The following is a 48,826-nucleotide window of genomic DNA, read 5'->3' as shown; positions in this document are numbered from 1 at the left end:
CCCGTCCGTCGACGTCATCACCGGCACCATCAAGGCGAACTTCCCGACCCGCATCTCCTTCCAGGTAACGTCGAAGATAGACAGCCGCACCATTCTGGGCGAACAGGGCGCCGAACAGCTGCTCGGCATGGGTGACATGCTCTATATGGCCGGTGGCGGCCGCATCCAGCGCGTGCACGGTCCCTTCGTCTCCGACAATGAAGTGGAAGAGATCGTCGCCTATCTCAAGACGCAAGGCACGCCGGAATATCTGGAAGCGATCACCGAGGAAGACGATGAGGAAGGCAATGGCGGCGGCCCGGCCGGCGCCGGCAATTTCTCCGATTCGGAAGACCCCTATGATCAGGCCGTGGCTGTCGTGCTGAGGGACGGCAAGGCCTCCACTTCCTACGTCCAGCGGCGTCTCGGCATCGGCTACAACCGCGCCGCCTCGCTGATCGAACGCATGGAGCAGGAAGGCATCATCGGCCCCGCCAATCATGCCGGAAAACGCGAAATACTCGTACCAACGGAAGCAGACATCATCGAGCGGTAATGCCCGTCGCCCACAAGGCTGTCGTGGTTTCGGGATAACGACACGCGTGAGGCGAAGACGGCAACCAAGCGGGGCGAAGAAGCGTTAATACACGCTTTCAACGTCATGAAGCCGCCGCCTTTATGCGGAAAATCGCTGCGATGAAGGAGAACAGAATGAACGACCTCACCACCGGCGAGATTGCCACCGCAAACACACCAGAGAACGGCGTGACGCGACGTGGCGTGCTGACGGCGTTTTCCATGGCTGCGGTCATGGCCGGCCTGTCGCCGCTCAACGCATTTGCTCAGGCTGCCGGTAACAGCGCGACCGCGCAGAAAATTGCCAATCACTTCTCGTCGGTCAAAACCATGATGGGAGAGTTTGTCCAGTTTGGCCCGCGCGGTGAACAGACCGGGGGCAAATTTTACATCGAACGGCCCGGCAAGCTTCGATTCAATTATGAAGACCCCTCGCCCATGCGGGTCATCTCCGACGGCAAGAATGTCGTCATCGGCAACATGAAGCTGAAGACATGGGATTTGTATCCATTGTCAAAGACCCCGCTCAGCCTGCTTTTGTCCGACAAGATCGATCTGAGCAACCAGAAGGTCCGGAACGTGAAGGAAGAGTCGGACCTGACTACCATCGTACTGGGTGACAAGAGCGTGTTCGGCGATTCCACCATTACCCTGATGTTTGACCCGAAAACCTTCGATCTGAGGCAATGGACGACAACCGATGCCCAGAACAAGGACACGACTGTCATGATCTTCAACGTGCAGACGGGCGTTAACCTCGACGAACGCGTTTTCAACATCAACTACGAAGAAGTCCGCAAACGCGGCTAAAGGCCGGGCGGTCCACGGCGACAGTTCAAAAGGCGGCCCTGCGGTCGCCTTTTTTATTTTGCCGCTAAAATGCATTCCCGTTTTCATCGCGATGTTATAAGCCTGCGCCCCGGAAACATGTCTCGAAACAATCGGCTTCGAGGCTATAGAAGCGGAGCACATGCATGTCGTTTTCGATAACCACCTGGAACATCAACTCGGTCAGGCTCAGAATGCCGATCGTGGAGCAGTTTCTGGTGCGTTACAAACCCGACATTCTCTGCCTGCAGGAAACGAAATGCCCCAATGGCGAGTTTCCGATGAAGCCGCTGAAGGCGCTCGGTTACGAGCACGTCATCATCCATGGCCAGAAGGGCTACCACGGTGTGGCGATCGCTTCGAAAATTCCGCTGACAGAAGATCATCGTCAGGACTATTGCGGTATAGGCGATGCACGACACATTTCCGCGATTTTTCAGGTTGGATCGCGCCGCATACGGCTGCATAATTTCTATGTTCCGGCTGGCGGTGACGAACCCGACCGGTCGATAAACCCGAAATTCGGCCACAAGCTGGATTTTATCGAAGAGATGAAGGCGCTTCGCGCCGACGGCGTGCCCGGCACCTCGTCCATTCTCGTAGGCGATCTCAACATCGCGCCGCTTGAAAATGACGTCTGGTCGCACAAGCAACTGCTGAAGATCGTTAGCCATACACCGGTGGAAACCGACGGCATGCTCGATATCATGAAGAAGGGCAACTGGCTCGACCTGATGCGGCTGAACGTGCCTGATAGTGAAAAGATTTATACCTGGTGGAGCTACCGCGCCAAGGATTGGGAAGCCGCAGACCGTGGCCGCCGTCTCGACCATATCTGGTCGTCGCAGGATCTCGGCCCTTCGCTTGAAAAGATCGATATCTTGCGCGAAGCACGCGGCTGGAACCGGCCATCCGACCACGTTCCGGTTACGGCCCATTTCCGTTTCTGAAGCGCTGGCTCTTTAAAATCAGGAGAAACGGTTCTGCAAACGGGCCGCGCCCGCCGCGAGTGCGGCGATATTATCGCGAATGCGTGCCGTCACGATATCGGCAACCTCCGGAAACTCCTCCACCAGCCGGTGAAAGAGAATGCGCGTTATCCGGATGACCTCGGAATCCTCCGCGGCAATGGCGGTAAATTTCCTCTCACAGAGCGTGAAAAGCGCCAGCTCAGAAAGAAGCGCCCCCTTGCCCGGTGTCGCCTGCAACGCGGGTTTTCCATCCCGCCCGGCCGTAAATAGCTCGAAATGGCCTGACGTCACCGCGAAGGCGCACTCGGCCGGGGAATGTTCCCGGAACAAAGTCTGACCCGCCGCCACGCGGCGGCGTTCCGCGCCGAAGGCGATCAGCCGCAACTGATCGTCGCTGAAGCCCGCAAACAACGGCACTTGCCCCAGAAGCATGATGTCATCCGTCAAGGCCATGTCGATTGCTACTCCAGAAAACCGCCTGCACCACTATAGCGGTTTTCGGATATCGGCCTTCAAAATACAAGATGTTAGAATATTCTGCGTCCTCTCGGACGCAGAAAGGGCGTTCGTTCAGGGAACGATCTTGTATCCGCCGTTCTCGGTCACCAGAATTTCGGCATTGGAGGGGTCTCGCTCGATCTTCTGGCGCAGACGATACACATGCGTTTCGAGCGTATGCGTCGTCACTCCGGAATTATAACCCCAGACCTCTTCCAGCAAGACGTCGCGGGTAACGACGGCGCTCCCGGCGCGGTACAGATAACGGATGATCGCCGCTTCCTTTTCCGTCAGCCGGATTTTTTTGCCGTCTTCAGTCGTCAGCAGCTTCTGGCTGGGTTTGAACTGATAGGGGCCAACGGTGAAAACCGCATCCTCGCTCTGCTCGTATTGACGCAGCTGCGCCCGGATGCGGGCCAGAAGGACGGCGAAGCGGAATGGCTTCGTCACATAATCATTGGCGCCCGCTTCGAGACCGAGAATAGTGTCGGAATCGGTATCGTGCCCGGTCAGCATGATGATCGGTGCCTTGAAGCCACCCTTGCGCAGCAGCTTCACCGCCTCTCGGCCATCCATGTCAGGAAGGCCGACATCCATGATCAGGAGATCGACCTGGGCAGTCTTTGCGGTCTGCATCGCCTGCGCAGCGTTTGCTCCGCTCAGAAGCGAGAATTCCTCATAGGGAGATAGTTGCTCAGTCAGCGTCTCCCGAAGATCGTCGTCGTCGTCCACCAAAAGGATAGTGCGAGCCGTCATTCGGATTCTCAGCCTTTCTTACTTTAGCGCATAGGCCCAAAAATCGCCGTTGATTTTCGGAAGGCGCAATGCGTAGTTTAAAAGAGTTAGAGCATCCATTGTGCCTCCGAAATAAGGCACGGCGCTCTAATTGTCAGCCAATTCAGCGGTTTGCCGATAAAAGGTCAACCCATTGCCATGATATTACGAAGTGCTATGACTTCACGTTAGATAACCTGCAAAGCAAAATCTCGTGAAAAACATGAGCAGACAGCCCGTAAAGCAACATAAACGCGCATCAACGCTCATGGTTCGGCCTGCGCCTTTGAAAATAAGCCGGGCCATCGTTCAGCTCGGGCATCTCACCTTTCCCGCAGCGATCGGGCGCAACGGCCGCACCGTGCTCAAACGCGAGGGAGATGGAAAGTCACCGATTTCCGTCACGCGTCTGCTGCACGGATTTTATCGCGGCGACCGTAACCCCGCCATCGCCACGACATTGCCGATGCAACGGACGCAGCAATCCATGCTTTGGTGCGACGAGCCACGCAGCGCCAGTTACAACAGGTTGGTCAAGTCCCCTTTCGCACTGAGCCACGAGGAGATGATGCGAAAGGACGGCCTTTATGACGTTTGCCTCGTGCTCGATTGGAACATCACGTCGAGAAGTCGGAACCGCGGTTCGGCAATCTTCATGCATATGATCCGCCCGGGATATGAGCCGACCGCCGGCTGCGTCGCTCTCCATCCCCGCGACATGAGGCGCATTCTGCCTTATATGCGCAAGGGTACGAAAATTCGCATCGTGTAGATCAGGCACAAAAAAACCCGCCATTCTTGGCGGGTTTTTTTAAAAAAGGAGAAAGCCGGTGATTACGCGGCTTCTTCCTGAGAATCGTCCTCTTCGACGGCCTTGCCGCGCTTCGGACCCTTGGCAAGGTTGACTTCCACCAGGCGAACAGCCTCGGTTTCAGACATCTTGTTGACAGCAGCAATTTCGCGCGCCATGCGATCAAGAGCAGCTTCGTAAAGCTGACGCTCGGAATAGGACTGCTCCGGCTGGTTTTCCGCACGGTAAAGATCGCGCACAACTTCAGCAATCGCGATAAGATCGCCGGAATTGATTTTCGCATCATATTCCTGGGCGCGGCGCGACCACATGGTACGCTTCACACGCGCCTTGCCCTGCACCACTTTCAGCGCCCGCTCGACAAAATCGCCTTCGGAAAGCTTGCGCATGCCGATGCTCACGGCTTTAGCGACGGGCACTTTAAGACGCATCTTGTCTTTTTCGAAATCGATGACAAAAAGCTCAAGCTTCATGCCGGCAACTTCTTGTTCCTCGATGGCAGAAATGGTACCGACACCATGAGCGGGATACACAATCGCTTCACCGGTTTTGAAACCGTGATGTGCTGGAGATTTCTTCTGCTGGGTCGTCATTCGTTCTAAAAACTCCCTGTTACATACCCGGCAACGCCGGGGTTGGGTCGGTCAGGCCCTGATGAGACGGGGGAACCGTCAGGTGACTCCGCACTGGTCCAGCCGTGCACGCAAAAACACACCATCCCGCATTGCGGGCTTCGATAACGTAAACGCTCGATATGTCACGGAAACCGCGTGCAAAAGAGGTGTTGCTTTCGTGGTGTTTTTGGGCACACAAATGCCACGCTGTGGATCAGTATCGTTGGTGTACCACAAAAATAGGCACAAATCAATAATTTGCTTCGACCGTGGCCGCAACATCACATGGCGGCCAAAGAACCACCTATAAATGGGCTACCGGAATACTGTCAAATGCTTCGTAACCGGTCCCTACCGTATAAGAAGCAAAAAAATTTCACTTCCCAACTGAAGAAACACGAAAGCCTCTTAAACTCTTCGTAATTACACGCCAATATCCGATTCGAATGAAAAGGCAAAATCCGCAAATTGACGGTGCTTTTTTACGTTAAAGTGTGATTTTTGGAGGAATCCACATCAAATGGGCTACAGAAATAATCCAAAACGCGAAAAACAGATCGAAAAAGCACGACAGCAGGCACTTGCCGAAAACGCGCCATTTCTTGATCCGGGTATACTCTATGGAAGAGCAAGCGCCGACGACATAGAATATTATTCCGCCGAAATGTTGGCCGCAAGCGCGGCGCACAGTTTCGAGGCTCTTTCGCGCTGGACTGGAGACGCGCCCCATATCAGCATCGCCCAGGTGGAGGGCGTCACCCCGCGGGATATTCCGGTAACGGTTCTGACGATTATCGGCCGCAATATGCCCTTCCTCTACGATTCCGTCATGGGTGAGGTCACAAGCAGCTATCGCGGCCTCTATCTCGCGGTCCACCCCATTCTGGTGCCGGATGCAACGGCGCAGGCGGGTTATCGCCTTGCGGAGCCTGATGACGATCCCGCCGGGAATATCAGCCTCATTCAGCTGCACATCGCCCCACTGACCCAGCAGGCCGCAACGGCGCTGGAAGAAAGATTGCGTTTCGTGCTGGCGCAGGTTCAGTCCGCCTATAGGGACTGGCGGCCCATGCTGTCGAAACTCGACGAAGCCCTAGACGAATTGTCCAAACGCGGCTCCTCGCGGCGCAAGACCGAGCGCGCGGAAGCCGTCGAGTTTCTCAACTGGCTTCGCAACGACAATTTCACCTTCCTCGGCATGCGCGATTACACCTATTCCGGAACGGGAAAGAACGCGAAAATCGAACGCGGTGACGGCGTCGGCCTCGGCAGCTTGAGCGATCCGGATGTGCGCGTGCTGCGCCTTGGCAAGGACGCCGTGACAACGACGCCTGAAATCCTCGCCTTCCTCGACGGTCCGGATTTCCTCATCGTCACCAAGGCAAATGTGAAGTCCATCGTGCATCGCCGCGCTTATATGGATTATATCGGCATCAAGCGCTTCGACGAGGATGGCAATGTCATCGGTGAATTGCGCATCGTCGGCCTTTTCACCGCCACCGCCTATACGCGTTCGGTAAAGCACATCCCGCTGCTACGTGCCAAAATTGCGGATGTCGAGCGGCATTTCGGTTTTGATCCGAACAGCCACTCCGGCCGCATTCTGCAGAACACGCTGGAAGCCTATCCGCGCGACGATCTCTTCCAGATCGAAACGGATCTTCTGATCCGCTTCATCGAGCAAATCATGGAACTGAGCGACCGGCCACGCGTGCGCGTTCTCGCACGTATCGACCGTTTCGACCGCTTCGTCTCGGCCATCATCTTCGTGCCGCGCGAGGAATACAATTCCTATGTGCGCGAGAAGATCGGCGACTATCTTAGCAAGGTCTATGACGGGCATATTTCCGCCTATTACCCTGCCTTCCCCGAAGGCGCTGTCGCCCGCGTCCATTTCATCGTCGGCCGCACGGAGGGCAAGACGCCGCGTATCGCGCAGGACAAGCTGGAGGATGCCGTCAGCGATATCGCAGCACGCTGGATAGACCATTTCGTTGCCCTTTCCGAACCTGGTGCGCCGGTGCTGGAGGTGGATCAGGCCTATCAGGAAGCCTTCACGCCGGAAGAAGCGATTGGCGATATGGCGGATATTCTGGCCACTGTGAAGGGTGAGCCGGTCCGCATCGAATTTTACCAGCAGGAAGGCCAGTCAGCTGAGACGCTGTCGCTGAAGATCTTCCATCGGGATGGCCATCTGCCACTGTCGCGCCGTGTGCCGCTGCTGGAAAACCTCGGTTTCAACGTCATCAGTGAGCGCACCTTCGACATCGGTGTCATCTCGGATGGCGAAAAGCGCGACATCGTGCTGCATGATATGGAACTCGCCGTCGCCAAGGGCGTGACGCTCGATCTGCCGCAATACGGACAGAAACTCGAAGAAGCATTCCTTGCTGCCTTCTCGGGCAAGGTCGATAATGACAACTTTAACCGGCTGATCCTCGCCTGCGGCCTTACCGTGCGCGAAGTGTCCGTCCTGCGCGCTTATGCCCGTTATCTGCGCCAGACCGGAATCGTTTATTCCCAGGAGCATATTTCCGAAACGCTCTTTAAATATCCGGCCATTTCACGGAATATTTTCGCGCTGTTCAAGGCTGGCTTCGATCCGTCCATCGACGAGAAGAAGCGGCTGAAGAAACTGGCAGAGATGCACAAGACAATCGAAGCTGCATTGAGCGGTGTTCCAAATCTCGATGAAGACCGCACCTTGCGGCGTTATGTCAACGCCATCGACGCCACGCTTCGTACCAACTACTTCCAGAAAAACACCGATGGCACGCCGCGTGACCTGTTGGCGTTCAAGTTCGATCCCAAACATCTGGACGGCCTGCCCGATCCACGTCCTTTCCGCGAAATCTTCGTCTACGGAACGGAAGTAGAAGGCGTGCATCTGCGCTTCGGCAAAGTGGCGCGCGGCGGTCTGCGCTGGTCGGATCGCGGCCAGGATTACCGCACGGAAGTGCTCGGTCTCGTCAAGGCGCAGCAGGTCAAGAATGCGGTGATCGTTCCCGTTGGCGCCAAGGGCGGCTTTTTCCCGAAGAACCTGCCTGTTGGCGGCTCCCGCGACGAGGTCTTCAATGCAGGCCGTGAAGCCTACAAGACCTATATCCGCACTCTTCTGTCCATCACCGACAATATCGTCGACGACGCCGTGGTACCGCCGGCCGATACGTTGCGGCTTGATGGTGACGATCCCTATTTCGTCGTCGCCGCCGATAAGGGGACCGCGACATTCTCCGATACGGCAAACGGCCTCGCCCACGACGCCGGCTTCTGGCTGGACGATGCCTTCGCATCGGGTGGTTCCGCCGGTTACGACCACAAGAAGATGGGCATCACCGCGCGCGGTGCCTGGGAAACGGTAAAGCGTCATTTCCGCGAAATGGACACCGACATCCAGACCACGCCCTTCACAGTGGCAGGTGTCGGCGACATGTCCGGCGACGTTTTCGGTAACGGCATGTTGCTGTCGGAAAAGATCAGGCTGATCGCAGCTTTCGATCATCGCGACATCTTCATCGATCCGGATCCCGATACCGACAAATCCTTCGCTGAGCGCAAGCGGCTTTTCGAATTGCCACGCTCAAGCTGGCAGGATTACGACCGTTCAACGCTCTCTAAAGGCGCAATGATCATCTCGCGTTCCGAAAAATCGGTGACGCTGACGCCGGAAGCCGTCGCTGCCATCGGCATCGACAAATCCGTCGCTACACCCTTCGAGATCATGACCGCCATTCTGAAGGCGCCAACCGATCTTCTGTGGTTCGGCGGCATCGGCACCTATATCAAGGCGGCGGTGGAAACCAACGCCGAGGTGGGTGACAGGGCGAACGACCCCATCCGCGTCAACGCCACCGAGCTGCGCGCCAAGGTCATCGGCGAAGGCGCCAATCTCGGCATTACCCAGAAGGGCCGTATCGCCTATGCGCTGGCGGGTGGGCGTTGCAATTCCGACGCCATCGACAACTCGGCCGGCGTGAATTCCTCCGACGTCGAGGTCAACATCAAGATCGCCCTCGCCTCCGCAGTCAATAGCGGTCGCCTGACGATGCCGAAGCGCAACCAGCTTCTTGCCTCCATGACGCCGGAAGTGGCGCAGCTCGTGCTGCGCAACAACTACCTGCAATCGCTGGCAATCTCGCTGACCGAGCGGCTTGGGCTTGCAAACCGGGAAGAACTCGGCCGCCTGATGAGCGCGCTGGAGGCAACCGGCCAACTGAACCGCAAGGTCGAAACCTTGCCGAGCAATGCCGAGCTCAGCGAAAGATATGCCACCGGCAAGCCGCTGACCCGGCCGGAAATCGGCGTGCTGCTTTCCTATGCCAAGCTGACACTGTTCGACGCTCTGGTGGCAAGCCCGCTGCCCGACGAACCCTATCTCCAGCATCTGCTCGCAGACTATTTCCCGGCCAAGATGCAGAAGAACTATGCAGACGATATCAAGGCGCATCGCCTGCACCGCGAAATCGTTGCGACAGCGCTCGCCAATGCCGTGGTAAACCGCGGCGGCCCTGGCTTCGTGCAGAAACTCGCCGATGCGAGCGGCCTCCTGTCGGCGGATGTCGTCAAGGCAGCGGTGATCGTGGAGGACGGTTTCGGCCTCAAACGTCTTTGGAGCGAGGTCGACGCGCTTGACGGAAAGATCGGCGGAGAAGTCCAGAACGGACTTTATGCCACGATCACCCGCATCTACTCCGATGCAAGCAGGCTTTATTTGCAAACCGGGAGCGTGGGCGCTGGAACGAGCGACATGGCAACCGAAATCGAGCGCCTGAAAACTGCCATCAAGACGCTATCGCCGGCAGCGGCGAAATATCGCCGCGAGCTTGGCGTCACGGAAATCGACGGTGTTCCCTCTGGCCTTCTGGAGGAGCTGGATACGCTTTCCCTGCTGGTCTATGTGCCAGAGATCATGCGTATCGCCGAAAATGCGGGCACGACGCTTGCCCGCGCCGCCGAAAGCTACGCCACGGTCTCCTCGACCTTCCGTGTCGCGCGGCTGCTGGATGCCAGCCAGCGCATCACGCCGGCAGATCACTACGAGAGCCTGGCTCTTCTGCGCAGCCAGGACCAGATCGCCTTGTCGAGACGCCGGATCGTCATCTCGGCCCTCACCGAGTATGCGAAGGAAAAGGACCCGGTTCAGGCCTGGTATGCGGCCGACCGCGTGCGCGTCAATCGCATCGTCTCGGAACTCGGTGCACTGAGCGAAAGCGGCGATACCAACCTCGCCCGCCTGACAGTGGCGGCGGGGCTGCTTGGTGATATCGTTCAGACGCGCTGATCGACCATTCGACGAACGCCATCCGGGTGACTGGCCCGGATGGCCATAAATGAAGCGTTTGCGCCGGCATCACGCATTTTATCCCCCATATCCGATAGGACGATGAATGACTGTCCCCTCCCCAAATGCGGAAACAGTGGTTGCCAAACGCGGCATCTGGGGCTGGGTCATGTTCGATTGGGCGGCACAGCCCTTTTTCACGGTCGTTACGACCTTCGTTTTCGGACCCTACTTTGTCGCCCGCCTCACCGATGATCCTATTTCGGCGCAGGCGACATGGAGCAACATGGCGACGGTCTCCTCGATCATCATCGCCCTCTTCTCGCCCATCCTCGGCTCCATTGCCGACCAGTCCGGCGCGCGCAAACCGTGGATCGCCTTTTTTGCCGCCATCAAGATCGTCAGTCTTTTATTCCTCTGGTTTGCAGCACCGGGTTCGCCGATCATCCTGCCCATCGTCTGCATGATATTCGCATCCATCGCGGCGGAGTTTTCGATCGTCTTCAACGATTCCATGATGCCGCGACTGACCAATCCGCAGAATGTCGGACGCATTTCCAATCTCGCCTGGGGGCTCGGTTATCTCGGCGGCATGGTGGTGCTAATTGCCGTGGTGACGCTTCTGGCCGCAAATCCACAGACAGGGCTGACTATCGCCGGCATCAAGCCGCTTTTCGGTCTCGATCCCGCAACCGGCGAGGACGCCAGAATAACCGGCCCGATAGCCGCAATCTGGTATTTGCTATTCATTCTGCCGATGTTTCTGCTGACCCCGGATGCGGACAGGGGCCTACCCTTCGGAGCGGCGATCCGCTCTGGTCTTGCGGAGCTCAAGACCACCCTGCGCGAACTTCGAGACAGACCCGTCCTGTTGCGGTTCCTGATTGCACGTATGCTTTATCAGGACGGCGTCAACGGCGTGCTCATTCTGGGTGGCGTATTTGCGGCGGGAATGTTCGGCTGGGCGACGATGGAAATCGGCCTCTTCGGCATCCTGCTCAACGTTGTCGCCATCGTGGGCTGCTTTGCGGCCGGGCGCGTCGATCAGAAACTTGGCTCGCGGATCACCATCCTCATCAGCCTGGTTCTTCTGCTCATCGCGACGGTCGGCATCGTCTCGACAGAAAAGGGCTCGACACTGTTTGGCTGGATCCAATTGCCGACAGCGGATAATGGCGGCATCTTCGCAACCGGCGCGGAAAAGGCCTATCTGCTCTATGGCATATTGATTGGCCTCGCCTTCGGTCCCGTTCAGGCCTCGTCGCGTTCCTATCTGGCGCGCAACATCACCGTTGCCGAGGCGGGACGCTACTTCGGCATCTATGCGCTATCGGGCCGCGCCACTAGCTTCATGGCGACGCTGTCCTTTTCAATAGCAACCTACCTTAGTGGCTCCGCACACATCGGCATGGCCACCCTCATCGTGTTTCTGGGGTTGGGGTTTGTTCTGTTGTTGCGCGTCCCGGAACGGGCAGCAAACTGAAGAACCGGAGAGAGCATTTGAGGGGTCTCACCCGAAATGCTCCAGCCTCCTTCAGAGCTGATCGAGTTTTTGCTGCAATGCGCGCAGCTGCGACTTCAGCTCGTCGATTTCGGATGCATTCGGCTTGCGCGTTTCCTTGGGCGCCTGCGGCATTGCAAAAGGCGTGAACCCCTGCATTGCCTGCCGGAACAGTTCCGTATTGCGGCGGATCTGCTCTTCCATCATTTGCAATGGAGCCTGGAAATTCCGGGCAAGCGACCCGTCACCGAACGCCTTGGCCATATGCTCCTGCATCTGGCTCTGCTGATCGGAAAAGGTTTTCATCGAATGTTCGAGAAATGTCGGAACGACCATCTGCATCTGGTCACCGTAATAGGAGATCAACTGCCGCAGAAACGCCGTTGGCAAAAGCGTATTGCCGGTTTTGGCTTCCTGTTCAACAATGATCTGCGTCAGAACCGCATGGGTGATGTCTTCGGATGATTTGGCGTCCTGAACCTTGAAGTCCTCGCCGCGTTTAACCATCTGCGCCAGATCATCCAGCGTCACATAGGTGCTGGTTCCGGTGTTGTAGAGCCGCCGGTTGGCATATTTTTTAATGATTGTTTCGCCGTCGTGTTTTGCCATGCCCGCCTCCTCGCGATGATGGTATTTTCTTGTTTTTTGGTGTTATTGCTCTTCCCGCGCGAAGTGTATGCGCAAAACAAGCCCCGTGACAAATGTTTTGTGCATCGCAACAGTTTGTTTTTTGCGCAGCAATTTTCCGCAAGATTCCGGCTTGATTTAGCAACATCTTTTAAAGCAACTTTCGGCATTTGACTTGTATTCAAAGCTTTGCCAGTCTCCGCCCGCAAGTGAGGAGAAACAGATGACGCCTTCAATCGTGATTGCCAGCGCTGCGCGCACTGCCGTCGGTTCTTTCAATGGTGGCTTTGCCAATACGCCCGCCCACGAGCTTGGGGCAACCGTCATCAACGCCGTCCTGGAGCGCGCCGGTGTCGCAGCCCATGAGATCGATGAGGTCATCCTTGGTCAGGTGTTGACGGCAGGCGAAGGGCAGAACCCGGCGCGGCAGGCGGCGATGAAAGCCGGCATTCCGCAGGAAGCAACCGCCTTCGGCATCAATCAGCTATGCGGTTCCGGCCTGCGCGCCGTCGCACTCGGCATGCAGCAGATCGTTACCGGCGACGCGGCCATCATCATTGCCGGCGGGCAGGAATCCATGTCCATGGCGCCCCATTGCGCCCATTTGCGCGGTGGCGTGAAGATGGGCGATTTCAAGATGATCGACACCATGCTGAAAGACGGCCTGACGGATGCCTTTTACGGCTACCACATGGGCATAACCGCCGAGAACATCGCCCGGCAATGGCAGCTTTCCCGTGATGAACAGGACCAGTTCGCTGTCGCATCTCAAAACAAGGCCGAAGCCGCGCAGAGCGCCGGCCGTTTTGCAGATGAGATCGTGGCTTTCTCGGTCAAGGGCCGCAAGGCAGATATCATCATCGATGCTGACGAACATATCCGTACCGGCGTCTCGCTGGAAACCATGGCAAAGCTGCGCCCCGCCTTCGACAAGGAGGGCACGGTAACGGCCGGCAACGCCTCCGGCCTCAATGATGGCGCTGCTGCCACACTTTTGATGTCGGAGCAGGAAGCGGCAAAGCGCGGTATCAAACCGCTGGCGCGCATCGCCTCCTGGGCGACGGCGGGTGTCGATCCGCAGATCATGGGAACCGGCCCCATCCCCGCCTCACGCAAGGCGCTGGCCAAGGCAGGCTGGTCGATCGGCGATATCGGCCTCGTTGAGGCCAACGAAGCCTTTGCCGCCCAGTCATGCGCTGTCGTGCGTGAGCTTGGTCTTGATCCTGATATCGTCAACGTCAATGGCGGTGCGATTGCCATCGGCCATCCGATTGGTGCATCCGGCGCCCGTGTGCTGAACACGCTGATTTTCGAGATGCGCCGCCGCAACGTATCGAAGGGCCTCGCGACGCTCTGCATCGGCGGCGGCATGGGTGTTGCCATGTGCATCGAGGCGCTCTGAAAACCGTCGTGCGGCCTTCCAAAAAGCAATTCCGGTTCAGCGGCCAATAGGGTAGAAGCGGTCTCCCATTGGCCGCATTTCTGTGGCCGTTGAGCACGGCTAAAACAGTTCAGGAAATGGAGGCCATATGAGCCGGGTTGCGTTGATTTCGGGCGGGACAAGCGGCATAGGCGCAGCAATAGCCCGCGCCTTGCAGGCAGCCGGCTACCAGGTGGCCGTCAATTACGCCTTTACGACCGATAGGGCAGAGGCCTTCCAGAAAGAAACCGGCATACCCGCGTTTCAGTGGGACGTGCGTGACTATGATGCCTGCGTGAAAGGCATAGCCCAGGTTGAAGAGGCCTTCGGCCCCGTCGAGGTTCTCGTCAACAATGCCGGCATCACCCGCGATGCGATGTTTCACAAGATGACACCGCAGCAATGGCGCGAGGTGATCGACACCAACCTCACCGGCGTCTTCAACATGACGCATCCCGTCTGGCCGGGTATGCGCGACCGCGGCTTCGGTCGCATCGTCAATATTTCCTCCATCAATGGCCAGAAGGGCCAGGCAGGCCAGGTCAACTATTCCGCCTCAAAGGCTGGCGATATCGGCTTCACCAAGGCGCTCGCCCAGGAAGGCGCAAGCCGCAACATTACCGTCAATGCCATCTGCCCCGGTTACATCGGCACGGAGATGGTGAGGGCTATACCGGAGAAAGTGCTGGCCGAGCGGATCGTGCCGCAAATCCCGGTCGGGCGCCTGGGCGAACCGGAAGAAATCGCGCGCTGCGTCCTGTTTCTCGTGTCGGACGAGGCTGGTTTCATAACCGGCTCCACGATGACCGCAAATGGCGGGCAATATTTCGCCTGAGATCGGCACCCCTTCTAACGGGAAGGAAGCAGGTAAACTTTTCGTGATATCCGCCCTGGTAATATCGCCACGCACAAAAACTTGATCGAAAAATACCGCAATATAGGAACTGCTAAACTAATGAAAATACGACAGTTTTCGTATAGTTTAGAATGAATCCAGAGTTAACTTTCGGATATCCTCGGAGGTTTTTCTTGACAGTGGGTGTCCTGTTTTGGTTTAAGAACGAAAACAACGTGTTGCGTCATACAGGCAGTCGATCATGCTGGTTTGCAGCTGCAATTACATCACCGACCACGATATCCGGGACGTCATTAACGAGCTCCTCGATGAGGACTGTTGGCAGCTTATCGTTCCGGCAAAAGTGTATCATGCCATGGAAAAACGTGGCCGCTGCTGCGGCTGTTTCCCGACTGTCGTCGACCTGATCATACAGACAACCGAAGAATATCACGCCCGTCGCCACTCGACGGAAGCAGATGTTTTTGATTTTATGTCCCGCTTGAAGCGATTCCATGAAGAGAACAGGAGAGCGGACATTGAAAGGCGACACAAGAGTCATCGAGCGGCTTAACGAAGCCCTTTTTCTAGAACTCGGTGCGGTAAACCAGTATTGGCTTCACTACCGACTTCTGAATGACTGGGGCTACACCAAGCTTGCAAAGAAGGAGCGTGCGGAATCCATCGAAGAGATGCAGCACGCCGACAAGATCATCGATCGTATCATTTTCCTGGAAGGTCATCCCAACCTCCAGACCCTGGCTCCCCTGCGCATCGGTCAGAACGTCAAGGAAGTGCTCGAAGCCGATCTGGCGGGCGAATATGACGCACGGACGTCCTACAAGAAATCGCGCGACATCTGTTCCGAGGCCGGAGACTATGTCTCGATGAAGCTCTTCGAAGCACTGCTGATCGACGAGGAAGGTCACATCGACTTCCTTGAGACCCAGCTCGAACTGCTCGGCAAGATCGGTGCGGAAAAATACGGCCAACTCAACGCCGATTCCGCCAACGAAGCAGAATAAGCTTTCGCAATCGACCAAAGAAAAGGCGGCCAGTGGCCGCCTTTTTTATTACTTGCCGGCAAGGTGCCGGAATTCCGCAACCACTTTCTCGTAGACCGCGCGCTTGAAGGGCACGATGAGCTCTGGCAGGCTTTCCATCGGCTTCCAGTCCCAGGCGTCGAATTCAGCCGTATGCCCTGTTGGAGGTGGGTCGATCTGGATTTCGCTTTCGTCGCCATCGAAACGGAAGGCAAACCAGCGTTGCGCCTGCCCGCGATACTTGCCTCTCAGGCCGATGCCGATCAGTTCGGGCGGCAGATCATAATGGATCCAGTCGCTCGCTTCCGCCAGCAACGTCACCGTTTTCATCCCCGTCTCTTCGTAAAGTTCGCGAATGGCGGCCGTCAAAGGCCGTTCACCGTCATCGATGCCGCCCTGCGGCATCTGCCACAATTGCGGTGAACCGTCATATTCCGAATTGCCTTCCCTGATGCGCCGGCCGGCCCAGACAAGGCCTTCGGCGTTCAGAACCATAATCCCCGCACAGGGACGGTAAGGCAAATCTTCTGCTTTGATTGTCATTGGAAACCCGCACTGTCTGCGCGCCGAAAAGGCGCTAAGGAATGGCCGCGCAGAAGGTTTACTGCCCCGCCTGCTGCGAGACAAGCGCAGAAACACCAACGATCTCAATACCACGACCGCCCGCCTCCCGCGACCACTTCGAGATTGCAGCGATGCTTTCGTCAAAAGCCGAGGCAACGCCAATCGCCTGACCGTTACGTCGCGCGATCCGCTCCAATTCGTCCAGCTTGCGCAGGATAGTGGCTTCGGTGACCTCACCGTCAAGCAGAACATCGGCAAAGCCCTGCGGCGCGGAAATGGCTTTGGCAATCCCGCCGCTCAGCGACTGCGCCGAAGAGGCATCGTCCAGAAAAAGCAGCCCGCGCTTGCCGATATCGCGCATGACCGGCTCGAGCGCCGCCTGCTCGGAAAGGAAACGCCCGCCGAGATAATTCATGATGCCAGTATAATTGGTAATTTTCGCCATGGAGCGATGCAGCCGGTCGATATTGACCTTCGCGGGATCGCCCGCCAGTAGCGTGTCCGGGCCGGGATTGGTGCCGGGATACCCGAAGGGCTCCAGCGGTATCTGGAGAAGGATTTCATGCCCCTCACGGCGTGCTTCCTGCATCCAGCGCTGCAGGCTGTTGCCGCTTGCAGCAAAACCGAGCGTCACCTCCGGCGGCAGTTCCCGGATCGCCTTTTGCGAACCCGTCTGGCTGAGGCCGAGACCACCGACCACGATCGCCACCCGGGTGCCGCGTGCGCCGGACCATGGCCGGGCATATTGCTCCATCGGCCGCAAACCATCGGCACCGACGACCGGCAATCTGCCGAATGCGGTTTCTTCCAGCAATGCATCATTCGGCCGCGTGGCCATGCGCGGATCCTGACCGTAGGTCTGGCCGCTCATCAGCACCGGTCCGTCGCTGTCACGGGGGCGAGGAGAATAGACCGACACCACATTGCCATCCGGCATCGTCGCCCGATTTATATTGGCGCCGGAGCGGCCGCTTTCCGGCTTCAGACCAGCCGTGTCGTTGGGATCCGCCACATCGGCTGCTGCTGTTTTCGGAGCATCTTCGGGGAGCTGGGGCTGGGTGTCCGGCCCGGAAGCCGTCTTCTGCAGATTGCCGGGCGACAGGGCCGTATAGACGGAAAGCCCGCCGATCGTCAGAACTGCAAGCGCGGACAGAACCATAATGACGGAAAAGCGCCGGTTGATACCGGCGCTTTTTTTCTGTCGACCCAGAAGCGGTTTTCGCAGGTCAGAAGGCAATGAACGATCCGTCCAAACGGTTAGGCAATCGAGAAAATGCGCCGGCTGGCCGGCGCATCCATCTTACTGCTTGTTGACCACAGCCTTGTCCGGGTTCGGCGGGAACGACGGATCGGTCTTGGCACCGCGCAACAGGTCCAGCGCATAATTCAGCTGGATATCGTCCTTGGCTTCCGGCGGAACGTAAGCTGAAGAACCCGAACCTTCGTCCGTTTCGCTCTGGCCCTTGATATGGCCGGTCAGGCTGGATTCACCTTCGGTCGTGACACGGCCCTGCAATTCCGGCGGCAGCGGCTGTTCGACCTTGATATCAGGCGTAATGCCCGTGCCCTGGATCGATTTGCCAGACGGCGTGTAATAAAGCGCCGTGGTCAGACGCAGCGCGCCGGCCTCGCCGAGCGGGATGATCGTCTGGACCGAACCCTTGCCGAAGGAGCGCGTGCCGACCACAGTCGCGCGACGCAGATCCTGCAGCGCACCGGCGACGATTTCAGACGCCGAAGCAGAGCCACCGTTGATGAGCACGATAACCGGCTTGCCATCGGTCAGATCGCCAGCTGTCGCATTGAAGCGACGGGTCTCGTCCGGGTTACGGCCGCGGGTCGAAACGACTTCGCCACGCTGGAGGAAGGCGTCGGAAACATTTATCGCCTGATCGAGCAGACCACCGGGGTTGAGACGCAGATCGAGCACGTAGCCCTTCAGCTTGTCAGCCGGCACATCCGTCTTGATCTTCTTGATCGCCTTTTCGAGATCGTCATAGGTCTTCTCGGTAAATGAGATGACGCGGAGATAACCGACATCGCCCTCGACACGGGACTTGACCGCGCGTACGGCAATGACATCACGCATGACGGTGAATTCGAGCGGTTTGTCGGCGCCCTGGCGGATGATCGTCAGCTTGATCGGCGTCTTGACCGCGCCGCGCATCTTCTCGACCGCCTGCTCCAGCTTCAGACCGCGAACCGGCGTACCGTCGATTTCCGAAATATAGTCGCCGGCAAGAATGCCTGCGCGCGAAGCCGGCGTGTCGTCCATCGGCGAGATGACTTTGACCAGTTCATTTTCCATGGTCACTTCGATGCCGAGACCGCCGAACTCACCCTTGGTCTGGGTGCGCATGTCGTTGGCGTCCTTGGCATTCATGAAGCTCGAATGCGGATCAAGCGAGCTGAGCATGCCGTTGATGGCATTTTCGACCAGCTTCTCGTCATCCGGCGGCGTCACATATTGCGCACGCACACGTTCGAACACGTCGCCAAAGATTGACAGTTCCTTATAGGTCGAAGGCCCGGCCGCCTGTGCCGGCATGCTCGCCGAATAAATCACACTCATCGCCGTGGCGCCCATAAGCCCACCGATAAGGAGAAGCGAAACCTTACGAATCATTGTGCGCCCTTCCGGTATTTTTTGCGGTCCACCAAGGTTGGGAATCAACCGGCACACCATCTTTCCTGAACTCAATGTAGAGCGTTGGCCGGTCGGTTTCCAGCGCCAATGCTGCTGCACTCGCTACTCTTTTTGCACCCATGGAGGCGATTGGCTCTCCGGAGAACACAAACATTCCCTGCCGTGTCCTCACATTGTCCATTCCCGTCATGACCACATGGTATCCGTCACCCGTATTGAGGATGATCATTCGGCCGTAACTGCGAAAATCTCCGGCAAATACAACAAAGCCGTCTGCGGGTGCCGTCACGATGGCCTCAGGTCCGGTCGCGACGACAATTCCCTTGGAAAAGTGGCCCGTACCATCCGCATCGCCGAACCGGCGCAAGACATCTCCAGCCACCGGCAGGTCCAGCTTTGCCTTCAAACTCGCGAAGGGATATGCGGGCGCAATACGGTTTTTATCGGGCATTCCCGCCTCGGCTGCGGCACGCTCCTTCTCACGTTCCGCTTCGGAAAGACGGGCCACGCGCTGCTCTTCCGCACGCGCCCTTTCCATGGCTTCCCGCACCGAACTGATCTCACTTTCAAGCGAACCGACCAGACCCTCCAGGCTTGTCGCCTTGCTTGCAAGCTCCTCGGATCGCTTGCGTTCCGCCTCCAGCGCCGCGGCCGTCTGCGAATTTCTGCGGTCGTTTTCAGCAAGCAGCAGGTCGAGGCGTTTTTCCTCTTCCAGACTTGCCGTCATCATACCCGTAAGATCGTCCTTTTCGCGAGCGATTGCCTGCCTGACGTCGGTCAATTCTTTGAGAGCAGAAACCAGCTTGTCGGTCTCACCGCGAATGCCGGGCACGACGGCGCCGAGAAGAATGGCGCTGCGCACCGAAGCCAGCGCATCATCAGGCGAAACGAGAAGGGCCGGGGGAGGGTTTCTGCCCATACGCTGCAGCGCCGCCAGAACCTCCGCCAGCACACCACGCCTCTCGCGCAGGGATGCCTTGACGCCATCTTCGCGGACCGAAAGCTTGGCCAGACGATCCTCGCCATCGCTGATCTTGGTTTCCAGCGCCTTGCGGCGTGCAGCCGACGCGATCAGCTCGTCGCGGATACGGGCGCTATCCTGATTAAGGGAAGCAATGCTTTCCTCGAGATTTCGGGTCTTGTCTTCCGAAAGTCCGATGCTGTCGACCAGCTCTTCCAGATCCTGGCGGTTCTGATCACGGCGCTTTTCCAGCGTCTGAAGCGCCTCCGGCGACGTATCACCCTCACCAGCAGGCGCAGCACCCGCATCATCGCGCGAAAAGGCGCGTTCAACGGGGGAAATCCCCAGGACAAGGACAGCGAAAACCGCGCCCGCAAGGGCAGCGTGGCGTTTTCGTTGAGACCTCTTGTCCATTTGAACTTTCTTTGATGCCGAAGCAGGAGCGCCGATACTAGGGATTTTGCCCCAATCTTCCAAGAGGCCAGAAACAGGCTGGCTGCAAAGCCTTCCACGCCTTTCCGTCTCGCGAAGCTTCATGTTGAAATTGAGACAATTTTCCACATGAAGATCACGCTCAAACGCGATGATAGGGATGACCGGAGAGGATGGTGACGGCGCGGTAAAGCTGTTCGGCGATCAGAATACGAACGATCTGGTGCGGCCATGTGAGCTTGCCGAGATTAAGAACGGCCGCCGCTCTGTCGTAAAGTGCAGGATCTAGCCCGTCGGCGCCACCAATCGCGATCACGAGGTCGCGCTTGCCGCTATCACGCAGATCGCCAAAAAATGAGGCAAAGGCCGGGCTATCCAGCGCCTTGCCGCGCTCGTCCAGCAGCACTAGCACGGTACCATCAGCCAGATGTTTTTCCAGCATCGCCGCTTCTTCGCGCTTGCGCGTCTCCGCGTTCGATGCCCGGCTTTCCGCGACCTCGATCACGCGCGAAAACTCCAGCCCGATCGCCGGGCCGGTCTTGGCAAGGCGTTCGATATAACGCGTCGCAAGATCCTTTTCTGGGCCGGATTTCAGCCGTCCCACCGCAAAAATCGAAATCCGCATCGCAAACCTGCATCCATCGTGACCCAACAGGGTCACGCTCTTAACAGCATAGCCTACGGATTCCTATGCGGCCGGCTTGCTTTCCGACCAGACACATCGACCCGAAATCACACAGGATATTCGGGAGGCCCGATGTGCGACGTCAAAGGCTCACCGCATCAATGCAGCGTGTCTTCCGGCATTTCCGGCGTCGCCCACATTTTTTCAATGTTGTAGAAGACACGGATTTCCGGACGAAACACATGAACGATGATATCGCCGGTATCGATCAGCACCCAATCTCCGGTCTCCAGACCTTCGACGCGGGCGCTTCCAAACCCTTCATCCTTCATATCCTTGAGAAGATGCTCGCAGATCGCCGAGACATGCCTGTTCGATCGCCCGGAGACCACTACCATGTAGTCCGCAAGCGCCGATTTTCCGGCAATGTCGAGAGATACGATATCTTCAGCCTTGGAGTCCTCGAGGCTCGCGAGGACGGTTTCGAGGGCGTGGTCGGCGGCATCGGCGCCACTGTCCTGACCCTTCGGGATAGCAACAAATGCTCTTCCCTTGGCGTGTACTGTTGTCAGAGGTTTTCCCTTTCCAAGAATGACAAAACAGGCACTGGCGACGCGAATCTGTGCGTCACCAGATTAAGGTGGCACCAAAGCATTAACTTTTCAAGATATGGAGCCTTCAACGGCTGTCGCATACATCATTTGTGATTATTGCGGAGCGCCGTCGAACTGAGCGTCGAACGCGGACCATGGATAAAGACCCAGGCAGGCGCCTTTTTTTTCCACAAAACACCCGCATCATCCTCATCGATCCGCGCCTGGCTATAGGCCTGCGCCATGGTGGAGGAGAGGTAGGAGAGGGTGGAACCCGGCCGGTCGATCACCGCAATCGGAAATGTCTCGGCGATCCTTCGCCATTGTTGCCAGCGATGGAAGCTTTTCAGATTGTCGGCTCCCATGATCCAGATGAAGCGAACATGCGGATTTTTTGCTTTCACCTTGGCAAGCGTATTGGCCGTGTAGCTGATCCCCAGCGATTTTTCAAAAGCCGTCACCTTGATGCGGGGATCGCTGACCAGCCTTTCGCAGGCAGCGATACGATCCTCCAGAGATGCCAGCTCCGAGCGGCTTTTCAGCGGATTGCCTGGCGTCACCATCCACCAGAGCTGGTCTAGACCCAGCCTGCGAAGCGCTATTTCGGCAACAAGGGCATGGCCGGCATGCGGCGGATTGAAGGAGCCGCCGAACAGCCCGACGACCATGCCGCGCTCCGCATGCGGCATGGTGAGATAACGTCTGTCGAGGTGTGTTTCGACCAGCAACTATCAGGTCCGCGTCTGACCGGTGCCATGCACGCGGTATTTGAACGACGTGAGCTGCTCGACACCAACCGGGCCGCGTGCATGCATCTTGCCCGTGGCGATGCCGATTTCCGCACCCATTCCAAATTCACCGCCATCGGCAAATTGCGTGGAAGCGTTATGCAGCAGAATGGCCGAATCGAGTTCGTTGAAGAAACGCTCGACCACCGCTGGGTCCTCGGCGATCACCGCCTCCGTGTGGTTGGACGAATAGGTGCTGATATGGTCGATCGCGCCTGAAATACCGTCCACGACAGCAACCGAAATGATCGCATCGAGATATTCGGTGCGCCAGTCATCTTCCGTTGCGGCTTTCAAGCCCTCGACAACATTACGCACGGCCTGCGAACCGCGTACTTCACAACCGGCCTCGATCAGGCCCTTGACGAGCGGTTCAAGATGCGTGGCAACAACAGCGGCATCCACCAGCAGCGTTTCCGCCGCGCCGCAAATGCCGGTGCGGCGCATCTTGGCATTCACGACGATGCGTTTCGCCATGTCGAGATCGGCCGATCCGTCGACATAGATATGGCAAATACCTTCCAGATGCGCAAAGACCGGAACCCGCGCCTCAGACTGCACCCGCGCAACCAGGCTTTTGCCGCCGCGCGGGACAATCACGTCAACCGCGCCATTCAATCCACCAAGAAGCGTGCCCACGGCAGCGCGGTCGGTGACCGGTACCAGCTGAATGGCATGCTCGGGAAGGCCGGCAATCTTCAGGCCCTCGACGAGACAGGCATGGATAGCACGCGATGAATGTTGCGAATCCGAGCCGCCGCGCAGGATGACCGCATTGCCCGCCTTGAGGCAGAGCGCGCCGGCATCTGCAGTCACATTCGGGCGGCTTTCGTAAATCACGCCGATGACGCCAAGCGGCGTGCGCACGCGCTCGATCTTCAGACCGTTCGGGCGATCCCAGGCGGCAATAACTTCGCCAACCGGATCAGGCAGCGCGGCAACCGAGCGGATGCCTTCGGCGATGCCGGCGATCCGCGCATCGTCAAGCGTAAGCCTGTCGATGAAGGAAGCGGCAAGGCCGCTATTATCCGCCGCCGCCAGATCTTTCCTGTTGGCGGCAAGGATCGTTTCCCTCGACGCCTCGATGGCGGACGCCATGGCGAGAAGCGCACGGTTTTTCTGATCCGTACCTGCGATGGACAACGGTCGCGAAGCAGCTTTTGCCTGTGCACCGATGGTCATCATCAGTGCATCAATATCATGGCTCTGCTTCACGGCCTGTTCAGGCATGGACCTCATCCTTTTCAGTATTTTTAACTTTCACGGCGGCACCCGTCATTACCAGATCGTCGCGATGGATCATCGCCGCACGCCCGACATAGCCAAGTATCGCCTCGATCTCGTTGGACTTGTGACCGATGATAAGACGCGCCTCTTCCGCATCGTAGCCTGCAAGGCCGCGCGCGACCTCTCGGCCTTCAACGCCGATAATGGCAATCGCATCGCCGCGTCCAAAATTGCCCTTCACCACCCGCACGCCCGCGGGAAGCAGGCTTTTACCGGCATAGAGCGCTTTTTCCGCACCCGCATCCACATGAATCTCACCTGCCGGCTGCAACTGACCGGCAATCCAGGTCTTTCGCGCCGTCACCGGTGTGCCTGATGGCGCAAACCACGAGGAGCGGGCGCCGTTTTCGATGGCCTTCAACGGATTGAGCGTCTTGCCGGAAGCGATGATCATGCCGCAGCCGGCAGCGGTCGCGATCTTGCCGGCATCGATCTTGGTACGCATGCCGCCGCGTGAAAGCTCGGAAGCCGCACCGCCTGCCATGGCCTCAATCTCGGGCGTAATATCTGCAATCGTCTCAAGGAACTTCGCATCCGGATCAAGATGCGGCGGAGCCGTGTAAAGCCCGTCAATATCAGACAGCAATACCAGAAGATCGGCACCGGTCATGGTGGCCACGCGGGCGGCCAGACGGTCATTGTCGCCGTAGCGGATTTCGGTGGTTGCCACCGTGTCGTTTTCATTGATGATCGGAATGGCACCGATCTTCAGCAGCTGGTTGATGGTGGCGCGCGCATTGAGGTAACGGCGGCGCTCCTCGGTGTCGGACAGCGTCAGCAGAATCTGGCCAGCAACGATCTCATGCCGCGACAGGCTTTCCGACCATGCCCGCGCCAGAGCGATCTGGCCAACGGCCGCCGCTGCCTGGCTTTCCTCCAGCTTCAATGCGCCGGAGGGCAGACCGAGCACCGTGCGGCCGAGCGCGATGGCGCCAGAAGACACCACCTGAACATCTGCGCCGTTTTTCTTCAGCGCAGCGATGTCCTCGCAAATGGCGTCGAGCCAATCTTTCTTGAGCCCGCTTTTCCGGTCCACCAGAAGTGCCGAACCGATCTTGATGACGATCCGGTGGTGGCTACCCAGCGGTTTGCGGGTGAGGCTCATAGGCGATCGTCCTCTTCCTCGGCCTCGCTATCCACAGGCATTGAGCGGTCGGGAAGGGCGGTCTCGCCGCCATTGCTTGCCGAGACGATGATGTCGCGAAGGGCGCGCAGCGCCTCCGTCATACCAATGTGGGCAGCGGCAGACAGAAGGAGCGGAGGACGGCCGCAGGCCTTTTCCAGTTCCTTTGCCTTCTTTTTCAGTTCTTTTTCGTCCACCACGTCGATCTGCGAAAGCGCCACGATTTCCGGCTTGTCGGTCAAGCCGCCGCCATAGGCATCCAGCTCGGCCTTAACAGTCTTATAGGCCTGCCCGACCTTTTCTTCCTGCGCGGAGACGAGATGCAGAAGCACACGGGTGCGCTCAACGTGGCCGAGGAAACGGTCGCCGATGCCCACACCCTCATGCGCACCTTCGATCAGGCCGGGAATATCGGCCAGCACGAATTCACGGCCGTCAATGGTCGCGACGCCGAGGTTCGGATGCAGCGTGGTGAAGGGGTAATTGGCAATCTTTGGCCGCGCGCGCGTCACGGTCGCGAGGAATGTCGACTTACCTGCATTTGGCAGACCAACGAGACCGGCGTCAGCGATCAGCTTCAGGCGAAGCCAGAGCGTCTTTTCTTCGCCCGCAAGGCCCGGATTGGCATGGGTCGGCGCCTGATTGGTCGAAGACTTGAAATAGGCGTTGCCGAAACCGCCGTTACCGCCAGCGGCAAGACGAAAACGCTGGCCTTCCTTTGTCAGGTCGACGATCAGCGTCTCGTTGTCTTCCTCGAAAATCTGCGTGCCGACAGGCACTTTCAGAACCACGTCGGAACCCTTGGCGCCGGTGCGGGTCTTACCCATGCCGTGCTGTCCGATCGAGGCCTTGAAATGCTGCTGGAAGCGGAAGTCGATCAGCGTGTTGAGACCGTTGACCACCTCGATCCAGACATCGCCGCCGCGTCCGCCATCGCCGCCATCAGGGCCGCCGAACTCGATGAATTTTTCGCGCCGGAAGGAAACGGCGCCCGCGCCGCCATCACCGGACTTGATATAGATTTTTGCTTCATCGAGAAATTTCATCGGACTGCCGTTCTGTCGGTTTGCGGGCACATCAGCTCAAGGAGTTGCGCCAAACAAAAATATCGTCGTTTCGAATACAAGCGCTTCTCCACAAGGTCAAAGACTATCGTGCGGGAAGCGCCTGCGTGAGACAAGGCCGGTTTGCGGCAACCGGCCTTGTTTTGATTGTCAGCCGTGCTGCGGAACGAAATCCTCAGCCGTGATCGCCGTATCGATATGCGCCACCATCGCAGCACGCGCCGTGGCGTAAATCTGGTGGCAGCCGGTCACCCGGAAGCCCAGTTTTTCCTGCACGCGCAGCGAAGCCGGATTATCCGCAAACACACCGGAATGGAGAACCACACCGGGCATGCGGCGGAAGAACCGCTCGACCACGGCGGCCACCGCCTCGGTCATATAACCCTTGCCCCAGTAGAACCGGTTCAGCCAGTAGCCGAGATGCCACTCGCCGTGCCGCAATTCGACCGAGACGACGCCGATGAGTGTATCGTCACCGCTTGTGATGGCGAAATCCCAATCGGGCAGGGTGCCTGAAGTACGCAGGACCAGCCATTCCAGCGCATCCTGTCGATGATACGGCGCGGGAACACGGGCCAGCATCCTGGTCACGGCAAAATCGCCAAGCGATTCCGCAATGCCGCCAGCATCGGAAAGCCGCTGCGGACGCAGCACCAGACGCGACGTTCCGATGACCGGGCAGGGGCCGGGCGGCGCGACCGTCGCAGTTGCACGGTGACGGGTAAGCTCGATCGTGCTCATCCCATGTCCCCCCAGCTCTTCAGCGAAACCCAGGTCTTGCGGTCCAGCCTGTACCATTCGACCGGTACCATGCCACCCAATGCCAGCGAACCGACCATGCCGGAGCCCTGGAACTGGAAACCGCACTTCTGGATGACCCGGCGCGAGGGGATGTTGGTGACCCGGCAGCGGGCATCGATCTGGTCGATTTCACGCGTGCGGAAGGCCATGTCGATCAGCGCATGCGTGGCTTCGGTCATGTAGCCCCGGTTCCAGTAGGGTTCCCCCAGCCAGTAACCGATTTCCAGCGTCTTTTCGTCTTCCTGCGGTTCAAGCGCGCAGCAACCCAGAAACTCGCCATTGTCCATGCGGGTAATCGCATAGACGCACTTGCCGATCTCGCCAGCATTGGTGCGTCGCACGAAGTCCGCGGCGTCTTTGGCCGTGTACGGGTGCGGCATACGCGACACCATGGTCGCGATATTGGCATTGTTGGCAAGATGGGCAAGGGCGTCGATGTCTTCTTCGTGAGGCTTGCGTAAAACCAGCCTCTGCGACAGTAAAACGGGGCAATCGCTCCTCGACCGATCGGGCCTCGGCCGCTCTTCGGGTGACCGTGATTGGTCAACCCTCAACAATTCAGCTTGCATGGTTCAGTCCCTCCTGGGGTTAAAGAAAAAGGGGAGTTGGGTGGTACCCCATCTCCCCTGTTTTCTTGACTGAACCTGATACGTCTCAGCCGGGTCGATGGGACACCGGCTGCATATGACGCTTACCGGCTTATTCTGCGGCTTCCGCTTTCGGGGCCACGGATACGAATACGCGGCCGTTGGCCTTCGTACGGAAGTTCACGTTACCTGCGGTCAGTGCGAAAATCGTGTGGTCCTTGCCGATGCCAACGTTGGCGCCCGGATGCCACTGGGTTCCGCGCTGACGCAGAATAATGTTGCCTGGAATGACAGCTTCGCCGCCGAACTTCTTTACGCCAAGGCGCTTGGATTCGGAATCGCGACCGTTACGCGATGAACCGCCAGCTTTTTTGTGTGCCATTGGAGTTCTCCTTTAAACCTTGTTTCCCGTGTCGCGCCGATCAGGCAGCAACGATGTCCGTGATGCGGACGACAGTGTGATGCTGACGATGGCCGCGCGAACGCTTGGAGTTCTGACGACGACGCTTCTTGAAGGCGATGACCTTCTTGCCGCGATTGTGCTCGACAACTTCAGCCTTGACGATGGCACCCTTGACAAAGGGAGCACCGAACTGAGCGTCGGCGCCTTCGCCGATCACGAGAACTTCGGTGAATTCTACGGTTGCGCCTGCCTCTGCTTCCAGCTTTTCGATGGTCAGCACGGCATCGGCCGCTACGCGGTACTGCTTACCGCCGGTCTTGATGACTGCGAACATTTGTTATCCTTTCATGTTCGTTCCGGCTCTGCCCGCCAAAGCAAGCTGGCCGTCTTTTTATCAGTCGGAGTAGCGGAAATCCGTCAGGACTGAATGCCCTTTTGAAAGTCTGCCGGTGAAGCCGCCTTTGAGGGGCGGAATAAACAGAAGGCGCAATACGCCATCAATTTGGGTGCGAATTACGCGAGACATCAGTTTATGTCAAGATGACGGATGTTTGAAAAGTAACTCTAACGCCAAGAATTTCATGCTTTTTTGGCAAGCGAAGCAGTCAGGTCTCGAAATTTGCGCAGCAAGTGTTTATATGGGCCTTCAACAAGGAGCAGAAATGGCCCGCATAGACCAGACCGACGATTGGCGGGACCGCCATGCGCCGACACTTTCCGCCTTCGAGTCGCTTGCGATCGAGGCATATGGCCACCTGCCAGAAGAATTCCGTGCATTGACCAAGGATCTCGTCATCGAGATCTCTGATTTCCCGACAGACGAAGTGTTCGAGGACATGGCGCTCGAAACACCGTTCGACCTGCTGGGATTGTTCGAGGGGCGCGGTATCTCCGAACGTTTCACCATGGAAACCGGCGAGATGGTGAACCGCATCACGCTTTATCGCCGCCCCATTCTCGACTACTGGGCCGAGAATGAGGAAACGCTAGGCGACATCATCACCCATGTCCTCATCCACGAGATCGGCCATCACTTCGGCCTGTCGGATGACGACATGGAGCGGATCGAGGAAAGCGCCGACGAGGCCGCGGCGGAGCGCTGAGCCCGCCGGCAGCCACGCCTCTTATTGCTCGCCGAGCTTCATATCCGGGTGGTATTCCTTGCCCTCGACCACCTTGGTCACGGCCTGGCCGCAATGCATGACGCCGCTTGCGGCGTTGAAGGCGTAGCTGGGTGAACCGGCAAGTTCCCACCCCTTGTTCAGAGCTTCGGTGACCCGGTGACAGAACTTCGCGTCATCGGGACCTGTAATGAAACGATAGACCTTCACGTCTTTTGCGCCTTTCGTTGTGCGATGATGTCGGCCATGGCAACCAGCCTTTCGGCTTGGCTCACATGCAGCCGTTCGATCATCCGCCCGTTCATGTTGATGACGTTCAATTCCACAGATTCGGGTTTTGCGAAAGCGTCAATAATCGCCCTGGCTTCAGCGACAGCGGCCTCATCGGGGCCGAAGTGGCGATTGGCGGGCTCGATCTGGGCCGGGTGGATCAGCATCTTGCCATCGAAGCCCATGGCGTGGCCCTGCTCGCACTCGGTGCCAAAAGCCGCGATATCGCGAAAATCATTCGACACGCTATCGATGACATCAAGCCCATAGGCGCGGGCGGCAAGCACCACCTGCATCATCCATGGCACGAGGTAGGTTCGCCCAGGCACGGAAGGAACCCGTGTCTCCTTGCGCAGATCGTTCAGTCCGAGGACGAAAGCGGCAAGCCGTCCATCCGGCGTATGGGCAGCGTCAGAAATGGACGCTGCGTTCAACACACCGAGCGGCGTCTCGATCATCGCCCAGATTTTCAAGCTCTGGGGCGCATCGGCCTCCGCCAGAAGGTCGGCCACATCGTTAATATCGGCGGGCTGCTCTACCTTCGGTAATAATACCGCATCCGGCCGGCAGGAAAGCACGAGCTTTAAATCCTCCATACCATCCGCCGTTGAGAGCGGATTGATACGGATAATGATCTCGCGTCCCGCAAAGGGCGCATCCGAAAACAGCCTGCCCAGATTCTCTCGCGCCTCGCCCTTCACATCGGGTGCAACGGAATCCTCCAGATCGAGAATAACCCCATCGCAATCTAGATCGCGGATTTTTTCGAGCGCCCTGACATTGATGGCCGGAACCGACAGCAGCGAACGGCGCGGTCTCACAGGAATATTTTCGAAAAAATTAGTCATGCCGCACTTGTGTCAAGCTTTTGTGACATCTGCAACACGACAATCCACTGAATCCTCTTGCAAGCCGGAAGAAGAAGGCCCACATTCGTCTGGAAAGAAAGGTTGAATCATGCAAGGCATCCGTTCATTTTTCATTGCCGCATCCGGCATCGCACTTCTGGCTTTGGTGGCTCTTTTTACCGCCTCGCTTACGGTCGCTTTTATCGGCGTGCTCGCCGTTCTCAGCGCTGCCCGTCTGCTTTCGGCGCGTATGAAGCCGGCACCCATTCCGGTCAAGCCCCGTAACCAGCGCGACATGCGCGTCTGGAACGACGGCAAAGGCACGATCATCGATCTCTGAGATCGTTAATCCTGTCAAAATGCGAGAACGCTGCACGCGGCGTACCGAAGAATGCGGGTTTGCGCTTCTAAAGCGATCCGTTTTGCAGTATTTCCCGACAGAAAATATCCGGCGGGCTTCAGTCCACGCCGGATTTTGTGACCAGGGAAACACGGGAAGCGACAGATGGAAAAATTCACCAAGCTGACGGGCGTTGCTGCGCCCATGCCGGTCGTCAATATCGACACCGATATGATCATTCCCAAAGACTATCTGAAGACCATCAAGCGCACGGGTCTTGGCACCGGCCTTTTTGCCGAGTCGCGTTATCTTGAAGATGGCTCGCCCAATCCCGATTTTGTGCTGAACAAGCCCGCTTACCAGAACGCCCAGATCCTCGTCGCGGGCGACAATTTTGGCTGCGGCTCTTCGCGCGAACATGCACCATGGGCGCTTCTCGATTTCGGCATCCGCTGCGTGATCTCCACCAGCTTCGCAGATATCTTTTATAACAACTGTTTCAAGAACGGCATCCTGCCTGTCGTCGTCAGCCCCGAGAATCTCGAAAAGCTGCTGGACGACGCCTCGCGCGGCTCGAACGCCGTTCTGTCCATCGATCTGGAACGTCAGGAAATCAGCGGCCCTGATGGCGGCACGATCACCTTCGAGATCGATGAATTCAAGCGCCATTGCATGCTGAACGGCCTCGACGACATCGGCCTGACACTGGAGCATTCCGGCGCCATCGACACGTTCGAAAAGGCAAATGCCTCGGTCCGCCCCTGGGCCTGACCGCACTTCTATCCTCTTTTAAAAGCCGATCCCGTACAAAACCGTACCGGATCGGCTTTTGCTTTGCTTGAAAAGCCGTTGAGGCGGGGATAAGAAGCCCCCGATCCCGTTCGGCTGGCGATGTGACTTGTGAGGCGGCAGGACGGAAACGAGTTTGACGCCGCGCTCGCCGCAATCGAAAACCCTTCATGATGGTTTCCGGCGCGCCGCCCAAGGAGGGTTCTCATGACAGTCCGCACGCTTTTCCTTTTGCCCGGTGACGGTATCGGCCCCGAGGCCATGGCCGAAGTCCGCAAGCTGATCGACTATATGAACAGCGCGAAAAATGCCGGCTTCACCACGCAGGAAGGTCTGGTCGGCGGCTCCGCTTATGATGCCCATGGCGTCGCGATTTCCGACGCAGATATGGAAAAGGCCCTTGCCGCCGATGCGATCCTGTTTGGCGCCGTGGGCGGCCCGAAGTGGGATGGCGTTCCCTACGAACACCGCCCGGAAGCCGGCCTGCTTCGCCTGCGCAAGGATCTCGAACTTTTCGCCAACCTGCGCCCCGCCATCTGCTACCCGGCACTTGCCGAAGCCTCCTCACTGAAGCCGGAGCTGGTAGAGGGTCTCGATATCCTCATCGTCCGCGAATTGACGGGCGGTGTCTATTTCGGCGAGCCCAAGCAGATCATCGACCTCGGCAACGGCCAGAAGCGCGGTATCGACACGCAGATCTACGACACCTTCGAGATCGAGCGCATCGCCAGCGTCGCTTTCGAACTGGCACGCACGCGCGATAACCGCGTCTGCTCCATGGAGAAGCGCAACGTCATGAAATCTGGCGTTTTGTGGAACCAGGTCGTCACCGAAACCCACGCTGCGAAATACAAGGACGTTCAGCTGGAGCATATGCTGGCCGATGCCGGCGGCATGCAGCTGGTGCGCAAGCCCAAGCAGTTCGACGTGATCGTGACCGATAACCTCTTCGGCGACATGCTTTCCGACGTCGCTGCCATGCTGACGGGCTCGCTCGGCATGCTGCCGTCGGCATCGCTTGGTGCGCCGGATGCCAAGACCGGCAAGCGCAAGGCCATGTACGAGCCGGTGCACGGTTCGGCACCTGACATTGCCGGCAAGGGCATCGCCAACCCCATTGCCATGATCGCGTCATTCGCCATGTGCCTGCGCTATTCGTTCAATATGGTTGATGAGGCAACGAAGCTCGAAACTGCAATTGCGAACGTGCTCGACAAAGGCATCCGCACCGCCGACATCATGTCCGACGGTTCCCGTCAGGTCAGCACCTCCGAAATGGGTGACGCGGTTCTCGCAGAATTCAAGGCGCTTTCGGCGTAACACTCACCGAAACCGGTTGGGCAGGCGGCACGGTCGCTTGCCCATCTTCCTTTGGCAAAAGATGTTCATATCTTTTGTCAGTCAGCGTCTTCAAAAAGGCGACGATGGCGTCCACACGCTTGTCGTCTAGCGCCGGTGCGGAAGTCAACTCTGTCATGGCGATGTTATCAGGCACTTCCGGCGCATCCCAGGTTTTACCCGTTTCAGGGTTGATCTGCCGGCTGGGTTTCTTGCTTTTGTATTTCACGTAAAACAGCACCACCGTGCGCAGATCCTTAAACACGCCATTGTGCATGTAGGGACCAGTGACAGCGACGTTGCGAAGGGTAGGCACCTTGAACTTGCCGCGCTGAGCCGGATCGCCGGCCACGGCGGGATTTTGTGCCAATCCGAGATCGACCGCATCCGGCTTGGAGCCGTTGGCTGCCCTGACCGACGTGTTGGCCGGAACACCGATGTTGAAATATTTGTGGTTGGTGAAGAGGCCGTCTTCCAAACCCTTGGCGCCACGGATTTCATGGCAGGTATTGCAATTGGTGAACTGCGTCGAGGAGATCAGAACCCGGCCCAGCTCCTCCTGATCGGTCAGCTTTTCTTCGCCGCGCAGGAAACGGTCATACCTGGAATCGAAGGTGGAGAATTCATCGGAACGCTCGAAGCTTGCCAGCGCCTTGGTCATCGCAGCAAAGGCGCCTTCGTCACTCTGGAAAACATCGCTGCCGAACTGTGTGCCGAACGCCGCAACATAATCAGGGTTTTCCTTGAGCCGTTTGACGACAGAGGCTTTATCCGGCATGCCCATTTCGATCGGGTTGAGCGGTGGTCCACCCGCCTGGTCTTCCAGCAGGGAGGCACGACCGTCCCAGAATTGCCCGCCGACATACTCTCCCGCAGCGTTCCTACCGAATGGCGGCGTGAACCGGGCATAGGCTGCAGTAGGCGCATTGCGGTCGCCCAGCGAAATCCCGTCATCGCCGAGAGAGACGTCCCGCCCGACCTTGTCGCTTTCGCGCGCATCGGAAAAACCCGCCGCCTGCATATGGCAGGTGGAACACGCCATCGTGCGGTTCATGGAGAGATTGGCATCATCGAACAGCGCCGCGCCGAGTTTTTCAAGCGTTGCATAATCTTCGCCGCCATGAGCCTGCATTTGACCAGCACCGATCTCGAGCGGAACCGGTATCATGGCCACGGCAAGGGCGGCAGAAATGAATAGGCACAGTCTTTTCATTGAAATAGCGTTTCGGAAACTCGGGACGACAGTGGCTATATAGCACTTACCTATCGCACCAGACTACAAACTTTCTCAGCCCGCTCCACTTTGACGCAACCCCGCATCCGGACGCCAAATTGCTTACCGGGCTTTGGCTATCGCGTGGAAGAAAGTGCCTGAAACAAGACCCCGCCTGCCACCGGAGGGGCCGAGCGGACGACCCTGCCCGTCAGCAATCTGAGCGAAAGGCTCATCGTGACCCGGATCGATAACACGCGCATAGTGAAACTCGTGACCGCGCAGAACCTCGCCCGCCTTGCCCAGCGGCCCATCTGCCACGATTGCAGCCTGCCGGTAACCGAGGTTCATCTTGCGCGTGGCGAAACTGGTGGCATGTGACAGAAGCCCGGTCATGGCATGGGTGACGCCATCGGCATCTTCCAGCGCCGCTCCCAAAACCATATAGCCGCCGCACTCGCCATGCACCGGCTTCGTCTCGGCAAAACGGACAATCCCCGCTTTAAACCCGGCAGCATCGGCAAGCCTTCCAGCGTAAAGTTCGGGATAACCACCTGGCAGCCAGCAAATGTCGCAGGTCTCATCGGGCGCCTCGCTGGCCAGCGGTGAGAAGGGCACGATCTCCGCCCCCGCTGCATGCCAGTGGTTCTTGAGGTGCGGATAAAGAAAGGTGAAAGCCGCGTCGTCTGCAAGCGCGATGCGCTGGCCGGGCGGCGCAATCGCTGCCTCCACCGAGCCGGAGGGCACATCTACAGGCGCAGCGAGCGAAAGCAAGGCATCGAGATCAATGGACCTTTCCATCGCATCCGCCAGCCGTTCTATATGCGCGTCGATTTCTGGATGTTCGCTGGCCTGCACCAGCCCCAGATGCCGTTCCGGCAGGATGAGTGACGGATCACGCAGGACGCATCCTGCGACAGGCAGACCGATTTTTTCGATGGCCTCCGTGCACAGCGTCCGGTGTCTTTCGCTGCCGGCGCGGTTCAGCACCACCGCCGCCATGGTCACAACAGGATCATAGTGGGCAAAACCATAGGCAACAGCAGCGGCTGTCTGCGATTGACCCGACACATCCAGCACCAGCAGCACGGGAATGCCGAACAGCCGGGCCAGATCCGCCGCAGAACCAGTGCGGTTTTCCGCCACGGGGATACCGTCGAACAGGCCCATGGCGCTTTCGATCAAAACGAGGTCGGCACCATCAGCCTGTTGCAACAACAGGTGTCGAAGCAATTCCGGCTGCATGGCCCAGCTGTCGAGATTGAGGCCGGATGTGCCGGTGGCGAAGGCATGGAAGCCGGGGTCGATATAATCCGGCCCCGTCTTGATGCCGCGCACCTTGATGCCGCGCCGGGCAAAGGCCCTGAGCAAGCCGATTGTTACGCTGGTCTTGCCGGATCCAGAGCGCGGTGCGCCGATGATGATTGCCCGTGTGGTCATAAGGTCGGCACCCCAAGTCGGTCGCGCATCGAAACGATCTCGCCAATAACGATCAGCGCCGGCGCCTCGAATTTTTCCCGTTTTGCATCGTCAGCTATGCTTTCCAGTGTGCCGATTAAAATACGTTCCTGCGCGGTCGTTGCCGACATGATGACGGCGACCGGCGTCTTGCCCGAACGACCGCCCTGCATCAGAAGACCCGCGATCGAGCCTATGTTCTTAAGCCCCATATAAACGACGATGGGTTCCTGTGTCTTCGCCAGTGCCAGCCAATCCAGATCCTCTTCGGTCCCGGCGGCATGGCCGGTGGCAAGCGTGACAGCGCGGCTGATACCGCGCATGGTGGCGGGAATGCGCGCTGAAGCAAGGGCTGCAAGCGACGAGGTCATGCCCGGCAAGATACGAAATGGGATGCCGGCGCGGACAAGCGCCTCCGCCTCTTCGCCGCCACGCCCGAAAATAAACGGATCGCCACCCTTAAGCCGCAACACCTTCTTACCCTGCCGGGCGAGATCAATCAGCGAGGCAGTGATGTCGTCCTGCGTTGCCGACGGCTTGCCGCCGCGCTTGCCGGCAAACACGATTTCAGCCTGAGGCCCCAGGGAAACGACATCGTCGCTCACCAGCGCGTCGCGCACGATCACATCGGCCTGCGAAAGGGCGAGCGCCACTTCGAGCGTCAGATAACGCACATCGCCCGGACCCGCGCCTGCGAGCCAGACATGCCCGGCCTCAAAGACCGGACCTTTTGCGGCGATGCTGTTCAAAACCTGCGCTATCGACATTCTTCTCGGCTGCTTTTTTAACGATGACGGAAATAGCCGTCCCAGCTATAGGAATTCATATGGAAACGGATGGAAAGACCCTTCGCCGCGGCTGGACCACGGGCACTTGCGCGGCAGCCGCCACGAAGGCGGCCTGCGCTGCCCTTCTGACCGGCGAGTTTCCTTACCCTGTCGAAGTCGAACTTCCAAGCGGCGTGAGGCCGGCATTTTCTCTCGCCACCGAGGAAAAAGGTGAAAACTTCGCAAGAGCCGGCGTCGTCAAGGATGCAGGCGACGATCCCGACGTGACCCATGGTGCGCTGATCGAAAGCACCGTGCGACGGGGAAAGCCCGGCAGCGGCATCACCTTCAAGGCTGGAAAAGGCGTCGGCACCATCACCCGGCCTGGATTGCCCCTGCCGCCGGGCGAACCCGCGATCAACCCCGTACCGCGCAAGATGATCGAAACCGCCATTCGCGAAGTAGCCGGAGACGATGCAGATTTCGAAGTCGAGATTTCCGTTCGGGACGGCGAGAAAATCGCGGAAAAGACCCTGAATGGCAGGCTCGGTATTGTCGGCGGCATTTCCATCCTTGGCACCACCGGCATCGTCATCCCGTTTTCCTGCTCGGCATGGATCCATTCCATCTGGCGCGGCATCGATGTGGCGCGCGCCACCGGCTGCACCCATCTGCTCGGCGCGACCGGCAACACCTCGGAAAAGGCGGGGCAGGCAGTGTACGGCCTGCCAGAGACCGCACTGATCGACATGGGTGATTTTATCGGTGGCATGCTGAAATATCTACGCAGCCACCCCGTCGAACGGGTAACCATTGCCGGCGGCGTCGCCAAGATGACGAAGCTCGCCCAGGGCATGCTGGACGTGCATTCCAAGAAAGGCCTGGCCGATCTTGATGCGCTGGCGGTACTCGCAACCGAGGCTGGCGGAGATGAAAATCTTGCCCTCGCCATTCGTCAGGCCAACATGGTTGCGCACGCCTTTGAGCTGGCCGAACGCGCGGGGATAGACCTCGGTGCGATCGTTGCGGAAAAAGCCTGGGTAACGGCGGCTGCCGCTTTGAAGGTGCCCGGCATCGAGCTTGATATTCTGGTGTTCGATCGTCAGGGCACGCTCAAGGGACGCACCGCCTCCACGCCGTCGCATCAGCCCTTCGCATCTTCCTTCGGGGAGCGGAACCGCCGGACATAATCGGTACTATAAAGTGCGCTCTCGCGAAAATCCGTCGAGGCAAGCCCATGCCCGACGAAAATCAGCGCCGTCCGCTCCACCGGTTCGGCCGCCAGTTTTCCTTCGATGTCGAACAACGTGCCGCGAATGACCCGCTCATCCGGCCAGGAGGCTCGGACAACGATGGCGACTGGGCAATCGGAACCATAAAGCGGCGTCAGTTCTTCCACCACCTGGCCGATGGCATGGATGGCGAGATGGATGGCAAGTGTTGCCCCCGTCGCACCGAAGGCTTTCAGCGTCTCGCCCTCGGGCATTTTCGAAGCGCGGCCCGAAATACGGGTCAGAACAAGGCTTTGCGCCACTTCCGGCACCGTCAATTCCCGCTGCAGGGTGGCAGCGGCAGCAGCGAAAGAGGGCACACCTGGAGTCACGGTATAATCGAGACCCAGCCGTTCCAGCCGGCGGATCTGTTCACCCATCGCGCTCCAGACGGATAGATCACCGGAATGCAGCCGTGCCACATCCTTGCCCGCCTTTGCCGCCGCAACGAACTCTGCCTCGATCTCATCAAGCGACAGTGCTGCCGTATCGACAATGCGTGCATCCGTCGGGCAATACTCGATCAGCGCCTTCGGCACCAGCGAGCCGGCATAAAGGCAGACCGGGCAGGCAGCGATAAGATCGCGCCCGCGCACCGTGATGAGATCGGCGGCGCCCGGACCGGCGCCGATGAAATGAACCGTCATTTTTGTTCTCCATGTTCGATGGCGAGGTCATTTCGCGCGTCGTTCGTCGTGGCGATGGCTACCGTCACATCGCCAACCACGAGACGCGCCGCGACCAGCCGCGCATTTTCTCCGACGGCAGCAAGTGCCGCCGCTTCACTGACGCTGGGCGTCCCGGCATGATCAAGGCTTGCCTGTGAAAATGTCATTGTTTTCGAAGCAGCCGCCTCGAGCTGTTCCTTCGATACGATTTCAAGCGGCAGCGCCAGACGTTTCGCCGCTTCCGCAAGACCAGCTTCTTTTGCCTTGAGCGGCGCAGTCGCCAAGCATTCAACGGTCATGCCAAAAGCAAGCTCGGCAGCGTGCACGGCTGCAATAATTGCATCTGAACCCGTGCCCTTGCGGCAGCCTATGCCAGCGACAGTCACCATGGCTTGACCCATCTCCATTGCGTCACCGGCATGGCCGGACGCCAGCCCGACATGGAGCCGACAGCAACAACGCGCGACACATCGAGACGGATCATCGAACCGCCGAACCTGGCATGGGCCGCAAGCAGCACCGCTTCCATTTCAAGCGTCACCGCATTGGCAACCAGCCGCCCGCCTGGCTTCAAGGCCTCCAGAGCAGCCTCAAACACGCCCGTTTCGCTGCCGCCACCACCAATGAAGATCGCATCCGGTTGAGGCAGGCCTTCAAAAGCCGCAGGTGCTGCACCGATCATGACTTCAAGCCCCGGAACGCCAAATGCCTCGGCATTGCGGGCGATACGTTCGGCTCTTTCCGGATGCTGCTCTATGGCGGTGGCACGGAGCGAGGGGTGCGACAGCATCCATTCAATGCCAATCGAACCCGAACCGGCACCGATATCCCACAGCAGCTCGCCCCGGCGCGGAGCCAGCGATGAAAGCGTCACGGCACGGATTTCACGCTTGGTGATCTGCCCGTCATGTTCGAACAGGCTGTCATCCAGCCCCTGCACAAAAGGCAGGACGCGTGCGCCCTCAGCAGCAACGACATCGATAGCCACGACGTTCAAAGGATCGATGTCGTCAAAGGTAAAATCGACCGCCCTGATTTGCCGCCGCCTCTCCCGCTTTCCGCCCAAAGCTTCGAGCAGGACAAATTCCGACTGGCCGAAACCGGATTGAGACAGCAATTCCGCAATGAGAGCGGGCGCGCGCTCATCAGAAGTAAGCGCGATGATCCTCACTCCGGGATGCAGATGCGGTCGCAAAAGATCGATGGAACGCCCGTGTAATGATACGCATTCGGTCGACTGCAAGGCCCAGCCAAGCCGCGCCGCGGCCTGGGAGAAGGCTGAAGGTGAGGGATAGCAGACTGTCTCCTCCGACGGTATCCGCCGCAGAAGTGTGACGCCGGCGCCATAAAAGAACGGATCGCCGGAGGCGAGCACGCAGACCCGTCTACCGCGCAACGCCACGACATCGCTCATCTCCGCATCGAACGGCACCGGCCAAGGGCGCGCCTCACCACGAATGGCTGCAGCCGCCAGTTCCAGATGGCGTTTGCCACCGAAAACAATCTCGGCCGCCTCTATTGCCGCCACGGCATTGCGACCGAGCCCATCCAGCCCATCTTCGCCAATGCCGACGATGAAAAGCCATGGCTTGCCTTTCTTTTCAGTGGAAGCCTTCTTTTGAGTGGAAGCGTTGCCCGTTCCGGAATATTCAGACGTCATGACACGCTCCATACTCATCCTTGGCGGCACGGCGGATGCCCGCATTCTGGCCGGCAAGCTGGCGGTGGACTCCGGCTACCGAATCCTGCTTTCCATGGCCGGGCGTACGCTTTCGCCAGTGGAACAGCCTGTGCCGATGCGCAGTGGCGGGTTTGGCGGTGCTGCGGGTTTGGCGGATTTCATCCGCACCGGGAATTTCGATATTCTGGTCGACGCCACCCATCCCTATGCGGCGAGGATTTCCGCCAATGCCATCGAGGCGGCACGACTTGCCAAAGTTCCGCTGATCATGCTTTCGCGCCCCGCCTGGGAGCGCCAACCGAATGACAAATGGCAGAGGGTCGATACCATCGAACAGGCTGTTATTGCGCTCGGCGCTGAAGGCAAGCGGGTGTTTCTGGCGCTCGGCCGGCAGGAACTTCTTCCTTTCGAGGCCGCACCCCAACACAGCTATCTCATTCGCAGCGTTGATCCGGTAGAGCCGCCGCTGAAGGTGCCGGATGCTCGCTATATTACAGCGCGCGGCCCCTTTGCGCTGGATGAAGAGATCCGCATGCTGGAGGAAAACCGTATCGGCACTGTGGTTTCCAAGAACTCCGGCGGCAACGCCAGTTACGGCAAGATCGAAGCGGCGAGGCGGCTTGGTGTGCCGGTTATCATGATCGAGCGGCCGCCACAGCTGAACGCCGCAATCCCCGATGGCGCGAACGTGCCGGATATAGCGACTGCGCTCACCGCCATCCGCCATCAGCTTTCTCTTTTCGAAAAACGTGGCGAATAGACCAGCGGGTCTTTGTCAGAACGTTCAATCAAACGCGTTTCCACCGAACCGACGATGATGCAGGTTGCCATATCCGCCATGTCGCTCGATGCTTCCGACAAAGGCACGACCCGGATGCGCTCATCCGCACGGCCTGCCGCACGGCCAAAGATCACCGGCACCGAGCCGGGCAGATGTGCCCGCAAAAGATCGAAGGCGGTGCCAAGCTGGTGCGGGCGCGCCTTGCTGACGGGATTATAGAAAGCCATCACGAATCCGGCTTCCGCAGCCGCGATCAGCCGCTTTTCAATAATGCCCCAGGGCTTCAAATTGTCCGACAGCGAGATGGCGCAGAAATCATGCCCGAGCGGCGCGCCGGCTCGTGCAGCAACCGCAAGCATGGCCGTCACGCCCGGCACGACCGAGAAGTCTATTTCGCGCCACTCGCGCGGGCCATGTTCAATCGCCTCGCAAACCGCTGCCGCCATGGCAAAAACGCCGGGATCGCCGCCCGAAACCACGCAGACCTTGCCGCCCCCGGCTGCAAGCCGCAGAGCCTGTTCGGCACGGGAGATTTCCTCGCGATTGTCAGAGGCATGGCGACGTTGGTCGGGTCTGAGCGACAGCCGATCGAGATAGGGAATGTAACCGAAGAAATCCTCCGACGCCTCAACGGCGGCGAGCGCCTCCGGTGTCACCTGCGCAGAACTGCCAGGGCCGAGGCCGACAACGACCAGCCTGCCGGTCATGGCGCTTCACCGCCAGCGGGTCTGGTTTTCCAGCCAGGTACCAGAACCAGCGAAAAATAGGGGGCGGGCGATGCGTCCCGCTCGATCAGCGGCACCGCATGGCTGTTCACCATGGTGCCGCGCTCGACATACAGCGCTTCATTAAGCTTGCCGGCCTTTTCCAGCGCCCGGCGGATCTTCGGCAGGTTGCGCCCGACCTTCATGATCACGGCGCCATCCGTGCCGGACAGACGCTCTGTCAGAACATCTTCGGCAAGCGTGCCGGGAAGCACGCTCAAGATATCGTCACCCTGCACCAGCGGTAGACCGGCCATCGACCAACAGCCGGACATGGCGGTAATGCCGGCAACGACCTCCGCCTCATAGGAAGGCGCAAGCCGCAGATGAAGATGCATATAGGAACCGTAAAACAGCGGATCGCCTTCCGACAGCACGGCGACATTGCGCCCGGCATCGAGATGAGCGGCAATATCCATGGCCGACTGATCAAAAAATGCGGCGATCGCACCGCGATAATCCTCGCCGTTTTTATCGCTCTCGACGGTTACCGGATAGACCAGCGGCATTTCCAGTGTGCCCGGACGAATGAAGGCCTCAACGATACCGCGACCATTGCCGCTGCTGCCTTTCTTGCAGAAGAAGGCGAGGACATCGGCATTTTCGATGGCGCGTACGGCTTTCAGCGTCAGAAGCTCTGGATCGCCGGGGCCGGTGCCGACGCCCACGAGTTTACCCTTGGAATTTTCGAAAAGAGCCGCGCTCACAGACCTGCCCTCGCAACGGCGTTGACGGCAGCGGCCGTCATGGCCGATCCACCCATGCGTCCCTTGACGATGGCATAGGGAATGCCGAGCAAACTAGCCTCCAGCGCATCCTTCGATTCCGCCGCACCGACAAAACCGACCGGCATGCCGATGATGGCAGCTGGTCGTGGAGCGCCTTTTTCAAGCATCTCCAGAAGATAGAACAGCGCTGTCGGCGCGTTGCCGATAGCAACGAGAGCACCGTCCAGCTTTTCCGCCCAGAGATCGAGTGCGGCGGCGGAACGGGTATTGCCAATCGTTTTCGCAAGCTCAGGGGTGCGCGGATCGCGAAGGGTGCAGATCACGTCATTATTGGCCGGAAGGCGGGCGCGGGTCACGCCGTGGGCGACCATTTCCGCATCGCACAGAACGGGCTTGCCCGCCAGCAAAGCACCACGTGCAGCGACAACGAAATCCGGAGAAAAACGGAAATGGCTGGTCGCTTCCACCAGCCCGCAGGCATGGATCATGCGAATGGCGATATCCGCCTGATCTTCGGTAAAAGCGGACAAATCCGCTTCCTCGCGAATGATGGCGAAGGAGCGCTCGTAAATCGCATTGCCGTCGCGAATATAGTCATGGTCGGTCATCGGTTATCCTGTCGAAGCGCGGCAACGATTGCCTCCTTACCCAGACGGGCAAGCAGGTCGGCAGCGTTTTCCCCGGGCTTATGTTCTTTTTCGCAAAGACGGGCAAGCCGCGAAAGCGCCGTCCTCTGTTGCTCGAAAGGTAAAATACCGTCCTGCGGGTCGCAGGCGCGGCCCGAAAACGAAAAGGCCAGACCATCGGCGGTGCCGGAAAAGGTCAAAAACGAGGGGGCGGGATGCGCGCAACCCTTTCCGCAGCCGGAGAGATGCAGTGTGAAGGAGCCATCGAGCATGGAAGCTAATTCCCGCGATGCAAAGGCCGCCAGATCATGTGTGGGAAAGAAAGCCGAAGCGCATCCCGGCGTGCCGGGACAGACAGCGATGGAAGATCGCGCATCACCTGCCCTTGTGATGAAACCGGCACTGTCCGCAATTTGCATCAGCGCATCGCAAGCATCCCGCGACCCGAAAAATAGCAGGCTATGATTGAGCGACGACCGCAATGTTTCGATATCAAATGCGCGCGCCAGTCCACAGAGCCGCGACAGATCGGAAGCACGAACTTGCGCGAAAGCAGGAGTGATACCGGCAGCAAAAGTACCGTTACCGGCCGCCATCAGCCCCAGTGGCGAAGAAGGCGCAGACGTCTCGCCTTGGCTCTCTCTATCTACCAAGCGGTCTCCGCAAATCGCCTTTATCGTCCGCAAATCCAGATGGCGGCCACGGGCGAGCGGTCCTTTGCCGGCCAGATGGACGAGCAGCAACAGGACCACATCGGCTGCCTTGTCGGCCTCAACAAATCCCGCCCGCAACGCCTTGCTCTCCGGACCTCCGACAAGCAATTGCCAGAAAACTCGATGATCGAGCCGCACCGCCTTCAGACGGATATCGGCCAGCAAATCGCCCATGGAAAGACGGCCGCCCCCATCGATGATGACGGACATTTTTGCGGCGAGCTTTTCGTGCAGCGCCAGCGCGGCAGCTTCTCTGCGAATCTCATCCGCAATAGCACTGCCATCGGCGATTTCCCGATCGTCCCGGCCGGAAAGAGGTGAGGTCTCGACTGCTAGTCCGTCGCGAAGCGGCAAACCGAGCGCCAGAACATCATTCTCCAGGTCGCAGGCGCTTTCCCGCGTCAGGCCGCGAAATTGCAGGCTGCCGCGTGCCGTGATGTCTATCAGCCCGTTGCCGTGCTGCTCGGCAAGTTCGCAAAGCGCGATCATATCGCGGGGCGCAATATCCGCCTCGAATGCGATGCGTGACAGGTAGCCGTCACCGGTCAGCATCGGGGTCGATAAGGCCGGACACGTGCCACGGCGGCCAAACGGCAGGACCGGATCGGAAGGGGCCGTCCTCATGCGCCGACCCTTTCAGAACGGGGCAGGATCAGCATTTCAAGTTCCGCATCCACCGCATTGCGGCGGCTGTGCCACAACCCGCGACGACGGGCGGATAAAAAGCGCGTCGCCATGACCTCCGCCGCCTTCGGATTTTCCCGCAGGATGAAATCGCGCACGTCCTCATTGCCGAAATAGGCGTCGTAAAGCGCCTCGATCAGCGAGGAAGATACCGCATGGGTGGTTTCCGCAAAACCGATCAGCCGGTCAACCGTCTCGGCAAATTCCGCCGCCCCGCGCGGGCCGTGCCGCATCTGGCCGGCAATGAAGCGCGGATTGACGGCGCGAGCCCGAACAACGCGCGTCAGCGCCTGTGAAATGGACCGCGCGCGCGGACGCGCGGGATCGGTCGTATCCAGCGCCACGATATCGGCAACGCCGCCAAGGAGTGCTTTTGCGGCGGAAAAACCACCAATGAAGGCGACATCGGAAGAGCCGTCGAGAAGATCCCGGCCCGGATCGTCACCGGTGTGAATGAGAAGATCGGCCCGGCGCACCAGCTCGACAAAACCGGCATCCTCGAAAATCTCAAGCCCATCCGCACCGCCAAAGGCATGGCTTGCCGCATCCAGATAGGCTTGCCCTAGTTCCTCACGTTCTTCCCATTTTCCGCTGGCGAGTTTTTCCTCTGTGCCCGCACCATAGGTGCCGGGTGCCGAGCCGAAGATGCGTGCCGGTATGTGCCCGAGCACGGCCGCCTCTTCCGCCAGCGGATTGTCACCTGGAGCTTCCTCCCGCCGCGCGACAGCCTTGGCGGCGGCGTCTAGAAGAGCGATCAACGCCGGAAACATGTCGCGGAACAGGCCGGAAATCCGGAATGTAACATCAACACGCGGCCGCCCGATACTCGCCGGCGGTAGAACCTCGATGCCTGTGACGCGGCCCGTCGCCAGGTCATGGATCGGTCTCGCCCCCATCAGATGCAGCGCCTGCGCCACATCCTCGCCGCCATTGCGCAGGCTGGCGCTGCCCCAGAGGTCAAAAACCAGATGTTTCGGCCAGTCGCCATGGGATTGCAGATGGTGCCGAAGCACTTCTTCGCCCGCCATGCGGCCCAGCTCGAAAGCCGTCGGCGTCGGCATGGTGCGCGGATCGGCAGCATAAAGATTGCGGCCCGTCGGCAGGACATCGAGACGCCCGCGCGCGGGTGCGCCGGAAGGACCGGGGACAATATGGCGGCCATCGAGCGCGGCAAGCAGCGCTGTTTTTTCCGCCGCAGCACTTTCAAGCCTCAGAAGATCGGTCTCGCCTTCGGGGCTGCGGCCAAAAACATGCTGGCCATCCTTGATGGCGAAGTCCTTGAGGTCGCAGAGGAAGGCGTCGATGCGCGACAGCGCCGTATCGGCATCGTCCTTTGCACCGACACCGGCATCCGCCGCAAGACCGGTTTCCAGCGCCTTCTCTACGATCAGTTTCGCCAGCCGGTCGCGGCGGCGGCGGTCGAGCCCATCCGCCTGCGCATATTCGTCGACGAGCTGTTCAAGAGCCGATTGTTCCGGCGAAAGCCCGGCATCTACCAGCACAGGCGGAACATGGCCGATCGTGACAGCAGCGATCCGCCGTTTGGCAACCGCCGCTTCGCCCGGATTGGAAACGATGAACGGATAGACCACCGGCAAAGACCCGGTGACGATTTCAGGAAAACAATCGCGGGAAAGCGTAACTGTCTTGCCGGGCAGCCATTCCAGCGTGCCATGCGCACCGACATGCACAATGGCATGCGCCCCTGCGACACGCTGTATCCAGGCGCCGAAAGCGACCAACGCATGACGTGGCGGCAGGGCAGGGTCATGGTAATCCACCCGCCGATCCTCATTTCGCCCACGATCCGGTGCCAGGGCCACGAATATCTGGCCGAAACGGGCGACGCGAAAACGGAATGCGCCGTCGGCTAGTACGTCGTCCTGTTCGGCCGAACCCCACGTGCTATCCACGGAGGCGGCAACCCCTTCAGGCAAACCCAAAAGAAAATCACGGTAGTCTGAAAGTCCGACAGCCGCTTCCTGCTGCTCGACACAATCCAGCAAAGCCCGCGCCGTTTCGGGAATATCCGAAACCACATATCCTGCCGCGGCCAGATCGCGCAGCATTTCAAGCACGCTTTGCGGCACATCGAGACCAACGGCATAACCCGTGCGCCCCGGCGCAGCACCGGGATAATCCGGCATCAGAATGACGATCCGCCGTTCCTGTGGCGTGGACTGTTTTAATTGCAGAAAGGCAGCGATTCGGTTTGCCACCTGTTCGACGCGATCAGCCTCCGGTACATTGATGAGGCTGATACCGCCATCAGTCCGCACCTGCTTGAATGAGATTGCGCCAGCAAGAATCCGGCCATCGAGTTCCGGCAGGACCACATGCATGGCAAGATCGGAAGGGTTGAGACCGCGCGCATTTTCCGCCCAGCCGTCCCGTCGCGTCGTTGCCATAACCACCTGAAACACCGGCACGCCGAGGCGGTCAAACAGGGTTTTACCGCTGTCGTCCATCTGGCTGGCAAAAGCCGTGGCGGCAACGATGGCGGCGGGCTGGAGTTCGGGCAGTACGGTTTCGAGAAAGCGAATTGCCTCCCCATCCTTGAGGCCGCTGACGAAAATCGGCAATGGCGCAAAACCACGCTGAGAGAGCGCGCTAAAAAGCGCATCCACGGGCGCCGCATCGGCCGCAAGAAGCATGGAGCGGTAAAAGAGAATAGGAAGGACAGCTGCACCGGCGGGAAAACCGGCGCAGGCTTCCGCCTGATCCACGACGCCTTTACCCGGCCGGTAAAAGCCGGCTTTCGGCAGCGGTTGAGCCTCGATATCTGGCCATGCGCCACCACTTACAAGGGCAGCAAGACCAATGGCAAGCCGGTCCATATTTTCCCGCCCACCCTCGCGGAAGAAGGCGAGGACCGACGCCAATGTCTGGCGATCAACAGTCGAAGCTACTTCGAGCTTTTCGTCTCTCTCACTGCATTCACCCGGCAGGAGCATAAGTTTTATGCCACGTCGCCGCGCCATCGTGCTGAGCTGATCGACGCCATAGCGCCAGCGTTCCGCGCCGCCGAGAATCCGGATAAGGATGACACGGGCATGTTCGGCCGTCTTTTCAATCCACAGATCGACCGACATCGGATGCCGAAGCTCGGAGAGGTTGGCGGCAGACAGGGACGGAAGCGCGCCCTCTGCCTGCCGCCATGCCTGTTCCAGCCCGGCAAGATCGCTTGCCGAAAAAGACAGCATCACCACATCCGATCGCGGCTGGTTGAGATCAACCGGCTCGATCAGGTCGTCCAGAGACGAAGATGTGGTGGCGAGAATGTGCATTTCTATCAGGCGGCCAGCATCTGTTCGATCTTTTCGCGGTTGAGGCCCTTTTCGCCTATGACGACGAGGCGGCTGCGGCGCTCTTCACCGGCCGCCCAGGGACGGTCATAATAATGGTTGACGCGGCTACCGACTGCCTGCACCTGCAGGCGCATCGGCTTGGTAGATACTTCGACGAAACCTTTGATGCGCAGAACATTTTCCGCAGCCGCTGTCTCGGCGATACGAGCCGCCAGCGCTTCCGGATCGGTCACGGCCGGCAGGTCGATGACGAAGCTGTCGAAATCGTCATGTTCGTGGTCGAGTTCACCATCGTGATGGGTGCGGCGGTTTTCGATATCCTCTTCAACCGCAAGACCGAGGCCGATCAGCACAGCCGGATCGATGACGCCATTCGAGGCGACGACGATCTTTGCGGCCCGCGGCAAATGCTCGAGAATATGAGCCTTCGCCTTGTCCAGACCGGCGCTATCGAGCAGATCCGCCTTGGTCAGCACGATAAGATCGGCACAGGCGATCTGGTCCTCAAAAACCTCTTCGACCGGATCGTCGTGATCGAGGGCTTCGTCATTTGCGCGCTGGGCGGCAAGGGCTTCCATGTCATGCGCCACCTGACCCTCGGCAAGGGCAGCGCCATCCACAACAGCTACCACAGCGTCAACCGTCACGCGGCTCTTGATGGCCGGCCATTGAAATGCCTGCACCAGCGGCTTGGGCAGGGCAAGGCCGGAGGTCTCGATGAGGATATGCTCCACCTTCGGCTGGCGGCTCAGAATCTGCTCGATGGCCGGCTGGAAATCATCCGCCACCGTGCAGCAGATGCAGCCATTGGCCAGCTCAACGATGTTTTCCTCCGGGCAGCTCTCAATGCCGCATCCCTTGAGGATATCGCCATCGATGCCGATATCACCGAATTCGTTGACGATGATGGCAAGCCGCTTGCCATCAAGCTTTTCGAGAAGACCGCGCAGCAGCGTGGTTTTTCCAGCCCCCAGAAAGCCAGTGACGATGGTGCAGGGAACGCGGTCCAGAAGGGTGCTCATGATCTCTCCTCGGTAAAATCGAATGGGGGAATGCGCGCCACCATGCCGCGCTTCAATGTGTCGGGGCGGCCGCGCCAGGGCATCAGGCCATCTGCGGAGGCGGCCAGCATTTGCGCGCCCGTGAGCAGGTCTTCCGCATCGTTGGGCGTCAGCCCGCCGAATACATAGGACCAGCCATCGGCACCGCGCAGCACGGCACTGAGGCCGCGTTTGCAATTGGCAAGGCAATTGACGGAGCGAACATCGATGCCGGAGTCACGCGCTTTTGCGATGGCAGCTTCCGCAAGGATGGTGCCGGGGCGCGGCTCCGCATTGGGATCGGTGTCGTCGCGACAGCTTCGGCAGACAAAAACGACCACGCCAGAAGCTGTGTTGGCTTCCATTGTCCCGTCCGCACAAGAAGATGTTGTGGTAATATCCAAACCGTTCCGCTTTCCGCGCCTTTAAACTCATCGGGGTGCGGATGTCGAAAACAGCGCACTGAAAAGCGCGGCTGCAAATCAATTCGACCGGCTGACCGGAGCACCCCGCCCGGGAGACGTTTTTTCCTGAAACGGCAGGTCTCCTGGCTTGCGGCTTTAAAACACCCTGCACCACCTTCCCGGGCCAATTTTATGGTCCAGTGGCTTCATAGTGCGGGCTTACCGCTTACAGTTGCGGGGGCAGCCACGGAATGACCCGTTATGGGGTGGAACCGTGTTCCCTCTTAGCTTTTCCCGTTGCCGGGAAAAGACCGTCAGTGCCTTACCCTTAGGCTGAACGGGCGTGACGGTCAATGCTGCCGGCTTGTCGATTGCCGGGTG

Annotated in this window: 48 protein-coding genes, 1 pseudogene and 1 riboswitch; of the genes and pseudogenes, 16 read left to right on the top strand and 33 right to left on the bottom strand. The window is 59.0% G+C overall.

Annotated elements, in window-relative coordinates; genetic code table 11:
- The 3 genes from T18_RS27715 to T18_RS14845 all read left to right on the top strand — a co-directional run.
- Nucleotides 1-535, top strand: a 535-nt coding sequence (locus T18_RS27715) for a DNA translocase FtsK (RefSeq protein ID WP_323455226.1), incomplete at its 5' end; no start/stop codon positions are given.
- A gap of 155 nt (nt 536-690) precedes the next feature.
- On the top strand, nt 691-1,365 hold the full coding sequence (locus T18_RS14850; RefSeq protein ID WP_013636963.1) for an outer membrane lipoprotein carrier protein LolA: 675 nt from the start codon (nt 691-693) through the stop codon (nt 1,363-1,365).
- Nucleotides 1,366-1,529: 164 nt separating this feature from the next.
- Nucleotides 1,530-2,333, top strand: a complete 804-nt coding sequence (locus T18_RS14845; RefSeq protein ID WP_013636964.1) for an exodeoxyribonuclease III — start codon at nt 1,530-1,532, stop codon at nt 2,331-2,333.
- A gap of 18 nt (nt 2,334-2,351) precedes the next feature.
- Here the strand turns inward: T18_RS14845 and T18_RS14840 are convergent, their stop codons facing one another.
- On the bottom strand, nt 2,352-2,807 hold the full coding sequence (locus T18_RS14840) for a cyclic nucleotide-binding domain-containing protein (RefSeq protein WP_013636965.1): 456 nt from the start codon (nt 2,805-2,807) through the stop codon (nt 2,352-2,354).
- A 117-nt stretch (nt 2,808-2,924) separates the two neighbouring features.
- Nucleotides 2,925-3,608 (bottom strand): response regulator transcription factor, encoded by a 684-nt coding sequence (locus T18_RS14835; RefSeq protein ID WP_003492637.1) that lies wholly within the window; start codon nt 3,606-3,608, stop codon nt 2,925-2,927.
- Nucleotides 3,609-3,894: 286 nt separating this feature from the next.
- On the opposite strand from T18_RS14835, the gene T18_RS14830 reads away from it, so the two are divergent.
- The gene (locus T18_RS14830; protein ID WP_038492519.1) at nt 3,895-4,398 is read left to right on the top strand and encodes a L,D-transpeptidase family protein; all 504 of its coding nucleotides are present in this window, start codon (nt 3,895-3,897) and stop codon (nt 4,396-4,398) included.
- Between the two features lie 62 nt (nt 4,399-4,460).
- Here T18_RS14830 and T18_RS14825 read toward each other — a convergent pair whose 3' ends face one another.
- The gene (locus T18_RS14825) at nt 4,461-5,030 is read right to left on the bottom strand and encodes a CarD family transcriptional regulator (RefSeq protein WP_003492641.1); all 570 of its coding nucleotides are present in this window, start codon (nt 5,028-5,030) and stop codon (nt 4,461-4,463) included.
- A 541-nt stretch (nt 5,031-5,571) separates the two neighbouring features.
- Here T18_RS14825 and T18_RS14820 point away from each other — a divergent pair.
- Both T18_RS14820 and T18_RS14815 read left to right on the top strand, forming a co-directional pair.
- Entirely contained in the window at nt 5,572-10,332 is a 4,761-nt protein-coding gene (locus T18_RS14820) for an NAD-glutamate dehydrogenase (RefSeq protein ID WP_038492522.1), read from the top strand.
- Between the two features lie 106 nt (nt 10,333-10,438).
- Entirely contained in the window at nt 10,439-11,815 is a 1,377-nt protein-coding gene (locus T18_RS14815; protein ID WP_038492525.1) for an MFS transporter, read from the top strand.
- 51 nt (nt 11,816-11,866) lie between these two features.
- Here the strand turns inward: T18_RS14815 and phaR are convergent, their stop codons facing one another.
- Nucleotides 11,867-12,442: a polyhydroxyalkanoate synthesis repressor PhaR gene (gene phaR / locus T18_RS14810; protein ID WP_003516476.1), complete on the bottom strand. Its 576-nt coding sequence runs from the start codon at nt 12,440-12,442 to the stop codon at nt 11,867-11,869.
- A gap of 241 nt (nt 12,443-12,683) precedes the next feature.
- Here phaR and T18_RS14805 point away from each other — a divergent pair, with 241 nt between their 5' ends.
- The 4 genes from T18_RS14805 (at nt 12,684) to bfr (ending at nt 15,740) form a co-directional block, all read left to right on the top strand.
- Nucleotides 12,684-13,862 (top strand): acetyl-CoA C-acetyltransferase, encoded by a 1,179-nt coding sequence (locus T18_RS14805; RefSeq protein WP_038492527.1) that lies wholly within the window; start codon nt 12,684-12,686, stop codon nt 13,860-13,862.
- Between the two features lie 127 nt (nt 13,863-13,989).
- The gene (gene phbB, locus T18_RS14800) at nt 13,990-14,715 is read left to right on the top strand and encodes an acetoacetyl-CoA reductase (protein WP_013636970.1); all 726 of its coding nucleotides are present in this window, start codon (nt 13,990-13,992) and stop codon (nt 14,713-14,715) included.
- A 262-nt stretch (nt 14,716-14,977) separates the two neighbouring features.
- Nucleotides 14,978-15,289 (top strand): bacterioferritin-associated ferredoxin, encoded by a 312-nt coding sequence (locus T18_RS14795; RefSeq protein WP_013636971.1) that lies wholly within the window; start codon nt 14,978-14,980, stop codon nt 15,287-15,289.
- Entirely contained in the window at nt 15,255-15,740 is a 486-nt protein-coding gene (gene bfr, locus T18_RS14790) for a bacterioferritin (RefSeq protein ID WP_003516472.1), read from the top strand. Before T18_RS14795 ends, bfr begins: the two co-directional genes overlap by 35 nt.
- A 48-nt stretch (nt 15,741-15,788) precedes the next feature.
- Here bfr and T18_RS14785 read toward each other — a convergent pair whose 3' ends face one another.
- The 14 genes and pseudogenes from T18_RS14785 to rplU all read right to left on the bottom strand — a co-directional run bounded on the left by T18_RS14785 (nt 15,789) and on the right by rplU (nt 27,967).
- On the bottom strand, nt 15,789-16,301 hold the full coding sequence (locus T18_RS14785; RefSeq protein WP_013636972.1) for an RNA pyrophosphohydrolase: 513 nt from the start codon (nt 16,299-16,301) through the stop codon (nt 15,789-15,791).
- A 58-nt stretch (nt 16,302-16,359) separates the two neighbouring features.
- Nucleotides 16,360-17,559: a divergent polysaccharide deacetylase family protein gene (locus T18_RS14780; RefSeq protein WP_025594653.1), complete on the bottom strand. Its 1,200-nt coding sequence runs from the start codon at nt 17,557-17,559 to the stop codon at nt 16,360-16,362.
- A 63-nt stretch (nt 17,560-17,622) separates the two neighbouring features.
- Nucleotides 17,623-18,948 (bottom strand): S41 family peptidase, encoded by a 1,326-nt coding sequence (locus T18_RS14775; RefSeq protein WP_003516467.1) that lies wholly within the window; start codon nt 18,946-18,948, stop codon nt 17,623-17,625.
- Nucleotides 18,938-20,344: a murein hydrolase activator EnvC family protein gene (locus tag T18_RS14770; protein ID WP_035198824.1), complete on the bottom strand. Its 1,407-nt coding sequence runs from the start codon at nt 20,342-20,344 to the stop codon at nt 18,938-18,940. Before T18_RS14770 ends, T18_RS14775 begins: the two co-directional genes overlap by 11 nt.
- A 160-nt stretch (nt 20,345-20,504) precedes the next feature.
- Nucleotides 20,505-20,987: a 23S rRNA (pseudouridine(1915)-N(3))-methyltransferase RlmH gene (rlmH, locus tag T18_RS14765; protein WP_003516464.1), complete on the bottom strand. Its 483-nt coding sequence runs from the start codon at nt 20,985-20,987 to the stop codon at nt 20,505-20,507.
- Nucleotides 20,988-21,145: 158 nt separating this feature from the next.
- Nucleotides 21,146-21,590: pseudogene (gene rsfS, locus T18_RS14760) on the bottom strand (ribosome silencing factor).
- 94 nt (nt 21,591-21,684) lie between these two features.
- Nucleotides 21,685-22,269, bottom strand: coding sequence for a nicotinate-nucleotide adenylyltransferase (locus T18_RS14755; RefSeq protein ID WP_075807713.1), 585 nt, complete (start codon nt 22,267-22,269; stop codon nt 21,685-21,687).
- Between the two features lie 42 nt (nt 22,270-22,311).
- A complete protein-coding gene (locus tag T18_RS14750) occupies nt 22,312-23,598 on the bottom strand; it encodes a glutamate-5-semialdehyde dehydrogenase (protein ID WP_038492535.1) in 1,287 nt (428 codons plus the stop codon).
- Nucleotides 23,591-24,760 (bottom strand): glutamate 5-kinase, encoded by a 1,170-nt coding sequence (proB, locus tag T18_RS14745; protein WP_003516458.1) that lies wholly within the window; start codon nt 24,758-24,760, stop codon nt 23,591-23,593. Before proB ends, T18_RS14750 begins: the two co-directional genes overlap by 8 nt.
- Nucleotides 24,757-25,824 carry a GTPase ObgE gene (gene obgE / locus T18_RS14740; protein WP_038492538.1) on the bottom strand — a complete coding sequence of 356 codons (1,068 nt, stop codon included), beginning with the start codon at nt 25,822-25,824 and terminating at the stop codon, nt 24,757-24,759. Before obgE ends, proB begins: the two co-directional genes overlap by 4 nt.
- Nucleotides 25,825-25,992: 168 nt before the next feature.
- Nucleotides 25,993-26,583, bottom strand: coding sequence for a GNAT family N-acetyltransferase (locus tag T18_RS14735; RefSeq protein WP_038492541.1), 591 nt, complete (start codon nt 26,581-26,583; stop codon nt 25,993-25,995).
- Complete coding sequence (locus T18_RS14730; RefSeq protein ID WP_003516453.1) at nt 26,580-27,212, bottom strand: GNAT family N-acetyltransferase; 633 nt, start codon at nt 27,210-27,212, stop codon at nt 26,580-26,582. Before T18_RS14730 ends, T18_RS14735 begins: the two co-directional genes overlap by 4 nt.
- A gap of 130 nt (nt 27,213-27,342) precedes the next feature.
- The gene (gene rpmA, locus T18_RS14725; protein WP_003492686.1) at nt 27,343-27,612 is read right to left on the bottom strand and encodes a 50S ribosomal protein L27; all 270 of its coding nucleotides are present in this window, start codon (nt 27,610-27,612) and stop codon (nt 27,343-27,345) included.
- 40 nt (nt 27,613-27,652) lie between these two features.
- Entirely contained in the window at nt 27,653-27,967 is a 315-nt protein-coding gene (gene rplU / locus T18_RS14720) for a 50S ribosomal protein L21 (RefSeq protein WP_003516451.1), read from the bottom strand.
- 328 nt (nt 27,968-28,295) lie between these two features.
- Here rplU and T18_RS14715 point away from each other — a divergent pair, with 328 nt between their 5' ends.
- Nucleotides 28,296-28,736, top strand: coding sequence for a metallopeptidase family protein (locus T18_RS14715; RefSeq protein ID WP_003516449.1), 441 nt, complete (start codon nt 28,296-28,298; stop codon nt 28,734-28,736).
- 21 nt (nt 28,737-28,757) lie between these two features.
- On the opposite strand, the gene T18_RS14710 is transcribed toward T18_RS14715, so the two are convergent.
- Nucleotides 28,758-28,964 carry a DUF1737 domain-containing protein gene (locus T18_RS14710; protein ID WP_003505258.1) on the bottom strand — a complete coding sequence of 69 codons (207 nt, stop codon included), beginning with the start codon at nt 28,962-28,964 and terminating at the stop codon, nt 28,758-28,760.
- A complete protein-coding gene (locus T18_RS14705; protein ID WP_038492547.1) occupies nt 28,961-29,872 on the bottom strand; it encodes an HpcH/HpaI aldolase/citrate lyase family protein in 912 nt (303 codons plus the stop codon). Before T18_RS14705 ends, T18_RS14710 begins: the two co-directional genes overlap by 4 nt.
- A 109-nt stretch (nt 29,873-29,981) precedes the next feature.
- On the opposite strand from T18_RS14705, the gene T18_RS14700 reads away from it, so the two are divergent.
- The 3 genes from T18_RS14700 to leuB all read left to right on the top strand — a co-directional run bounded on the left by T18_RS14700 (nt 29,982) and on the right by leuB (nt 32,321).
- The gene (locus T18_RS14700; protein ID WP_003516445.1) at nt 29,982-30,212 is read left to right on the top strand and encodes a hypothetical protein; all 231 of its coding nucleotides are present in this window, start codon (nt 29,982-29,984) and stop codon (nt 30,210-30,212) included.
- A 165-nt stretch (nt 30,213-30,377) separates the two neighbouring features.
- Nucleotides 30,378-30,983, top strand: coding sequence for a 3-isopropylmalate dehydratase small subunit (gene leuD, locus T18_RS14695; RefSeq protein WP_025594665.1), 606 nt, complete (start codon nt 30,378-30,380; stop codon nt 30,981-30,983).
- Between the two features lie 225 nt (nt 30,984-31,208).
- On the top strand, nt 31,209-32,321 hold the full coding sequence (gene leuB / locus T18_RS14690) for a 3-isopropylmalate dehydrogenase (RefSeq protein ID WP_003516442.1): 1,113 nt from the start codon (nt 31,209-31,211) through the stop codon (nt 32,319-32,321).
- On the opposite strand, the gene T18_RS14685 is transcribed toward leuB, so the two are convergent.
- The 3 genes from T18_RS14685 to cobA form a co-directional block, all read right to left on the bottom strand.
- Nucleotides 32,302-33,552 (bottom strand): cytochrome-c peroxidase, encoded by a 1,251-nt coding sequence (locus T18_RS14685; RefSeq protein ID WP_038492550.1) that lies wholly within the window; start codon nt 33,550-33,552, stop codon nt 32,302-32,304. The genes leuB and T18_RS14685 overlap by 20 nt on opposite strands.
- Before the next feature lie 123 nt (nt 33,553-33,675).
- Nucleotides 33,676-34,992: a cobyrinate a,c-diamide synthase gene (locus tag T18_RS14680; protein ID WP_038492553.1), complete on the bottom strand. Its 1,317-nt coding sequence runs from the start codon at nt 34,990-34,992 to the stop codon at nt 33,676-33,678.
- Nucleotides 34,989-35,777, bottom strand: a complete 789-nt coding sequence (gene cobA / locus T18_RS14675; protein ID WP_038492556.1) for a uroporphyrinogen-III C-methyltransferase — start codon at nt 35,775-35,777, stop codon at nt 34,989-34,991. The genes T18_RS14680 and cobA overlap by 4 nt, the downstream gene beginning before the upstream one ends.
- A gap of 59 nt (nt 35,778-35,836) precedes the next feature.
- Here cobA and T18_RS14670 point away from each other — a divergent pair, with 59 nt between their 5' ends.
- A complete protein-coding gene (locus tag T18_RS14670) occupies nt 35,837-36,967 on the top strand; it encodes a cobalt-precorrin-5B (C(1))-methyltransferase (protein ID WP_038492559.1) in 1,131 nt (376 codons plus the stop codon).
- Here T18_RS14670 and cobM read toward each other — a convergent pair.
- Genes cobM through T18_RS14655 form a run of 3 tightly spaced genes read right to left on the bottom strand, consistent with a single transcriptional unit; the run spans nt 36,922 to nt 39,376 of the window.
- Nucleotides 36,922-37,695 carry a precorrin-4 C(11)-methyltransferase gene (gene cobM / locus T18_RS14665; protein WP_038492561.1) on the bottom strand — a complete coding sequence of 258 codons (774 nt, stop codon included), beginning with the start codon at nt 37,693-37,695 and terminating at the stop codon, nt 36,922-36,924. The genes T18_RS14670 and cobM overlap by 46 nt on opposite strands.
- Nucleotides 37,692-38,105 carry a cobalamin biosynthesis protein gene (locus T18_RS14660; RefSeq protein WP_038492564.1) on the bottom strand — a complete coding sequence of 138 codons (414 nt, stop codon included), beginning with the start codon at nt 38,103-38,105 and terminating at the stop codon, nt 37,692-37,694. The genes cobM and T18_RS14660 overlap by 4 nt, the downstream gene beginning before the upstream one ends.
- Nucleotides 38,099-39,376 carry a bifunctional cobalt-precorrin-7 (C(5))-methyltransferase/cobalt-precorrin-6B (C(15))-methyltransferase gene (locus tag T18_RS14655; protein ID WP_038492567.1) on the bottom strand — a complete coding sequence of 426 codons (1,278 nt, stop codon included), beginning with the start codon at nt 39,374-39,376 and terminating at the stop codon, nt 38,099-38,101. The genes T18_RS14660 and T18_RS14655 overlap by 7 nt, the downstream gene beginning before the upstream one ends.
- Here T18_RS14655 and T18_RS14650 point away from each other — a divergent pair.
- Entirely contained in the window at nt 39,375-40,157 is a 783-nt protein-coding gene (locus T18_RS14650) for a cobalt-precorrin-6A reductase (RefSeq protein WP_038492571.1), read from the top strand. The two genes, T18_RS14655 and T18_RS14650, sit on opposite strands and share 2 nt — an antisense overlap.
- Here the strand turns inward: T18_RS14650 and T18_RS14645 are convergent.
- From T18_RS14645 to T18_RS14615, 7 genes are read right to left on the bottom strand one after another with little or no spacing between them, the layout of a single operon-like run.
- Nucleotides 40,124-40,885 carry a precorrin-3B C(17)-methyltransferase gene (locus T18_RS14645; protein WP_038492574.1) on the bottom strand — a complete coding sequence of 254 codons (762 nt, stop codon included), beginning with the start codon at nt 40,883-40,885 and terminating at the stop codon, nt 40,124-40,126. The two genes, T18_RS14650 and T18_RS14645, sit on opposite strands and share 34 nt — an antisense overlap.
- A complete protein-coding gene (locus tag T18_RS14640; protein WP_038492577.1) occupies nt 40,882-41,649 on the bottom strand; it encodes a precorrin-2 C(20)-methyltransferase in 768 nt (255 codons plus the stop codon). The genes T18_RS14645 and T18_RS14640 overlap by 4 nt, the downstream gene beginning before the upstream one ends.
- Complete coding sequence (locus T18_RS14635; protein ID WP_025594682.1) at nt 41,646-42,278, bottom strand: precorrin-8X methylmutase; 633 nt, start codon at nt 42,276-42,278, stop codon at nt 41,646-41,648. Before T18_RS14635 ends, T18_RS14640 begins: the two co-directional genes overlap by 4 nt.
- On the bottom strand, nt 42,275-43,633 hold the full coding sequence (cobG, locus tag T18_RS14630; RefSeq protein WP_038492581.1) for a precorrin-3B synthase: 1,359 nt from the start codon (nt 43,631-43,633) through the stop codon (nt 42,275-42,277). Before cobG ends, T18_RS14635 begins: the two co-directional genes overlap by 4 nt.
- On the bottom strand, nt 43,630-46,980 hold the full coding sequence (cobN, locus tag T18_RS14625; protein ID WP_038492583.1) for a cobaltochelatase subunit CobN: 3,351 nt from the start codon (nt 46,978-46,980) through the stop codon (nt 43,630-43,632). Before cobN ends, cobG begins: the two co-directional genes overlap by 4 nt.
- A 5-nt stretch (nt 46,981-46,985) precedes the next feature.
- Nucleotides 46,986-48,023 (bottom strand): cobalamin biosynthesis protein CobW, encoded by a 1,038-nt coding sequence (gene cobW / locus T18_RS14620; RefSeq protein WP_003516415.1) that lies wholly within the window; start codon nt 48,021-48,023, stop codon nt 46,986-46,988.
- Complete coding sequence (locus T18_RS14615; RefSeq protein WP_003516414.1) at nt 48,020-48,406, bottom strand: DUF1636 family protein; 387 nt, start codon at nt 48,404-48,406, stop codon at nt 48,020-48,022. Before T18_RS14615 ends, cobW begins: the two co-directional genes overlap by 4 nt.
- Nucleotides 48,407-48,560: 154 nt before the next feature.
- Nucleotides 48,561-48,776: riboswitch (cobalamin riboswitch) on the bottom strand.
- Nucleotides 48,777-48,826 lie beyond the last annotated feature (50 nt).

The sequence above is a fragment of the Rhizobium sp. TBD182 genome (assembly GCF_001950375.1).
Taxonomy (GTDB): Bacteria; Pseudomonadota; Alphaproteobacteria; order Rhizobiales; family Rhizobiaceae; genus Agrobacterium; species Agrobacterium tumefaciens.
The sequence above is the reverse complement of the archived record's forward strand: the minus strand, read 5'-3'. Positions and strand labels throughout refer to the sequence as shown.

Excerpts from the sequence above, each read along its gene's own strand:
- T18_RS14850 (WP_013636963.1), top strand. The coding sequence starts at position 691 with ATGAACGACCTCACCACCGGCGAGATTGCCACCGCAAACACACCAGAG.
- T18_RS14845 (WP_013636964.1), top strand. The coding sequence starts at position 1,530 with ATGTCGTTTTCGATAACCACCTGGAACATCAACTCGGTCAGGCTCAGA.
- T18_RS14840 (WP_013636965.1), bottom strand. The coding sequence starts at position 2,807 with ATGGCCTTGACGGATGACATCATGCTTCTGGGGCAAGTGCCGTTGTTT.
- T18_RS14835 (WP_003492637.1), bottom strand. The coding sequence starts at position 3,608 with ATGACGGCTCGCACTATCCTTTTGGTGGACGACGACGACGATCTTCGG.
- T18_RS14830 (WP_038492519.1), top strand. The coding sequence starts at position 3,895 with ATGGTTCGGCCTGCGCCTTTGAAAATAAGCCGGGCCATCGTTCAGCTC.
- T18_RS14825 (WP_003492641.1), bottom strand. The coding sequence starts at position 5,030 with ATGACGACCCAGCAGAAGAAATCTCCAGCACATCACGGTTTCAAAACC.
- T18_RS14820 (WP_038492522.1), top strand. The coding sequence starts at position 5,572 with ATGGGCTACAGAAATAATCCAAAACGCGAAAAACAGATCGAAAAAGCA.
- T18_RS14815 (WP_038492525.1), top strand. The coding sequence starts at position 10,439 with ATGACTGTCCCCTCCCCAAATGCGGAAACAGTGGTTGCCAAACGCGGC.
- phaR (WP_003516476.1), bottom strand. The coding sequence starts at position 12,442 with ATGGCAAAACACGACGGCGAAACAATCATTAAAAAATATGCCAACCGG.
- T18_RS14805 (WP_038492527.1), top strand. The coding sequence starts at position 12,684 with ATGACGCCTTCAATCGTGATTGCCAGCGCTGCGCGCACTGCCGTCGGT.
- phbB (WP_013636970.1), top strand. The coding sequence starts at position 13,990 with ATGAGCCGGGTTGCGTTGATTTCGGGCGGGACAAGCGGCATAGGCGCA.
- T18_RS14795 (WP_013636971.1), top strand. The coding sequence starts at position 14,978 with ATGCTGGTTTGCAGCTGCAATTACATCACCGACCACGATATCCGGGAC.
- T18_RS14785 (WP_013636972.1), bottom strand. The coding sequence starts at position 16,301 with ATGACAATCAAAGCAGAAGATTTGCCTTACCGTCCCTGTGCGGGGATT.
- T18_RS14775 (WP_003516467.1), bottom strand. The coding sequence starts at position 18,948 with ATGATTCGTAAGGTTTCGCTTCTCCTTATCGGTGGGCTTATGGGCGCC.
- T18_RS14770 (WP_035198824.1), bottom strand. The coding sequence starts at position 20,344 with ATGGACAAGAGGTCTCAACGAAAACGCCACGCTGCCCTTGCGGGCGCG.
- rlmH (WP_003516464.1), bottom strand. The coding sequence starts at position 20,987 with ATGCGGATTTCGATTTTTGCGGTGGGACGGCTGAAATCCGGCCCAGAA.
- T18_RS14755 (WP_075807713.1), bottom strand. The coding sequence starts at position 22,269 with ATGCCGCATGCGGAGCGCGGCATGGTCGTCGGGCTGTTCGGCGGCTCC.
- T18_RS14750 (WP_038492535.1), bottom strand. The coding sequence starts at position 23,598 with ATGCCTGAACAGGCCGTGAAGCAGAGCCATGATATTGATGCACTGATG.
- proB (WP_003516458.1), bottom strand. The coding sequence starts at position 24,760 with ATGAGCCTCACCCGCAAACCGCTGGGTAGCCACCACCGGATCGTCATC.
- obgE (WP_038492538.1), bottom strand. The coding sequence starts at position 25,824 with ATGAAATTTCTCGATGAAGCAAAAATCTATATCAAGTCCGGTGATGGC.
- T18_RS14735 (WP_038492541.1), bottom strand. The coding sequence starts at position 26,583 with ATGAGCACGATCGAGCTTACCCGTCACCGTGCAACTGCGACGGTCGCG.
- T18_RS14730 (WP_003516453.1), bottom strand. The coding sequence starts at position 27,212 with ATGCAAGCTGAATTGTTGAGGGTTGACCAATCACGGTCACCCGAAGAG.
- rpmA (WP_003492686.1), bottom strand. The coding sequence starts at position 27,612 with ATGGCACACAAAAAAGCTGGCGGTTCATCGCGTAACGGTCGCGATTCC.
- rplU (WP_003516451.1), bottom strand. The coding sequence starts at position 27,967 with ATGTTCGCAGTCATCAAGACCGGCGGTAAGCAGTACCGCGTAGCGGCC.
- T18_RS14715 (WP_003516449.1), top strand. The coding sequence starts at position 28,296 with ATGGCCCGCATAGACCAGACCGACGATTGGCGGGACCGCCATGCGCCG.
- T18_RS14705 (WP_038492547.1), bottom strand. The coding sequence starts at position 29,872 with ATGACTAATTTTTTCGAAAATATTCCTGTGAGACCGCGCCGTTCGCTG.
- T18_RS14700 (WP_003516445.1), top strand. The coding sequence starts at position 29,982 with ATGCAAGGCATCCGTTCATTTTTCATTGCCGCATCCGGCATCGCACTT.
- leuD (WP_025594665.1), top strand. The coding sequence starts at position 30,378 with ATGGAAAAATTCACCAAGCTGACGGGCGTTGCTGCGCCCATGCCGGTC.
- leuB (WP_003516442.1), top strand. The coding sequence starts at position 31,209 with ATGACAGTCCGCACGCTTTTCCTTTTGCCCGGTGACGGTATCGGCCCC.
- T18_RS14685 (WP_038492550.1), bottom strand. The coding sequence starts at position 33,552 with ATGAAAAGACTGTGCCTATTCATTTCTGCCGCCCTTGCCGTGGCCATG.
- T18_RS14680 (WP_038492553.1), bottom strand. The coding sequence starts at position 34,992 with ATGACCACACGGGCAATCATCATCGGCGCACCGCGCTCTGGATCCGGC.
- cobA (WP_038492556.1), bottom strand. The coding sequence starts at position 35,777 with ATGTCGATAGCGCAGGTTTTGAACAGCATCGCCGCAAAAGGTCCGGTC.
- T18_RS14670 (WP_038492559.1), top strand. The coding sequence starts at position 35,837 with ATGGAAACGGATGGAAAGACCCTTCGCCGCGGCTGGACCACGGGCACT.
- cobM (WP_038492561.1), bottom strand. The coding sequence starts at position 37,695 with ATGACGGTTCATTTCATCGGCGCCGGTCCGGGCGCCGCCGATCTCATC.
- T18_RS14660 (WP_038492564.1), bottom strand. The coding sequence starts at position 38,105 with ATGGTGACTGTCGCTGGCATAGGCTGCCGCAAGGGCACGGGTTCAGAT.
- T18_RS14650 (WP_038492571.1), top strand. The coding sequence starts at position 39,375 with ATGACACGCTCCATACTCATCCTTGGCGGCACGGCGGATGCCCGCATT.
- T18_RS14655 (WP_038492567.1), bottom strand. The coding sequence starts at position 39,376 with ATGACGTCTGAATATTCCGGAACGGGCAACGCTTCCACTCAAAAGAAG.
- T18_RS14645 (WP_038492574.1), bottom strand. The coding sequence starts at position 40,885 with ATGACCGGCAGGCTGGTCGTTGTCGGCCTCGGCCCTGGCAGTTCTGCG.
- T18_RS14635 (WP_025594682.1), bottom strand. The coding sequence starts at position 42,278 with ATGACCGACCATGACTATATTCGCGACGGCAATGCGATTTACGAGCGC.
- cobG (WP_038492581.1), bottom strand. The coding sequence starts at position 43,633 with ATGAGGACGGCCCCTTCCGATCCGGTCCTGCCGTTTGGCCGCCGTGGC.
- cobN (WP_038492583.1), bottom strand. The coding sequence starts at position 46,980 with ATGCACATTCTCGCCACCACATCTTCGTCTCTGGACGACCTGATCGAG.
- cobW (WP_003516415.1), bottom strand. The coding sequence starts at position 48,023 with ATGAGCACCCTTCTGGACCGCGTTCCCTGCACCATCGTCACTGGCTTT.
- T18_RS14615 (WP_003516414.1), bottom strand. The coding sequence starts at position 48,406 with ATGGAAGCCAACACAGCTTCTGGCGTGGTCGTTTTTGTCTGCCGAAGC.